Source organism: Methylobacterium tarhaniae (genome assembly GCF_001043955.1).
In the GTDB taxonomy this organism is placed as follows: Bacteria; Pseudomonadota; Alphaproteobacteria; order Rhizobiales; family Beijerinckiaceae; genus Methylobacterium; species Methylobacterium tarhaniae.
This window is the reverse complement of sequence record NZ_LABZ01000189.1, coordinates 1-55,847: the sequence shown is the minus strand read 5'-3', so window position 1 is coordinate 55,847 and position 55,847 is coordinate 1. Positions and strand designations below refer to the sequence as shown.

51 protein-coding genes are annotated in these 55,847 nt (G+C 70.2%); 29 read left to right on the top strand and 22 right to left on the bottom strand.

What is annotated here, in order from left to right; translation table 11 throughout:
* Window positions 1-119: 119 nt before the first annotated feature.
* The 4 genes from VQ03_RS24230 to VQ03_RS33285 all read right to left on the bottom strand — a co-directional run bounded on the left by VQ03_RS24230 (window position 120) and on the right by VQ03_RS33285 (window position 3,979).
* A complete protein-coding gene (locus tag VQ03_RS24230) occupies window positions 120-500 on the bottom strand; it encodes a hypothetical protein (RefSeq protein ID WP_048453465.1) in 381 nt (126 codons plus the stop codon).
* A gap of 132 nt (window positions 501-632) precedes the next feature.
* Complete coding sequence (locus VQ03_RS24225) at window positions 633-2,333, bottom strand: lysine--tRNA ligase (RefSeq protein ID WP_048453464.1); 1,701 nt, start codon at window positions 2,331-2,333, stop codon at window positions 633-635.
* 99 nt (window positions 2,334-2,432) lie between these two features.
* On the bottom strand, window positions 2,433-3,446 hold the full coding sequence (locus VQ03_RS24220) for an LLM class flavin-dependent oxidoreductase (RefSeq protein ID WP_048453463.1): 1,014 nt from the start codon (window positions 3,444-3,446) through the stop codon (window positions 2,433-2,435).
* 146 nt (window positions 3,447-3,592) lie between these two features.
* On the bottom strand, window positions 3,593-3,979 hold the full coding sequence (locus VQ03_RS33285) for a hypothetical protein (protein WP_157064236.1): 387 nt from the start codon (window positions 3,977-3,979) through the stop codon (window positions 3,593-3,595).
* Here VQ03_RS33285 and VQ03_RS24215 point away from each other — a divergent pair.
* Together VQ03_RS24215 and VQ03_RS24210 are read left to right on the top strand one after the other, a co-directional pair.
* On the top strand, window positions 3,969-4,751 hold the full coding sequence (locus VQ03_RS24215; protein WP_048453462.1) for an SDR family NAD(P)-dependent oxidoreductase: 783 nt from the start codon (window positions 3,969-3,971) through the stop codon (window positions 4,749-4,751). The genes VQ03_RS33285 and VQ03_RS24215 overlap by 11 nt on opposite strands.
* A 26-nt stretch (window positions 4,752-4,777) precedes the next feature.
* A complete protein-coding gene (locus tag VQ03_RS24210; protein WP_048453461.1) occupies window positions 4,778-5,566 on the top strand; it encodes an SDR family NAD(P)-dependent oxidoreductase in 789 nt (262 codons plus the stop codon).
* A gap of 11 nt (window positions 5,567-5,577) precedes the next feature.
* On the opposite strand, the gene VQ03_RS24205 is transcribed toward VQ03_RS24210, so the two are convergent.
* A complete protein-coding gene (locus VQ03_RS24205; protein ID WP_048453460.1) occupies window positions 5,578-6,417 on the bottom strand; it encodes a transporter substrate-binding domain-containing protein in 840 nt (279 codons plus the stop codon).
* Between the two features lie 126 nt (window positions 6,418-6,543).
* On the opposite strand from VQ03_RS24205, the gene VQ03_RS24200 reads away from it, so the two are divergent.
* Window positions 6,544-8,385: a glycosyltransferase family 2 protein gene (locus VQ03_RS24200; protein ID WP_048453459.1), complete on the top strand. Its 1,842-nt coding sequence runs from the start codon at window positions 6,544-6,546 to the stop codon at window positions 8,383-8,385.
* Window positions 8,386-8,419: 34 nt separating this feature from the next.
* On the opposite strand, the gene VQ03_RS24195 is transcribed toward VQ03_RS24200, so the two are convergent.
* Complete coding sequence (locus VQ03_RS24195) at window positions 8,420-9,013, bottom strand: SCO family protein (RefSeq protein WP_083468191.1); 594 nt, start codon at window positions 9,011-9,013, stop codon at window positions 8,420-8,422.
* A 299-nt stretch (window positions 9,014-9,312) separates the two neighbouring features.
* Between VQ03_RS24195 and serA the strand changes: the two genes are divergently transcribed.
* Complete coding sequence (gene serA, locus VQ03_RS24190; RefSeq protein WP_048453458.1) at window positions 9,313-10,560, top strand: phosphoglycerate dehydrogenase; 1,248 nt, start codon at window positions 9,313-9,315, stop codon at window positions 10,558-10,560.
* 356 nt (window positions 10,561-10,916) lie between these two features.
* On the opposite strand, the gene VQ03_RS24185 is transcribed toward serA, so the two are convergent.
* The 5 genes from VQ03_RS24185 to VQ03_RS24165 all read right to left on the bottom strand — a co-directional run bounded on the left by VQ03_RS24185 (window position 10,917) and on the right by VQ03_RS24165 (window position 16,789).
* Window positions 10,917-11,759 (bottom strand): ABC transporter permease, encoded by an 843-nt coding sequence (locus VQ03_RS24185; RefSeq protein WP_048453457.1) that lies wholly within the window; start codon window positions 11,757-11,759, stop codon window positions 10,917-10,919.
* Complete coding sequence (locus tag VQ03_RS24180) at window positions 11,756-12,679, bottom strand: ABC transporter permease (RefSeq protein WP_048453456.1); 924 nt, start codon at window positions 12,677-12,679, stop codon at window positions 11,756-11,758. The genes VQ03_RS24185 and VQ03_RS24180 overlap by 4 nt, the downstream gene beginning before the upstream one ends.
* Window positions 12,676-13,743, bottom strand: a complete 1,068-nt coding sequence (locus tag VQ03_RS24175) for an ABC transporter ATP-binding protein (RefSeq protein ID WP_048453455.1) — start codon at window positions 13,741-13,743, stop codon at window positions 12,676-12,678. The genes VQ03_RS24180 and VQ03_RS24175 overlap by 4 nt, the downstream gene beginning before the upstream one ends.
* Window positions 13,744-13,799: 56 nt before the next feature.
* Window positions 13,800-14,975, bottom strand: a complete 1,176-nt coding sequence (locus tag VQ03_RS24170; RefSeq protein WP_048453454.1) for an extracellular solute-binding protein — start codon at window positions 14,973-14,975, stop codon at window positions 13,800-13,802.
* Window positions 14,976-15,643: 668 nt separating this feature from the next.
* On the bottom strand, window positions 15,644-16,789 hold the full coding sequence (locus VQ03_RS24165; protein ID WP_048453453.1) for a patatin-like phospholipase family protein: 1,146 nt from the start codon (window positions 16,787-16,789) through the stop codon (window positions 15,644-15,646).
* Between the two features lie 371 nt (window positions 16,790-17,160).
* Here VQ03_RS24165 and ispG point away from each other — a divergent pair, with 371 nt between their 5' ends.
* From ispG to cynS, 5 genes are all read left to right on the top strand, one after another.
* Entirely contained in the window at window positions 17,161-18,498 is a 1,338-nt protein-coding gene (ispG, locus tag VQ03_RS24160; protein WP_048453452.1) for a flavodoxin-dependent (E)-4-hydroxy-3-methylbut-2-enyl-diphosphate synthase, read from the top strand.
* 192 nt (window positions 18,499-18,690) lie between these two features.
* Window positions 18,691-20,661, top strand: a complete 1,971-nt coding sequence (locus VQ03_RS24155) for a potassium transporter Kup (RefSeq protein WP_048453451.1) — start codon at window positions 18,691-18,693, stop codon at window positions 20,659-20,661.
* A gap of 22 nt (window positions 20,662-20,683) precedes the next feature.
* Entirely contained in the window at window positions 20,684-21,907 is a 1,224-nt protein-coding gene (coaBC, locus tag VQ03_RS24150) for a bifunctional phosphopantothenoylcysteine decarboxylase/phosphopantothenate--cysteine ligase CoaBC (RefSeq protein ID WP_048453450.1), read from the top strand.
* 78 nt (window positions 21,908-21,985) lie between these two features.
* Window positions 21,986-22,192 (top strand): hypothetical protein, encoded by a 207-nt coding sequence (locus tag VQ03_RS24145; protein ID WP_048453449.1) that lies wholly within the window; start codon window positions 21,986-21,988, stop codon window positions 22,190-22,192.
* A 107-nt stretch (window positions 22,193-22,299) separates the two neighbouring features.
* Window positions 22,300-22,788, top strand: coding sequence for a cyanase (cynS, locus tag VQ03_RS24140; RefSeq protein ID WP_048453448.1), 489 nt, complete (start codon window positions 22,300-22,302; stop codon window positions 22,786-22,788).
* Window positions 22,789-23,443: 655 nt separating this feature from the next.
* Here cynS and VQ03_RS24135 read toward each other — a convergent pair.
* Both VQ03_RS24135 and VQ03_RS24130 read right to left on the bottom strand, forming a co-directional pair.
* Entirely contained in the window at window positions 23,444-24,403 is a 960-nt protein-coding gene (locus VQ03_RS24135) for a hypothetical protein (protein ID WP_048453447.1), read from the bottom strand.
* A gap of 239 nt (window positions 24,404-24,642) precedes the next feature.
* The gene (locus VQ03_RS24130; RefSeq protein WP_053078718.1) at window positions 24,643-25,971 is read right to left on the bottom strand and encodes a CDC27 family protein; all 1,329 of its coding nucleotides are present in this window, start codon (window positions 25,969-25,971) and stop codon (window positions 24,643-24,645) included.
* 425 nt (window positions 25,972-26,396) lie between these two features.
* Between VQ03_RS24130 and VQ03_RS24125 the strand changes: the two genes are divergently transcribed.
* The 14 genes from VQ03_RS24125 to lpxB all read left to right on the top strand — a co-directional run bounded on the left by VQ03_RS24125 (window position 26,397) and on the right by lpxB (window position 41,975).
* Window positions 26,397-27,446, top strand: a complete 1,050-nt coding sequence (locus tag VQ03_RS24125; protein ID WP_048453446.1) for a 30S ribosomal protein S2 — start codon at window positions 26,397-26,399, stop codon at window positions 27,444-27,446.
* A 150-nt stretch (window positions 27,447-27,596) separates the two neighbouring features.
* Complete coding sequence (gene tsf, locus VQ03_RS24120; protein WP_048453445.1) at window positions 27,597-28,520, top strand: translation elongation factor Ts; 924 nt, start codon at window positions 27,597-27,599, stop codon at window positions 28,518-28,520.
* Between the two features lie 224 nt (window positions 28,521-28,744).
* Window positions 28,745-29,488 carry a UMP kinase gene (gene pyrH / locus VQ03_RS24115; RefSeq protein WP_048453444.1) on the top strand — a complete coding sequence of 248 codons (744 nt, stop codon included), beginning with the start codon at window positions 28,745-28,747 and terminating at the stop codon, window positions 29,486-29,488.
* A gap of 141 nt (window positions 29,489-29,629) precedes the next feature.
* Window positions 29,630-30,193, top strand: a complete 564-nt coding sequence (gene frr / locus VQ03_RS24110) for a ribosome recycling factor (RefSeq protein WP_048453443.1) — start codon at window positions 29,630-29,632, stop codon at window positions 30,191-30,193.
* A gap of 189 nt (window positions 30,194-30,382) precedes the next feature.
* Complete coding sequence (locus VQ03_RS24105; protein WP_048453468.1) at window positions 30,383-31,090, top strand: isoprenyl transferase; 708 nt, start codon at window positions 30,383-30,385, stop codon at window positions 31,088-31,090.
* Window positions 31,090-31,953 carry a phosphatidate cytidylyltransferase gene (locus VQ03_RS24100; RefSeq protein WP_048453442.1) on the top strand — a complete coding sequence of 288 codons (864 nt, stop codon included), beginning with the start codon at window positions 31,090-31,092 and terminating at the stop codon, window positions 31,951-31,953. The genes VQ03_RS24105 and VQ03_RS24100 overlap by 1 nt, the downstream gene beginning before the upstream one ends.
* Entirely contained in the window at window positions 31,950-33,113 is a 1,164-nt protein-coding gene (dxr, locus tag VQ03_RS24095) for a 1-deoxy-D-xylulose-5-phosphate reductoisomerase (protein ID WP_048453441.1), read from the top strand. Before VQ03_RS24100 ends, dxr begins: the two co-directional genes overlap by 4 nt.
* Before the next feature lie 141 nt (window positions 33,114-33,254).
* Window positions 33,255-34,415 carry an RIP metalloprotease RseP gene (gene rseP, locus VQ03_RS24090; RefSeq protein ID WP_048453440.1) on the top strand — a complete coding sequence of 387 codons (1,161 nt, stop codon included), beginning with the start codon at window positions 33,255-33,257 and terminating at the stop codon, window positions 34,413-34,415.
* A gap of 331 nt (window positions 34,416-34,746) precedes the next feature.
* Entirely contained in the window at window positions 34,747-37,278 is a 2,532-nt protein-coding gene (bamA, locus tag VQ03_RS24085) for an outer membrane protein assembly factor BamA (protein ID WP_048453439.1), read from the top strand.
* Window positions 37,279-37,446: 168 nt separating this feature from the next.
* Window positions 37,447-38,502, top strand: coding sequence for a UDP-3-O-(3-hydroxymyristoyl)glucosamine N-acyltransferase (lpxD, locus tag VQ03_RS24080; RefSeq protein WP_048453467.1), 1,056 nt, complete (start codon window positions 37,447-37,449; stop codon window positions 38,500-38,502).
* Window positions 38,503-38,640: 138 nt separating this feature from the next.
* Window positions 38,641-39,096, top strand: a complete 456-nt coding sequence (fabZ, locus tag VQ03_RS24075) for a 3-hydroxyacyl-ACP dehydratase FabZ (RefSeq protein WP_425350086.1) — start codon at window positions 38,641-38,643, stop codon at window positions 39,094-39,096.
* Window positions 39,093-39,911, top strand: a complete 819-nt coding sequence (gene lpxA, locus VQ03_RS24070; RefSeq protein WP_048453437.1) for an acyl-ACP--UDP-N-acetylglucosamine O-acyltransferase — start codon at window positions 39,093-39,095, stop codon at window positions 39,909-39,911. The genes fabZ and lpxA overlap by 4 nt, the downstream gene beginning before the upstream one ends.
* 13 nt (window positions 39,912-39,924) lie before the next feature.
* Window positions 39,925-40,809: an LpxI family protein gene (locus VQ03_RS24065; RefSeq protein WP_048453436.1), complete on the top strand. Its 885-nt coding sequence runs from the start codon at window positions 39,925-39,927 to the stop codon at window positions 40,807-40,809.
* Window positions 40,806-41,975 carry a lipid-A-disaccharide synthase gene (lpxB, locus tag VQ03_RS24060; RefSeq protein ID WP_048453435.1) on the top strand — a complete coding sequence of 390 codons (1,170 nt, stop codon included), beginning with the start codon at window positions 40,806-40,808 and terminating at the stop codon, window positions 41,973-41,975. Before VQ03_RS24065 ends, lpxB begins: the two co-directional genes overlap by 4 nt.
* Here lpxB and VQ03_RS24055 read toward each other — a convergent pair.
* Window positions 41,962-42,489, bottom strand: coding sequence for a peroxiredoxin (locus VQ03_RS24055; RefSeq protein WP_048453434.1), 528 nt, complete (start codon window positions 42,487-42,489; stop codon window positions 41,962-41,964). The two genes, lpxB and VQ03_RS24055, sit on opposite strands and share 14 nt — an antisense overlap.
* A gap of 468 nt (window positions 42,490-42,957) precedes the next feature.
* Here VQ03_RS24055 and VQ03_RS24050 point away from each other — a divergent pair, with 468 nt between their 5' ends.
* A complete protein-coding gene (locus tag VQ03_RS24050) occupies window positions 42,958-44,580 on the top strand; it encodes a hybrid sensor histidine kinase/response regulator (RefSeq protein WP_048453433.1) in 1,623 nt (540 codons plus the stop codon).
* 24 nt (window positions 44,581-44,604) lie between these two features.
* On the opposite strand, the gene VQ03_RS24045 is transcribed toward VQ03_RS24050, so the two are convergent.
* Window positions 44,605-45,522 carry a hypothetical protein gene (locus tag VQ03_RS24045; RefSeq protein ID WP_048453432.1) on the bottom strand — a complete coding sequence of 306 codons (918 nt, stop codon included), beginning with the start codon at window positions 45,520-45,522 and terminating at the stop codon, window positions 44,605-44,607.
* Window positions 45,523-45,850: 328 nt separating this feature from the next.
* Here VQ03_RS24045 and VQ03_RS33280 point away from each other — a divergent pair, with 328 nt between their 5' ends.
* Window positions 45,851-46,015 (top strand): hypothetical protein, encoded by a 165-nt coding sequence (locus tag VQ03_RS33280; RefSeq protein ID WP_157064235.1) that lies wholly within the window; start codon window positions 45,851-45,853, stop codon window positions 46,013-46,015.
* A 340-nt stretch (window positions 46,016-46,355) separates the two neighbouring features.
* On the opposite strand, the gene VQ03_RS24040 is transcribed toward VQ03_RS33280, so the two are convergent.
* The 3 genes from VQ03_RS24040 to VQ03_RS24030 all read right to left on the bottom strand — a co-directional run bounded on the left by VQ03_RS24040 (window position 46,356) and on the right by VQ03_RS24030 (window position 49,157).
* Window positions 46,356-46,904, bottom strand: a complete 549-nt coding sequence (locus VQ03_RS24040; RefSeq protein WP_048453431.1) for a hypothetical protein — start codon at window positions 46,902-46,904, stop codon at window positions 46,356-46,358.
* Between the two features lie 10 nt (window positions 46,905-46,914).
* Entirely contained in the window at window positions 46,915-48,087 is a 1,173-nt protein-coding gene (locus VQ03_RS24035) for a zinc-dependent alcohol dehydrogenase (protein WP_048453430.1), read from the bottom strand.
* A 152-nt stretch (window positions 48,088-48,239) separates the two neighbouring features.
* Complete coding sequence (locus tag VQ03_RS24030; RefSeq protein ID WP_048453429.1) at window positions 48,240-49,157, bottom strand: 50S ribosomal protein L11 methyltransferase; 918 nt, start codon at window positions 49,155-49,157, stop codon at window positions 48,240-48,242.
* A 283-nt stretch (window positions 49,158-49,440) separates the two neighbouring features.
* Here VQ03_RS24030 and VQ03_RS24025 point away from each other — a divergent pair, with 283 nt between their 5' ends.
* Window positions 49,441-49,647 carry a hypothetical protein gene (locus VQ03_RS24025; protein ID WP_048453428.1) on the top strand — a complete coding sequence of 69 codons (207 nt, stop codon included), beginning with the start codon at window positions 49,441-49,443 and terminating at the stop codon, window positions 49,645-49,647.
* A gap of 80 nt (window positions 49,648-49,727) precedes the next feature.
* Here the strand turns inward: VQ03_RS24025 and VQ03_RS24020 are convergent, their stop codons facing one another.
* Window positions 49,728-50,504 carry an SDR family oxidoreductase gene (locus VQ03_RS24020; protein ID WP_048453427.1) on the bottom strand — a complete coding sequence of 259 codons (777 nt, stop codon included), beginning with the start codon at window positions 50,502-50,504 and terminating at the stop codon, window positions 49,728-49,730.
* Between the two features lie 370 nt (window positions 50,505-50,874).
* Between VQ03_RS24020 and VQ03_RS32190 the strand changes: the two genes are divergently transcribed.
* Window positions 50,875-52,245, top strand: coding sequence for a calcium-binding protein (locus tag VQ03_RS32190; RefSeq protein ID WP_157064237.1), 1,371 nt, complete (start codon window positions 50,875-50,877; stop codon window positions 52,243-52,245).
* 104 nt (window positions 52,246-52,349) lie between these two features.
* Here the strand turns inward: VQ03_RS32190 and argE are convergent, their stop codons facing one another.
* Window positions 52,350-53,525 (bottom strand): acetylornithine deacetylase, encoded by a 1,176-nt coding sequence (gene argE, locus VQ03_RS24010; protein WP_048453426.1) that lies wholly within the window; start codon window positions 53,523-53,525, stop codon window positions 52,350-52,352.
* Window positions 53,526-53,793: 268 nt separating this feature from the next.
* Between argE and VQ03_RS33275 the strand changes: the two genes are divergently transcribed.
* Entirely contained in the window at window positions 53,794-54,096 is a 303-nt protein-coding gene (locus VQ03_RS33275; protein WP_157064234.1) for a hypothetical protein, read from the top strand.
* Window positions 54,097-54,148: 52 nt separating this feature from the next.
* Here the strand turns inward: VQ03_RS33275 and VQ03_RS24005 are convergent, their stop codons facing one another.
* Together VQ03_RS24005 and VQ03_RS24000 are read right to left on the bottom strand one after the other, a co-directional pair.
* Window positions 54,149-54,490, bottom strand: coding sequence for a DUF1491 family protein (locus tag VQ03_RS24005; protein WP_048453425.1), 342 nt, complete (start codon window positions 54,488-54,490; stop codon window positions 54,149-54,151).
* 121 nt (window positions 54,491-54,611) lie between these two features.
* Window positions 54,612-54,812, bottom strand: a complete 201-nt coding sequence (locus tag VQ03_RS24000) for a hypothetical protein (protein WP_048453424.1) — start codon at window positions 54,810-54,812, stop codon at window positions 54,612-54,614.
* A 385-nt stretch (window positions 54,813-55,197) separates the two neighbouring features.
* Between VQ03_RS24000 and VQ03_RS23995 the strand changes: the two genes are divergently transcribed.
* Window positions 55,198-55,847 (top strand): MFS transporter (locus VQ03_RS23995; RefSeq protein WP_048453423.1); only part of this gene is annotated, 650 nt, incomplete at its 3' end.

Genomic DNA, 55,847 nt, shown 5'->3' with positions numbered 1-55,847 from the left:
CGAAAACTTTTCCTTGGCCATATCCATCACCTGCGGCAAGCCCGCCCACGACGTCCAGCCGGGCGGAAGGCGCGGCCCGCTTAGAGGGTTAGCGCCGGTTGATCAAGTCCGGTGTCGTCTCAGGGGGTGCCGGCGACCCGCCGGCGGCCGAGACTGCGGGCATAAGCCTCGGCGGTCTCGCGCTCGTGGTCGGAGAGCAGCTGCTCGACGGCGCCGACGAGGTCCGGCGCCTCAGTGAATCCGGCGGCGACGAGGGCCACCGCCTTCGCCCGCGCGGCCTCGCGCTTGGCCGGCAAGCAGATGTGCTGGGCCCGTACGGCGAAATGCTCCGGCGTCTCGTGACGGATCCGCGCGGCGGCGGATTCCCGCGCCAGGCAGCCCTTCAGCCGTGTGATCGCCGTCGCCTCGCGGGCCGGCCGCGCCACCTCGATGGCACGGGTCTCGGTGACTTGCGTCGGACCCGACAGGGCGATGAGCAGAAGCGGCATCACGGCGCGCATGACGGTGTCCCGGGACGTTTGTTCCTGTTCTGTTCCATACCACCACCGATTCCCTGCTGCCAAGGTAAACGGGCGGGCGGATGGGGACAACGTGGGGACGGCCCCCGCTTCGCGGCGGGGGCACGTGGACGGTCAGGCCGCTTCCGGGGCGCTCCGGCTCGCCAGGAAGGCGGCATGCTCGTCGGCGAGCGCACCCGAGAGGGCGTGGGCGATCAGCGCGCGGGTCTCCTCGACGCCGTAGAGGGCGACGAAGGAGCCGAAGCGCGGGCCCCGCGCCTCGCCGAGAAGGATGCCGTAGAGCGTGGTGAACCAGGTCTGGGCGACGCCGGGCCGCCCGTCCGGGCTCTTCGACTTGCCCGACAGGTCGGGGAAGTGGCGCCGCCCGACCTCGTAGACCGCCGCCTGCAACGCCTCCGGATCGGTCGAGCCGGCATGGGCGGCCAGCGTCTCCGACAGGTCGGCGAGGGCCGCCGTCTCCTCCGCGCTCGGGGCCCGGTAGGTCTTCTGCGGGCGCACGAAATCCCGGAAGTAACGCACGGCGTGGCGGACCAGCCGGTCGAGGCGCGGATGCGTCTCGGGCGAGGCTTCGGGGGCGTAGCGGCGGATGAAGCCCCACAAAACCGCCGGATCCTCGGTATTGGCCACCGCCACGAGGTTGAGCAGCATCGCGAACGGGATCGCCCCGCCCTCCCCCACCCGCTCCGGCTGCGGCGGCGCGCCCGCATGCAGGTGCCAGACCGGGTTGCCGAGCTTCAGCTTGGGCTCCTGGCCCGGGAACTTCTCCAGGAACGACAGGTAGTCGTCGACGTGGCGCGGGATGACGTCGAAGTGCAGGCGCTTGGCCTCCCGCGGCTTGTTGTACATGAACAGCGCGAGGCTCTCGGGCGTGCCGTAGGCCAGCCACTCGTCGATCGTGAGGCCGTTGCCCTTCGACTTCGAGATCTTCTGGCCCTTCTCGTCGAGGAAGAGCTCGTAGTTGAAGCCCTCCGGCGGCTCGGCGCCGAGCGCGCGGGCGATCTGCCCGGAGAGCTTGACGGAATCGATCAGGTCCTTGCCGGCCATCTCGTAATCGACGCCGAGCGCCACCCAGCGCATCGCCCAGTCGGGCTTCCATTGCAGCTTGGCATGGCCGCCGGTGACCGGGGTCTCGTAGGCCTCGCCCGTCTGCGGATCGCGCCACACGATGGTGCCGGAGGACACCTTCACCTCGTCGATCGGCACCTGCATCACGTGCCCGGTGACCGGGTGGAGCGGCAGGAACGGCGAGTAGGAGGCGGAGCGCTCGGCGCGCAGCGAGGGGAGCATCACCGCCATCACGGCGTCGTAGCGCTCCAGGACCCGCAGCAGCGTCGCGTCGAAGCGGCCCGAGCGGTAGCACTCGGTCGCGGACAGGAACTCGTAGTCGAAGCCGAACGAATCGAGGAAGCGGCGCAGTTCGGCGTTGTTGTGGGCGCCGAAGCTGTCATGGGTGCCGAACGGATCAGGCACCGCGGTCAGCGGCTTGTTGAGGTTTTCCGCCAGCAGCGCCTTGTTCGGCACGTTCTCCGGCACCTTGCGCAACCCGTCCATGTCGTCCGAGAAGGCGACGAGGCGGGTGGGCACGCTGTCGTTGGTCAGCGTCCGGAAGGCGTGGCGCACCATCGAGGTGCGGGCGACCTCGCCGAAGGTGCCGATATGCGGCAGGCCCGAGGGGCCGTAGCCGGTCTCGAACAGCACCTCGCCTTTGCCCGTCCGTTCCAGCCGGGCGACGAGCTTGCGCGCCTCCTCGAAGGGCCAGGCGGACGCGGAGGCGGCGGCCTCCGCCAGGGCGGGATCGATGCTGAATGCGGGCATTGCGTGTCGAGGCCGCGCGAGGGCGGCCTTCCGGTGAGCGTGGAAGGAAGCCCGGCACCCTATGGGCCGCGCTCCCGAGGGTCAACGCGGGACGATTCGTTATGCGTGGGCGGGCTCGCGCGCCGGCGCCTCGGCCCGCTGGAGATCCGCCAGGATCTCGTAGGAGCGCAGCCGTGCCCGGTGGTCGTAGATCGCGCCCGCCACCATCAGCTCGTCGGCCTGCGTGCGGGCCGCGATGGCCGCGAGGCCCTGGCGCACCGTCTCGGGCGAGCCAACCACCGAGCAGGCCAGCATGCCGGAGGCCTGCAGCTTCTCGTGGCCCGACCAGTAGGTCTCGATGTCGTCGATCGGCGGCGGCAGCTGGCCACGCGTGCCGCGGAAGATGTTGGTGAAGGATTGCTGCGCCGAGGTGAACAGCCGCCGCGCCTCGCCGTCGGTCTCGGCCGCGATCACGTTGACGCCCACCATGGCGTGGGGCTTGGCCAGTTGTGCCGAGGGCTCGAAGCGGGCGCGGTAGACCTCGAGCGCCTGCATCAGGGCGTCGGGAGCGAAATGCGACGCGAAGGCGTAAGGCAGGCCCAGCATCGCCGCGAGCTGCGCCCCGAACAGGCTGGAGCCGAGGATCCACAGCGGCACGTTGGTGCCCGTGCCCGGCACCGCCTGGATCACCCGGCCGGCATCGAGGGGCCCGAGGAGAGTCTGGAGCTCCAGGACGTCCTGCGGGAAGTGGTCGGAGGCCGACGGATCGCGGCGCAGCGCCCGCAAGGTGCGCTGGTCGGTGCCCGGCGCCCGGCCGAGGCCGAGATCGATGCGGCCCGGATAGAGCTCGGCGAGCGTGCCGAACTGCTCGGCGATCACCATCGGCGAGTGGTTCGGCAGCATGATGCCGCCCGCCCCGACCCGGATCCGGTGCGTGCCCCCGGCGATGTAGCCCACCACCACCGAGGTTGCGGCGCTGGCGATGCCCGTCATGTTGTGGTGCTCGGCGACCCAGTAGCGGGTGAAGCCCCACCGGTCGGCGTGCTGCGCGAGGTCGAGGGTGTTGCGCAACGCGTCGCCGGGCGTGGACCCTTGCGGGATCGGCGCGAGGTCGAGGACGGAGAGTGGCGGCATCGGCGGGTCCCGGATGTGTGAGTGCGTGTCCCCTGCTGTCATTCAAGATTTGGCCGTGGGCGGCGGAGTGCAAGGCGGAGTGGGCGGGGTGGGCCATGCGTCCGACGCGTGTGGCTGGAGCGCCGTCGTCACCGGCGGGCAGGCTGTTACAGATCGAATGAAACGAACCGACCTTCCGGCGCGAGTTGCTGGATCACGTCGTAATCGCCGCGGTCGGCGGTCGGCACGGGGATGCCGGCGCATGCGGCCGTCAGGAAGATCAGCGCGTCGTTCAGCCATTGCTTGCGTTGCTCACGCTGGTAAATCCTGCAGACGGGCGAGCGTGCCGGCGATTGAGTCCGGCATCGATCCAGATGCCCACGTCCGGCACCGGCAGGCGACTCACCGGGATCGCGCCGCGCGAGCCGGCAGAGGGAGCTTGCCCCGCCCGCCTCTTTGGGGAAGGCTTCACCCTGGCGCCGCCCCCATCCGCAATCGTCGCGTCGGCGGATCCCAAAGGAGGATGGCGCCACGGGAGGACCCATGGCGGGCATGTTCGATCTCACCGGCCGGGTGGCCGTGGTCACCGGCGGCAATGGCGGCATCGGGCTCGGGATGGCCGAGGCCCTGGCCGGGGCCGGCTGCGCGGTCTCGATCTGGGGCCGCGACGCGCAGAAGAACCGGCAGGCCCTCGAACGCCTCGAAACCACGGGCAGCCCGGTCGCGGCGGAGATCTGCGACGTCGCCGACCCCCAAGCGGTGCAGCGCGCCTTCGACGCGACGCTGTCCCGCTTCGGCCGGGTCGACGGGATGTTCGCCAATGCCGGCATGGCCGGCGGCGGGCGGCGCTCGTTCCTGGAGCGGGACGCGGAGGAGTGGCGGCAGACCTTCGCGGTCAATCTCGACGGGGTGGTGGCGAGCTTCCAGGTCGCAGCCCGGCACATGGCCGAGCGGGCCGGAGCCGGCGACGCGTTCGGGCGCCTCGTCGCCACGTCGAGCGTCGCCTCGCTCCTGGGAGCGGCGCGCAACGAGCATTACGGCGCCACCAAGGGGGCGCTCAACGCGATGGTGCGGGCGCTGGCGGTGGAACTCGCCCGCTACGGCGTGACGGCGAACGCGATCCTGCCGGGCTGGATCGAGAGCGACATGACCGCCGGCCTGATGGCGAACGAGAAATTCGTGACCTTGAACCTGCCGCGGATCCCCGCCCGCCGCTTCGGCCGGCCGGAGGACTTTGGCGGCATCGCCGTCTACCTGATGAGCGAGGCGTCGGCCTACCACACCGGGCAGGTCCTGGTGATCGATGGCGGCTACACGGTCGCGTGAGACAATCCCGGCGGGAGGAGCGCGCGATGGCACGATTCACGGCCAAGGCCGTCCTCGTCACCGGCGCCGGCAGCGGCATCGGCCGCGCCTCCGCCCTGCTCTTTGCCCGCGAGGGCGCGGCGGTCGCGGTGGTCGATCGCGATGCAGCCGGCGCCGAGGAGACCGCGGCGCTCATCGCCGCTGAGGGCGGCCGGGCCCGGGCGCTCACGGCGGATGCCGGCCGCGAGGCGGACGTGACCGGCTTCCTCGCGGCGGCCGAGCGGGATTTCGGCCGGCTCGACGCGATCCACGCCAATGCGGGGATCGGCGGCGGCACCGTGCCGTTCACCGAGCAGAGCGTGGACCTCTGGGAGGAGGTGCTGCGCGTCAACCTGATCGGCGCCTTCCTGGCGATCAAGCATGGCGGCCCCCTCCTCCTGCGTCACGGCGGTGGGGCGATCGTCTGCACCGCCTCCGTCGCGGGCCTGCGCGCCAACGCGGCGGGCGCGGCCTACAGCGCCAGCAAGGCCGGGGTGATCAGCCTGGTCCAGACCGCCGCCGACGCCTTCGCGGGGACGGGCCTCAGGATCAATGCGGTCTGCCCCGGCCTGATCGAGACCGGCATGACGGCAGGACTGTTCGCCGCGGCGCGGGCGAAGGGCAAGGCGGATCGCATCGGCCAGCTCAATCCCACGCGCCGGGCGGGCCTGCCGGAGGAGATCGCCGCCGCCGCCCTGTTCCTGGCGAGCGAGGAGGCATCCTACGTCAACGGCCAGGCGCTCGCGGTCGACGGTGGGTTGTCGAGCACGCATCCCTTCGTGCCGCGGAAGACCTGACGGCCCTCCGCTCAGAACGGGCTGACCGGGAAGAACCGCAGGTACAGTTCGGCGTATTTCCCCTCGTCCCACAGGCGCTGGAGCGCGTCGTCGAGGGCGCGGGCCAGGACCTCGTCCTCCTTGCGGGTGACGAAGCCGATGCCCTCGCCGAAATAGCGGTTCTCCAGGTAGTCGCCGCCCGAGAAGGCGCAGCACCCCGCCGCATCGGTGCCGCCGATCCACAGCGCCAGGGCCAGCCCGTCGCCGAACAGGTACTCGATCTCGCCACGGCGCAGGGCCGCCTCGGCGGTGGCGAGGTCCGGGTAGGCTTTCGGGGTCACGTGGAAGAAGCGGCGGAGATAGGCCTCGTGCGCCGTGCCCGAGACGACACCGGTCGGATGCTCGCCGATCACCTTGGCGTCCGGCACCGGCAGGCCCTTGTCGCCCCGTACCGCGAAGCGGGCGGGCCAGCGGAAATACGGCCGGGTCGCCCGGTGATCCGCCCGCAAGGCGGCGGTGAGCGGAACGGCCGCCGCCACCACGTCGCCCTGGTTGGCCTGGAGCGCGTCGAGCAGCGTGTCGAAGCGGCGCGCCTGCACGGTGCAGGTCACGCCGAGCTTCTCGCAGGCCGCCCGGGCCAGTTCCACCGCGAAGCCGGTCGGGTTGCCGTCCGGCCCGGCGAAGTGCAGCGGCGGATATTCGTCGTCGGTGAGGAAGCGCACCGGTCGCGTGGTCTGGAGCGGTTCCGGCCGCTCCAGCCGGGCGCGGGGGTTCCAGAAGTTCGGGATCGTCACCGGTTCGGCGGCGAGGGCCGGCACGGCCAGCAGCACCGAAAGGGCGGCCAGCACAGACCGGACATGACGCAGCGGCATTCGCGCCACGTTCGCGAGAAATCCGTGGGCAGCGAAGCGCGACGCTGTCGCGGGGACTGGGAGAGCCATAGGGTCTCGTATCACGAACCTCCGCCGGAGGAAGCCGGCATCGTCGAGGGCCTTTAGATGTTCGTCGAGGTCCGGTCCCCGCAGGGCGCCGCGATCGCCTTGCCCCGCGAGCTCGCCTTCCTGCTCGGCCAGGGCGTCGACCTCGCGATCGTCCGCGACGCCGCCCTCCTGGCACGACGGGAGGGGACGGAGCCGGCCGCGGCCCTGCTGCGGTCCGGCCTGATGAGCGAGGCCGACTACTACGCCGCCCTCGCCCGGGTCCTCGGCCGGCCGTTTCGCGGCACCGGCCTCGTCCTGCATCCCGAAACCCGCTTTCCGGAGGATGTCCGCCTCGGTGCGGCGATCGGTGCGGCAGGAGAGGTCGTCCTGGCACCGCCACCGGGGGCCGTGGCGGCGCTCCTCGCCGCCGGCGCGCCACCCGGGGCCGTCCTCACCACGCCGACGGCGCTCGCCGCGACGGTGCTCGCCACCGCCGGGCCCCGCGCCGCCGCCCGAGCCGCCGAGGCGCTGGAGGTGCGCGCGCCCGATTGGGCCTATCGCCCGGGACTGCATCCGGCGCAAGTTCTCGTCCTGCTGCTCGGCATCGCCGCGGCTTTGCTCCTCCTCGACGCGGCCCCCTGGCTGCAGCTCGCCGCCCTGGCGCTCCTGAACCTCACGGTCCTGGCGGTGATCGTGTTTCGCCTCGCCGCCCCGCTGCTGCGGCCCACACCCCTGCCGGAGGCCCCTCCCGTCCCGGAGGCGGAGCTGCCGGTCTACACCGTGCTGGTGGCGCTCTACCGCGAGGCCGAGGTGGTCCCGCGCCTGGTGAGCGCGCTCGCCCGCCTCGACTACCCGGTCTCGAAGCTCGACCTCAAATTCGTGATCGAGGCCGACGACGCCACCACCGCGGCGGCCCTGGCCGCGGTGCCGTTCCCGGGCCGGTTCGAGGTGGTGACGGCGCCGGCCGGCCTCCCCCGCACCAAGCCGCGAGCCCTCAACGTCGCCCTGCCGCTCGCGCGCGGGGAGCACCTGGTGGTCTACGACGCCGAGGACGTGCCGGATCCGGGCCAGCTCAGGGCCGCCACCGCCTTGTTCCGCGCCGGCTCCGACCGGCTCGCCTGCCTGCAGGGCCGGCTGGTGATCGACAACACCGAGGATTCCTGGCTCGCCCGCTGCTTCACCCTCGAATACGCCGCGCTCTTCGACGTGCTGCTGCCGCTGCTGACGGCGGCGCACCTGCCAGTGCCGCTCGGCGGCACGACCACCCATTTCCGCACGCAGGTCTTGCGCGAGCTGCACGGCTGGGACGCCTGGAACGTCACCGAGGATGCCGATCTCGGCATGCGCCTGAGCCTCGCCGGCTACCGGGTCGGCGACCTGCCGCTCTCGACCCTGGAGGAGGCGCCCGCCTTCTGGCGCCCGTGGCTGCGCCAGCGCGTTCGCTGGATGAAGGGCTTCGTCCAGACCACGATCACCCACAGCCGGCATCCCGTCGCGGCGCTCCGGCGCCTCGGTCCCCTCGGCCTGCTCTGCGCGGTCGCCATGGTGCCGGGGAGCGTCGTCTGCGCCCTCGCCTACCCGTTCGGGATCGCGCTGGCGGCCTGGCACATCACCGCCGACCCGCTGCCGGCGGTGCCCGACGCCCTCGCGAACCTGGTGACGGGGACGGGCGCCGTCGTCTTCGCCGCGGGCCTCGGCGCGATGTGGCTGCCGGCGCTCGCCGGCTGCCGGCGGCGGGGCTGGTGGACCCTCGCCCCGTGGGTGATCGCGCTGCCGGTCTACTACGCTCTCGTCAGCGCGGCGGCCTGGCTCGCCCTGGTGGAGCTGTTGCTGGCGCCCTACCGCTGGAACAAGACCGATCACGGGCTCTCCGCCACCTCGCGCACCGGAGCGATGCGGCGGCGCCGCGCGGGTTCGTGACGTCATTTCCGGACGTCGCCGTCCGGAAATGACGTCAGAGCTGGCGCGCCACCTCGGCGGCGGCGTCCTTGGCCGGGCGCATCAGGTTGAGCGAGCCGACGAAGTTGCCGCGCCCGTCCATGATGTAGACCAGCGCCGTGTGCTCCATCGTGTAATCGCCCTCCTTCAGCGGCACCTTGCGGCTATAGGCCCGGTACGCCTTCACGGTGGCGGCCACCGCCTCGGGCGAGCCGGTGAGCCCGACGATGCGAGGATCGAAGCTCGACAGGTATTCCTTGAGTGCCGCCGGATTGTCGCGCTCGGGATCGACGGTGACGAAGAGCGCCTTCACGTCGCGGCCCTGCGGCCCGAGCGCCACGAGCACGTCGGAGATCTGCTGCAGGGTGGTCGGGCAGATGTCCGGGCAATGGGTGAAGCCGAAGAACACCAGGTGCGGCTTGCCGGCGAAATCCCGGTCGGTGACGGTGCGGCCGTCCTGGTTCACCAGGGTGAACGGCCCGCCGACCGTGCTGGTGCCGGTGGCCGGGCGACCGAGCATCAGGCTGGCGGCGAGCCCCAGAACCGCGAGGCCGAGGACGAAGACGAGGAGCGGGATCGCGGCGCGGCGCATCCGGGGCGTGAGGGGCATCGAGGGTGTCTTCCTGGCTTCCCGTGACGGACGGAGCCGGTGGACCACCGCCCGCCCCTCCCCGCAAGGGGGCACGGGGTCGCCCCGCGGCCCGGAGCCCGGCGCGGCGTCGTCCCGGTATGCGCAGGGCGGATTGCCCGCGCGGTGGGCGCAGCACTGCCCTGCGCGTGGGCAGGCCCGTGTGACCGGACCCCGTGTTGCGTTGCGTCGCGCGCTCTCCTATCGGTCGCGGCGCACGGATCCGCGCCTGCCGCGGTGTCCGATCCCGTTTCCGAGAATACCTGCCAAGAAGACCCGCCATGGCCGACAAGCTCTCACTGCCCAAGGACAAGATTCGCGTCCTGCTGCTCGAAGGCATCAACGACAGCGCGGTGGCGCTGCTGGAGGCGGCCGGCTACGTCACCGTCACGCGGCTCACCAAGGCCCTCGACCCGGCCGACCTGCGCCAGGCCCTCAAGGGCGTGCACATCCTCGGCATCCGCTCGCGCACCCAGCTCGACGAGGCCGCCTTCGAGGCCGCCGACCGGCTGATGGCCGTCGGCTGCTTCTCGGTCGGCACCAACCAGGTCGATCTCGACGCGGCGCGCAGGCGCGGCATCCCGGTCTTCAACGCGCCGTTCTCCAACACCCGCTCGGTGGCCGAGCTGGTCATCGGCGAGATCGTGATGCTGCTCCGCCGCATCGTGCCGCGTTCGGTCTCGGCCCATGTCGGCGGCTGGGACAAGTCGGCCAACGGCTCGTTCGAGGTGCGCGGCAAGACGCTCGGCATCGTCGGCTACGGCAATATCGGCTCGCAGCTCTCGAACCTCGCCGAGGCGATGGGCATGCGGGTGATCTTCCACGATCTCACCGACCGCCTGCGCCACGGCAACACCGAGCCGGTGGACAGCCTCGACGCGCTCCTGGCCCAGAGCGACGTGGTCTCGCTGCACGTGCCCGAGACCGCCTCGACCCACAACATGATCGGAGAGGCGCAGATCCGGGCGATGAAGCCCGGCTCCTACCTCATCAACAATTCCCGCGGCACGGTGGTCGACCTCGACGCCCTGGCCTCGGCCCTGAAGGACGGCCACCTGCGGGGGGCCGCGGTCGACGTGTTCCCGGTGGAGCCGAAGTCGAACCAGGAGCGCTTCGTCTCGCCGCTCCAGGGCCTCGAGAACGTCATCCTCACCCCGCATGTCGGCGGCTCGACCGAGGAGGCGCAGGAGCGCATCGGCGCCGAGGTGGCCCGCAAGCTCGTCGACTATTCCGACATCGGCTCGACGGTGGGCGCGGTGAACTTCCCGCAGGTGCAGCTGCCGGCCCGGCCGACCGGCCTGCGCTTCATCCACGTGCAGCGCAACCTGCCGGGCATGCTCGGGCGCCTCAACGAGACCTTCGCCCGCAAGCAGATCAACATCGCGGCGCAGTTCTACCAGACCGACGGCGAGGTCGGTTACGTGGTGGTCGAGACCGACGCGACCGACGTCGATCCGGAGGCCCTGCTCGAGGAGCTGCGCTCCATCGACGGGACGATCCGGGCGCGGCTCCTGTACGAGCGTCGCTGAGGCGGGATCGGGTCGCTCCTCGTCCGAGCGAGACCGACCCGTCATACCGACGGCCCCGCCGGTTCCGGGCCAGCCCGGGATCGACGGGGCCGTTGAACAACCTCGAATTCTCGATGCCTGGCCCGGAAGTCCGAGACCTTGGGCTTGGCAGAGATTCGAGAACGAAACCAAAGGTCGTCTTCTTTCGGCCGTCGATATCCGTTGCTCACCGGCTGAGCGGTCCCCGGCGGATGAGCCGTGGGGCTTGGTGGCCTCGCCTTCGAGGGAGATTCCGGATCACGCCGGCCGGGTTCAGCCCGAAGCCTCGTTCCGTCACGGCCCGGGAACGGGCGCGCGTGGGGGACCGGCCTTGGGCCTCACGACGCCCCCTGCTGCTTCGCCCGCGCCACGATCTGCGTCGGGTTGACGAAGCGCAGCGCGATCACCAGCCAGACCAGCGTCACCGCCATGTAGATGACCGCCATCGCGTCGATCGACTGCCCGGCGCGCACCCCGGCGGCGAAGACCGCGTAATAGAGCGCCACCACCAGGGTCTGGCTCGTCGGCCCGGCGACCAGGAAGGTCAGCTCGAACATCGCGATCGTGCGCACCAGCACCAGCAGCAGGGCGGCGAGGATGCCGGGGACCAAGAGCGGCAGCAGCACCCGCAGGAAGAGCTGGCGGGTGCCGGCGCCGAAGACCCGGGCCGCCGCCTCGATGCGCGGATCGATCTGCTCGATGAACGGGATCATCACCAGCACCACGAAGGGTATGCTCGGCACGAGGTTGGCCAGCACCACGCCCCAGAGCGTGCCGGCGAGGCCCGCCTGGTAGAGCACCGTGGCGAGCGGGATGCCGTAGGTGATCGGCGGCACCAGCAGGGGCAGCAGGAAGACCAGCATCACCAGCCGCTTGCCCGGAAAGTCGCGCCGCGCCAGCGCGTAGGCCGCCGCGACCCCGAGAAGCCCGGAGAGAAGGACCACCAGGAAGACCACCTGCAGGGTGACGACCAGCACCTCGCCGAGCTGGAACTCGTCCCAGGCCGAGGCGTACCAGCGGGTGGTGAAGCCCAGCGGCAGCCAGGTGCCGAGCCAGCGCGTGGCGAAGGAGTTGAGCACCACCGCGGCGATCATCGCCATGAGGTTGAGGCAGAACAGCAGCGTGACGGCCCAGACCGCCATCCGCCACAGGCGGGAGCCGGGACCGGTGTCGCGGATCATCCCTTGGTGCCCCCGACCGGGCCGGTATAGAGGAGCGTGCGGCCCCAGAGCAGCAGGCCGACGATGGCGAGCTGCACGGCGCCCATGATCATCGCGATCGCCGAGGCCAGCGAGTAATCGTAGTCCTCGAACGCCGCCTGGTAGGCCGCGATCGAGATCACCCGCGTCGCGCCCGCCGGCGCCCCGAGCAGCACCGCGGACGGGAACACCGAGAAGGCCTGGACGAAGGACAGGCAGAAGGTCACGGCGAGGCCGGGCAGGATCAGCGGCAGGACGACCTTCGTGAAACGCTGCCAGGCATTGGCCCCGTGGGTGGCCGCCGCCTGCTCCAGGGCGGGATCGATGCCGGTGACCGAGGAGAGCGTCAGCAGGAACGCGAACGGGAAGCCGGTGATGAGGAGCGAGGCGAACACGCCCCAGTAATTGTTGGTGAGCTTGAGCGGACCCGCGATCACGCCGAGCCAGACCAGCGAGCGGTTGAACCAGCCCTGCGGCCCGAGGAAGTTCAAGAGGCCTTCCGCCACCAGCACGGTGCCCAGCGTGATCGGCAGGACCAGGATCGTGGTGAGGAGGCGCTGGCGGCGCATCAGCCGCACGCGGAGTGCGATCGGCACCGCGAGCGCCAGGTTGAGCACCGTGACCGGCAGCGCGAGGCGCAAGGTGGCGCCGATCGTGTCGTACAGGAACGGGTCGGAGAAGAAGCGGGCATAGTTCGCCCACCAGGCGCCGGCCTTCGGCTGCAGCGACAGCACCAGCCCGTAGGCGAAGGGATAGACGAACAGGCCGAGGATCGCGAGAAGCGCCGGCACCACCAGGAGCGTGGTGCCGTCCAATCCCCGGGCGGCGAGGCGGACCGAGAGCGGCGGCGCCTCCTCCCGGCCCGAGGCCGGCGCGGCCGTAGGGAGCGAGGTGGAGGTCACGCCGCCTCCCCGGGGAAGACCAGGACCCGGGGCGAGGCGGCGGCGAGGCGGACCGGCTCGTCCTGCGCCACCAATCGGTCGGAGCGGAAGAACAGCTCGGTGCCGTCCTGCGCCACGGCGGTGCCGAAGAAGGCCCGGCCGCGATACTCGACGCTGGCGACCCGGGCCGGCAGGCCTTCGGAGGCGGGAATCAGGTCCTCCGGGCGGATCGCCGCGACCGCGGGGGCGCCGGGGCTCAAGGCGTCCCGCAGGGTGCCGGCGAGGCGGGTGCCGCAGATCTCGATTTCGGCTCGCTCGCCGCTCACCGCGAGTGCACGGCCGCGCAGGCGATTGCGGAATCCCATAAAGTCGGCGACGTCCGGATGGGCCGGGCGCTCGTAGAGGTCTTCCGGCGTGCCGACCTGACGGATGCGCCCGTCGCGCATCACCACGATCCGGTCTGCCATCGACAGGGCCTCGTCCTGGTCGTGGGTGACGTAGATCGTGGTCGAGCCGATGGCGTCGTGGATGCGGCGGATCTCGGCCCGCATCTCCAGGCGCAGCTTGGCGTCGAGGTTCGACAGCGGCTCGTCCATCAGCACCACCGGCGGCTCGATCACGATCGCCCGGGCGATGGCGACCCGCTGTTGCTGGCCGCCGGACATCTGGCCCGGAAGCTTCGCCGCCTGCGATTGCAGCCGCACCAGGGCCAGCGCGTCGTCGACCCGGCGGGCGGCCTCCGCTCCCTTGACGCCCCGCATGGCGAGGCCGAAGCCGACATTCTTCGCCACGTTCATGTGCGGGAAGAGGGCGTAGCTCTGGAAGACCATGCCGAAGCCGCGCTCCTCGGGCTTGAGCCGGTCGATCCGGCGCTCGCCGAGATGGATCGACCCGCCGGTGAGCGGCAGGAGACCGGCGATGCAGTTGAGCGCCGTCGACTTGCCGCATCCCGACGGCCCCAGGAGGGCGACGAACTCGCCGCCCTTGATCGTCAGGTCGAGCCCGTCGAGGGCGGTCATCGCGCCGAACCGGCGGCTCAGGCCGCTCAAGCGCAGGTCCTGCGGCGCCCGGTCAGACAGCGTCATCGGTCATCTCCCCCTGCCGCGGAGCCTCTTTCCGGGCTCTTCCCACGTTGTCCCGTCTATCGCTTCTTGCCCGAGCCGACCTGCTCGTCCCATCGCCGGAAGGCCACGACCAGCTTGTCGGCGTCGAGCGGCATCTCGATCGGGGTCTCGGCGATCATGCGGTCGTATTCCGGCCGGCCGAATTCCTTGAGCGCCGCCCGGCTCTCCGGCGGGGCCATGTCGAGGGTGACGCCCTTCACGGCGGGGCCGGGATAGAAGTAGCCCTCGTCGTAGGTGTAGGCCTGCTGCGGCGGCTGGAGCAGGAAGGCCATCAGGTCGAGGACGACCGCGAGCTTCTCCTCCGGCACGCCCCTCGGCACCGCCATGTAATGGGCATCGGCCACCCAGCGGAAGTTCTTCAGGGACCCGACCCTCGCCTCGGCCGGCACCACGCCGAGCACCCGCGGGTTGATGTCCCAGCCGGTGGTCGAGACCACGATGTCGCGACTGCCCTCGCCGAGCTCCTTCATCGTCTGCGACGTGCCGCCCGGGTAGTAATCGACCGTCTCGCCGATCGCCTTCAGGTATTCCCAGGTCTTGTCCCAACCCTTGTCCGGATCGGCCGGGTTCGTGTCGCCCAGGATGTAGGGCAGGCCCATGATCCAGGTGCGACCGGGACCCGAATTGGCCGGGCGGGCATACATGAACTTGCCCTTGTTCTGGCGCGCCCAGGCCAGAAGCTCGTCGGCGGTCGTCGGCACCGTCTTCACCCGCTCGGGCATGTACTCGATCAGCGGGCCCGACGGGTACCAGGCGACGCAGAGCCCCTGGTCCTGCGCCAGGCGGTTCAGCCGGAGCGCCGCGGGCTGGTAGATGTCGGCGGGCTTCGGCAGCTGGCCGGCATGGGGCTTCAGGTCGATCCAGAGCTTCTGCTCGATGCCGGCGGCGATGCCGTCGGTGCCGGTGAGCACGAGGTCGATGTCGACCCGGCCGGCCACCTGTTGCGCCTTGAGCTTCGAGGGCAGTTCCGGCGCCGGCGCCTTGGTGAAGGCGAAGCGCGAGACGATGCCGGGTTTTGCCCGGCGATAGGCCTCAATCGCCTTCTGGGTCAGAGCGAGGTTGCCCGCCACGTCGACCACGGTGACGACGACGGGCGATTTCGGCAGGGGAAGCTGCGCCCAGGCCCGCCCCGAGAAGGCGAGACCGGCTCCGGCTGCGAATCCCGCGACCGCCGTGCGGCGTGTGATCGTCATGTTTCCCCCGTTCATGGCGTGGGCTCTGGCGGCCCTTGATCGGCGGCGGATCACTCCGCGCGTTTCAGCCATTGCTGCACTAATATTTTAGGGCGTCAAGCCAAGTGGCGCCTCGAGCCGTCGGGACCCGCGCCGGTGGTCACGGACGACCCTTCAACGGATGCCGGCGCTTCGGTCCAGCCTGCTCCCGCATCGCCGGGAGCCCGGATCGGATGCGCCATTATCAGCGATCTCGCGATCGTGCCCGGCGCCGTGCGCCAGACCGACCGCGGATGGGGCGTCGTGAGGCTGAGCGAAGACGATCCGCATCGATCGTGCAATTGCCGATGACAGGGCGCGCGAACTCGACCTCATCGGCAGCGCCGCCACCGCAGACCGCCACGACCGTGCCACGCGAACCGGCCGGCACCGGCACGCCGTCATCGGTCTCGACGGCGCGCAGCGTCGCGACCACGCCCGATTCTGGGAAGAGCGGGTGGCTGGCGCAGGGATCGCGGGACTGATGGATGGCGACGAACGACCTGCGGGCAGGATGGCTGAACGAGGCCGTGTCAGGCCGGCGCGTCCCCGGCAGCTTTCGCTCCGATCCCGCCCAGCCGGAGGTAAAGGTCCGTCCGGGCGGCTCGACAGGCCCTGACAGGCCTGCCGAATCGCTGCGCCGTCCCGCCTCAGGTATACATCGCCTTGAGATCCAGCGTGCTCTCGCGCCCGACCGCGTCGTAGCACTCGGCGAGCCACGCCTTGGCCGCGTCCCGCCCGGCATCGCGCAGGTGGAGAAAGAACGGCCACTGCGCCCGCAGCCGCGAGGAGGCCGAGACATCCTCGAGCGCGCCGCCGCTGCCGTCGATGCGGTGGAGGAGCACCTGCTTGTAGGCGTTCGAGCGCCCGAGCACGCCGTCCTCGATCAGGTCGTCGATGAAGTCGATCGCGCGCAGCTCGCGCAACAGGTTGCCGTTGAAGGTGATCTCGTTGAGGCGGTCGCGGATCTCGGCCGGGCTGCGGGGGGTCGTCCGGCGCTCGACCGGGTTGATCTGGACGAGCAGGATGTCGCGGGAGCGGGCGCCGTGATAGAGTGGATAGAGCGGCGGGTTGCCGAGATAGCCGCCGTCCCAGTGCGGTACGCCGTCGATCTCCACCGCCTGGAACACCGTCGGCAGGCAGGCCGAGGCCATCAGGTGGTCGACCGTGAGGTCCGGCCGCTCGAACACCGCCATCTTGCCGGTCCAGACGTTGGTGGCCGAGATGAACAGGTCGGCCGGGCCGTCCCGGCGTAGAGCCTCGAAATCGACCGTGTCGGCGAGAGCCCGCTTGAGCGGATTGATGTTGAGCGGGTTGGACGTGTACGGGCTGGCGACGGCGTTCCAGAACGCCCCGACCGGGGTCGCCTTCCAGAAGCTCATCACCCCGTCGACGAAGGTCTGCTGCGCCTGCGGCAGGTCGGCATCGAGGCTGACCTCGCGCCAGAACGCCTCCAGGCGCTCGCGGGCGCCGTCGGGGCCGCCGCGCAGCCAGCCGTCGACCATCACGACGGCGTTCATCGCGCCGGCGCTCGCCCCGGTGATCGCCTCGAAGGCGAGGCGGCCATCCTCGATCAGGGCGTCGAGCACGCCCCAGGTGAAGGCGCCGTGGGCGCCGCCGCCCTGGAGGGCGAGGGCGATCGCCTTCTCGGCCCGGGGGCCGACGAGGCCGCGGCCGAGCGGGCCGGAGACAGCCTGAACGGGGCCGGAGGCCGGATGACCGAAGGCCTCTTGAGCCGCCTCGGGGACATTCGCCCCGCGGGACTCCGCTTGCTGGGGTAAGGTCGTGTCCGTCATGCCGGGAATGTGGTGTGGTGCATTGCAAAATCAAATGGTGCGCCGCAACGTCGCGCAGGGTGGCGCGGCGTCACGCGCTTGACGCGTGCCGCCGTCACCATCAGCTAAGACGGTGCTCCGAGGCCGGACATGCCCGGCGGGAGTTCCCGACTCGTCTCGCATCGAAGGTCGGCGCTCCCGGGAAGGGGTTTGGCAAGGATGTCGCGGCCTTCCGTGCAGCATTCCAGGATCGGTCGGCCCACACCGTTGATCGCGCCCGCCTTTCCGCGGAACGAAGCGATTTCCACCGCGCCCGGAAATGCTCTAGACGGTTGTCACGCCGCGACTGAAGCGACCCCGAGACTCTAGCGAACGACCCCCGAAGGTATCCGATGGAAGCCATGGAAGCCCTCGCCGCGACCGCCCCGGCGGACGCCGCCCGAGAGACCGCTGCGCGAGAGACCGCTGCCCCGGAGATTGCCGGCCCGAGCCCCCGGCACCGCACCGTCGGCGTCCGGATCGGTGAGGGCGAGGGCGCGGTGGTGATGGGCGGCGGCGCCCCGATCGTCGTGCAGTCGATGACCAACACCGACACGGCCGACATCGACGCGACGGTGGCGCAGGTCGCGGCGCTGGCGCGGGCCGGCTCCGAGGTCGTGCGCATCACCGTCGACCGCGACGAGGCGGCGGTCGCCGTGCCGAAGATCCGCGAGCGGCTGGACCGCATCGGCGTCAACGTGCCGCTCGTCGGCGACTTCCACTATATCGGCCACAAGCTCCTGACCGACCATCCGGCCTGCGCCGAGGCGCTCGCCAAGTACCGGATCAACCCGGGCAATGTCGGCTTCAAGGAGAAGAAGGACCTGCAGTTCGGCACCATCGTCGAGCAGGCGGCCCGCTACGGCAAGGCCGTGCGCATCGGCGCCAACTGGGGCTCCCTCGACGAGGCGCTCCTCACCCACATGATGGACGAGAACGCCCGCTCGGCGAAGCCCCGCGACGCCCGCGCGGTGATGCGCGAGGCGATGGTGCAGTCCGCCCTCCTCTCCGCCGACCGGGCGGTGGAGATCGGCCTGCCGAAGGACCGCATCGTGCTCTCGGCCAAGGTCTCGGCGGTGCAGGACTTGATCGCGGTCTACCGCGAGGTGGCGCGCCGCTCCGACTACGCCATCCATCTCGGCCTGACCGAGGCCGGCATGGGATCGAAGGGCATCGTGGCGGCCTCCGCGGCGATCGGCGTGCTGCTCCAGGAGGGCATCGGCGACACGATCCGCTACTCCCTGACCCCGGAGCCGGGCGGCGACCGCACCGTCGAGGTGAAGGTGGCGCAGGAGCTGCTCCAGACGATGGGCTTCCGTACCTTCGTGCCGCTGGTCGCCGCCTGCCCGGGCTGCGGCCGCACCACCTCGACGGTGTTCCAGGAGCTCGCCCGCGACATCCAGAACTGGATCACCACCTCGATGCCCGAGTGGCGCAAGACCTATCCGGGGGTCGAGGGGCTGAACGTCGCCGTGATGGGCTGCATCGTCAACGGCCCGGGCGAGTCGAAGCACGCCGATATCGGCATCTCGCTCCCCGGCACCGGCGAGACCCCGACCGCTCCGGTCTTCATCGACGGCAAGAAGGCGATGACCCTGCGCGGCCCGACGCTGGCCAAGGACTTCGAGGGCATCGTGATCGACTACATCGAGCGCCGCTTCGGGCAAGGGCGCCGCAGCGCCGCCGAGTAAGAGATCCGGCCAGGGCGGGTGAACGCTGGGGCAGGCGCAGGCCGCCTTGCGCCCCCCCGGGCTCGTGCTACAATCTCGCCACAATCAGGCCTGGCGGACGCGCCGGGCCAATACGGATTCGAGCCCGCCACCCGGCCCATCAGCGCGCTTGGCGGCAATCCCGGCCGCCCGCGGGCGCATCCCCGAACAGACATGACACAGTCGACCGCACCCACGGGCGGACCCGTCGCGCCGCCCGAATCCCTCACCCCGCCGAGCGGCGGGCCGCCCACCAAGGCGGGCAGCGTCGACGAGGCCGAGGGCCACGGCCACGCCAAGGCGAGCTTCTGGACGCTGTTCCTCGGCTCCGTCGGCGTCGTCTACGGCGATATCGGCACGAGCCCGCTCTACGCCTTCCGAGAGGCGCTCGGCCCCGGCCGGGCCGACGGCGTGCTCACCGGCGAGGAGGTGCTCGGCACCGTCTCGCTGCTGCTCTGGGCGCTCGTCCTCATCGTCACCATCAAGTACGTCCTGCTGCTGCTGCAGATGGACAACAAGGGCGAGGGCGGCATCCTCTCGCTGATGGCGCTCGCCCGCAAGGCGCTGGGCGGCTCGCACATCGTGTTCATGCTGGGCCTGTTCGGCGCCGCCCTGTTCTACGGCGACGCGATCATCACCCCGGCGATCTCGGTCCTGTCGGCGGTGGAGGGCCTGAAGCTCGTCACCCCCGCCCTCGAGCACTACGTCCTGCCGATCACCGTCGCGATCATCCTGCCGCTGTTCCTGGTCCAGAGCCGGGGCACCGCCCGGATGGCGACGTTCTTCGGCCCGATCATGCTGGTGTGGTTCTCGGTGCTGATGCTGGCAGCGCTGCCGCACATCGCCCGCACCCCGCAGGTGCTGTGGGCGCTCAATCCCTGGCACGCGGTGCATTACCTGCTGGGCCACGGCACGGGTGCGCTGGTGGCCCTCGGCGCGGTCTTCCTGGCGGTGACCGGGGCCGAGGCCCTGTTCGCCGATCTCGGCCATTTCGGCCGCCGGCCGATCCAGACCGCCTGGATCGTCCTCGTCGGGCCGGCGCTGGCCGTCAACTATCTCGGCCAGGCCGCCCTGGTGCTGGCCAATCCCGACACGACCGATCCGTTCTACCAGCTCGTCCCCGAATGGGGCCTGCTGCCGATGGTGCTGCTCGCCACCGCGGCGACCGTCATCGCCAGCCAGGCGGTGATCACCGGCGCCTTCTCGCTCTCGCGTCAGGCGGTGCAGCTCGGCCTGCTGCCGCGGCTCGAGATCCGGCACACCTCGGAGGCGCATTCGGGCCAGATCTACCTGCCGCAGATCAACACGCTGCTGATGGTCGGCGTGGTGATCCTGGTGGTGCTGTTCCGCTCCTCCTCGGCGCTCGCCTCGGCCTACGGCATCGCCGTCACCGGCACGATGCTGATCACCGCCGGCCTCGCCTTCCTGGTGCTGTGGCGGGTCTGGAAGTGGTCGCCGCTCGCCGCCGGCGCCGTGATGGTGCCGTTCATCGCCGTCGAATTGCTGTTCCTGGCCTCGAACCTGCTCAAGGTGTTCGAGGGCGGCTACATGCCCCTGCTGCTCGCCGGCGGCCTGGTGCTGCTGATGTGGACCTGGGTGCGCGGCGTCACCATCCTGTTCAACAAGACCCGCAAGACCGACGTGCCGCTGACCGAACTCGTCGCGATGCTGGAGAAGAGCCCGCCGCACCACGTCCGCGGCACGGCGGTCTTCCTCACCAGCGACCCGGAGACCGCGCCTGCGGCCCTGCTGCACAACCTGAAGCACAATAAGGTGCTGCACGAGAAGAACGTCGTGCTCACCGTCAAGACCATCGACCTGCCGCGCCTCAACGACGCCGACCGGGTCCGGATCGAGCCGATGGGCCCGCATTTCTGGAAGGTCGTGATGAAGTTCGGCTACATGGAATCGCCGAACATCCCGAAGGGCCTGGCGCTCCTGCGCAAGCAGGGCTTCAAGTTCGACATCATGGCGACGTCGTTCTTCCTGTCGCGGCGCTCGATCCGCCCGGCGGCGCAGTCCGGCATGCCGCTGTGGCAGGACCGGGTGTTCATCACGCTCGCCCGCAACGCCAACGACGCGACGGACTTCTTCCAGATCCCGACGGGGCGCGTGGTCGAGGTCGGCACGCAGGTCACTGTCTAGAATGGTCACGGTGTAGCGGCGGATGGGCACGCTCGACGGCAAACGGGTGCTCCTCGTCATCGGGGGCGGCATCGCGGCCTACAAGTCGCTGGACCTGATCCGGCGCCTGCGCGAACGCGGCGCATCCGTGCGCTGCGTGCTGACGAAAGGCGCGCAGGAATTCGTCACGCCGCTCGCTGCCGCATCCCTGTCCGGCCAGCGCGCCCATACCGACCTGTTCGACCGGGCCGACGAGGCCGATATCGGCCACATCAGGCTCGCCCGCGACGCCGACGCCGTGGTGGTGGCGCCGGCCACCGCCAACACGCTCGCCCGCATGGCCGGTGGCCACGCGCCGGACCTCGCCTCGACGGTGCTGCTCGCCACGACCCTGCCGATCCTGATCGCGCCGGCGATGAACGTGCGGATGTGGCTGCACCCGGCGACCCAGCGCAACCTCGCCCTGCTGAAGGGAGACGGCATCGCGGTGGTGGGGCCCAATGTGGGCCGGATGGCCGAGGCCGAGACGGGCCCGGGCCGGATGGCCGAGCCCGACGAGATCGCCGACGCCGTCGAGGCCTTGCTGGCGGGGCGGCCGGACGGCGGGACGCTCCTGGCGGGCCGCCACCTTCTCGTCACCTCCGGGCCGACCCACGAGCCGATCGACCCGGTGCGCTACCTCGCCAACCGCTCCTCCGGCAAGCAGGGCCACGCCATCGCGGCCGCGGCGGCCGCGGCCGGCGCCCGGGTGACCCTGGTCTCGGGCCCGGTGACCCTGCCCGACCCCCTCGGCGTCACGGTCGTGCGGATCGAGACCGCCCGCGAGATGCTGGCGGCCGTGGAGGCGGCGCTGCCGGCCGACATCGCGGTCTTCGCCGCCGCCGTCGCCGACTGGCGCCCGGCCAATCTCGGGGACGAGAAGATCAAGAAGGGGCCCGACGGCCCCCCTCCCCTCGGGCTCGTCGAGAATCCCGACATCCTGGCGACCATCGCGCGCCGGCGCGAGGGGCGCCCGCCCCTGGTGGTGGGCTTCGCCGCCGAGACCACCGAGGTGATCGCCCATGCCCGGGCCAAGATCGCCCGCAAGGGCTGCGACCTCATCGTCGCCAACGACGTCTCGACGGCCACCGGCGTGATGGGGGGCGACCGCAACAGCGTCCACCTGATCGGCCGCGACGGCAGCCTCGAGACCTGGCCGGTGCTGCCCAAGGACGAAGTGGCACGCCGCCTCGTCGTGCGCCTGGCCGCACTCACGACCACCCCCTGAGGCAAGATATCTCCGCTCCCCGCGGTTGGCGTTCGAGCATCCGGCATTATCTGTCATCCTCCCCAGGGGGAGGCCGCCTTGCCCACCATCCTCGTCGTCACCCTGATCTGCGCCTCCTCCCTGGCGGTGCAGGATTGCACCCGGGCCACCGCCCAGGACGTGATCACCCACCCGGCCCACTCGCCGCAGGAATGCATGCTGATCGGCCCCGCCATCGCGGCGGGCTCCGGCCGCGGCACCGACGCCGGGACCTATGTGAAAACCCTGTGCGAGAGGCGGCGCTAGGCCGCACGGCCCCGGCTCTCCTGCGCCCTTCCCTGGCACGCCCGTTGCCAACCGTGACTCGCCTCGGTCGCGACCGACGGCAGCGTCCTCGGCAAGGGAGAGAGCCTATGAAGCGCGAAGACCTGACGGAGAAGCTCCTCGACATCAAGCGCGAGAAGGGCTGGACCTGGAAGCACATCCAGGACGAGATCGGCGGGATCTCGCCGATCCTGATCACCGCCGCCTGCCTGGGCCAGATGAAGCTGCCCAAGGCTCAGGCGGCCAAGGCCGCCCTCCTGTTCGGCCTGTCGGCGGCGGAGGAGCGGATGCTGAACGAGGCGCCCTATCGCGGCTCGATCCCTCAGATGCCGCCGAGCGATCCGCTGATCTACCGCTTCTACGAACTGGTCATGGTCTACGGCACCACCTGGAAGGAGCTGATCCAGGAGGAGTTCGGCGACGGCATCATGTCGGCCATCGACTTCAACATGACGATGGAGCGCGAGCCGAACAACAAGGGCGATCGGGTGAAGCTGCAGATGTCGGGGAAGTTCCTGCCGTACAAATATTACGGCAATGAGGAGGGCGTGCCGGAATATGGTTTCAGGGAGCCGTAGCAGACGGCTTTCGGCCTCGGAAGCTCCAAGGGCGTGGAGCCTCGCTCGTCACCACTCAGGGCTTCAGACAAGGAGAGGACGACCTCGGTGGTCCCGATCATCGTCCGGGGAGCCGGCCGACCGCCGGTTCCTGGGCATAGCAACACCGAGACGCCGTCGGAAAGCTCCCACCCCGCACCAGACCGGCGCGTTCACGCCTCGGCGTGTCGGTGCATGAGCGTTCGACGCGCCAGCGCCGGTGATCCGAGCCCAGCCGGCGCCTTCGGTCGAGTGTGAAGGCGCCATGGCGTCGGAAGAAGGTCCACCCCGGACTATCCCGGCGGCTCGCCCCTTTCAACGATCCGCTCAGCTCGTTCATCCGCAACATCTTGATCCATGACATCGATCGACGGCTCCCCTTTGGGGAGAGAGGCCGCCCGGATCTTCTCCAGAGCAAGATCGATGACCAGTTGCCGGCCACAGCTTGTTCCCATCGGGCGACGCACGCCTCGCGCCCGCGGAGGACGTACCTTCCGGTCACGATCGTGCGCCATTCCGGCCACCGCGTCACCGCGCTTCGTTCGCCCAACACAGCCCGCGAGCCCAGCGGGCCGTGCTCCTGTTCCTTCGAGCTTTCCGAAGGTCCTGCGACGACCGTTGTCGCCGCTTCGTCGGATCAGTGCTTGAAGACGAGCCCTTGCTCGGACCAGGGCAGTCGCGTCACGCGCGTGCCGCGGTCTTGAAAGAAGTCGTCGAACCGCCAGGGCGGCGCAGCCAGATGTCCGTAATTGTCGAGCAACAACGGTGAACCAGGCACCAGATTGTCCCAGACGTACCGCAAGCCGGGCTCCTGCCAGCCGAGGTCCACATGCGCGAAGCAGAGCGGCGCCTGCACCTTGGCAAGGCACGCCGGATCGTCCACGAGCCCGGTGATCAGCTCGACGTGGTCGTAGACCTCGTTCATGCGCAAGTGGATTTCATCGTAGCACATCGTCGCGGTCGGATCCATGACGTGCGTCTCGAACAGGTCCATCATATAGAATTTTCGCTGTTGGCCCAGATACTTCATCGTCTTCGCGATGAACCACGAGCTTCCGCCTTGCCAGCTGCCCATCTCGATGACGCTCGCGGTCGGATGGATGGCGAGCCCAGTCCTCAGAAGCTCGATCAGGAAGCGGATCTTGTCGCCTCCCATCATCGAGACCGGAGCGTCGGCCTCGTTCTTCAGCACGCTGTGGTAGAGCATCTCCTGCTCGAACGGATTGATTTCGGACGTGCTCTTGTAAGACAGCTGCGGCGGATAATAGCAGGACGTCCAGTCGTAGAACCTGACGACCTTGCCCAGGTAGTCGTACAAATGCTTGTACTCGCAGCCGAGCACCTTGCTCGCCTCCACCCGGTGCGGCAGGTCGACGACCGGCACCCCTCTGAAATGCATCCCGCGACCGGCATAGAGCGGATTTGGGTCGTATACCGCAGCGACGCGATCACCGCGGAGGTTGATGATGTGCTTCGCATATTCACCGAATCCGACGAGAACCACTTTCCCGTCCGTGCCGTCGATCGTACGGATCAGGTCTCCGAGCCCATTATGGTCGACAAAGACGGTCGGGGTGGCACCAACAGGATAGCTCATTCCTCTCTCCTTTTACCTTGCAAGTCTCGCGGCAAGTCTCGCGCGACGGCCGGCCGCGCAGGCGGCAGACAGATTATCGATCGACGCATATGGCATGGCCGCTCACGCCAGTTCGGGCGCCACGCCCTCCTCTCGGCTGCGGTCGATTGCAGTCCGACGCATGCGCTCGAGGTCGGCCCGCCGCGAAGCGCGACGGACCTCCCTCTGCCTCTTGCATGGCCGTTTGCCCGCCGCACCGATCAGCCAATGCTCAGCGGTTCCAATCCGGGCCGCGTCCGAGATCCCATCCATCCATCCGCGACCGATCCGACATCGAGGGCGACGCCACCCGACTTCTTGATCCGATCGCAGTAGAACTTCCCGAGCAGGCCCGCCGCGACGATGTAGAGCCGCCCGTTCAGAGGCCGGGACAGCGCGTCCATGATCTGCGGGTACCGCTCGGGCCAGTGGCTTCCCGCCACGGCCTCCTCGCTGAGGAGATGGCTGTGCCCCTTCTCGCCGGGCACGTGGTGGTAGTCGACCTGCTCGTAGCCCAGCACGGATTTCAGCCGCTCCGGCAGGCCCGGGTGGCAGGAGATCAGCCCGATCTCCTTCTGCGACTGCATGATCGAGTAGAGCAGCTTCGTGTTGTGCAACTCGACATGGATCAGCTGGGTGCAGGAGGCGGCGCCGGGGCGCCGCTCGATCCGGAGCAGGTTGGTCAGCGACGAGATGCCGGTGACGCTCAGGATCGTGTACTCGTGCCGGATCCAGTTCGGATAGGGCATGCCGACGACGTCGGCATCGCGGATCACGTCCGTGATGCGGAAGGCCTCGCCGAGGAAGGGATGCTTCGTCGCGTCGACCGTGTCGGCGAACCAGACCCGGGCGCGGTCGTGCCGGTTCTGCTCGTAGAGGTGGGCGAAATCGGCTTCGTCCGTGTTACCGAGGAAGACGAACGCGCCCTCTCCGTCACCCGCGCGGACGAGGCTGAAGCCCGACCGGCTGTCGAGCGCCGCGGTGATCCGCCCTGCCAGCATCCCGACCGACATGTGGGACGGGGAGCGCTCCGCGCTCTCGGCCATGGCGACGGCCCGCGCTCTGGGGAAGGCCGAGACGTAGCGCCCGAAATCATGGATGATCCGGATTTGCCGCTCCCACTGCGCCCGGTCGGGCCGGCCGTCGAGCAGGATGCTGTCGAGGCAGGCCGTCGCCTCACGATGGGCGCCGAGCGCGTGGAGCACGCGCGCCGCCATGAGGTTGGAGCGATCCTCGTGCGGGTGGTGAGCCAGGATTTGCCGCAACATCTGCACGCAGTCGATATGATTGCCCTCGTGCAGGAAGAGGACGGCCTTCTCGTACCGGGATGCGATGTCGCTCGGCGACGCCGTGGCCATGCGGTCGAAGAGCGCCAGCGCGTCCTCCCGCAGACCGGCGTCCCGGGCCAGGATCCCGATCTGCACGACCCGGGCGGCGTCGATCTCGCCGACGGACGCGAAGCGGGTGTGCAGGACCCGGCGCGTCACCTCCGCGAGCGCGGCCTTGTCGTGACGGGCTTCCTCTGCTTCGCGCAAGAACTGAAACGTCATGAAAGATGCCTGTCTCGCTCCGAAGGTGCTCGACGACGTGCCAGGGCATGCCCGGCTCGAACGCCCATGCGAGCAGCCATGCGGCGACGGATAGCCCAGACGCGCTCGCGCGAACAATGGCGAATCGCGGGACGCCGGCGGTGACGGGAGGATTGCCGCGCGTTCCTTACTACCGGGCGTTGCACGCGCGAGGCCCGCCCGCGACGACCGGGCCGCGGCCGGCACGACCTGCCGCGCCCGGCGCGCGCCTTGCCATCCCACCCCTGATCGGATAAAGGCCCGCCCATCCCACACGCGGAGTCGGCCTCATGCCTGAATGAGGCGTTTCCGGTGGCCGGCCCTCTCTCGGTAATGTCGCTTCGGCATTGACCTTGATGCGCCGGTCGCTTCCTCCGCGGCGGATGAACCGGAGAGAACGAGAGATCATGGCCCTTCCCGATTTCACCATGCGCCAGCTGCTCGAGGCCGGCTCGCATTTCGGTCACCAGGCGCACCGCTGGAACCCGAAGATGCAGTCGTACATCTTCGGCACGCGCAACAACATCCACATCATCGACCTCGCCCAGACCGTGCCGGCGCTGCACCAGGCGCTGCAGGCGGTGAGCGACACCGTCGCGAAGGGCGGCCGGGTGCTGTTCGTCGGCACCAAGCGCCAGGCGGCCGACACCATCGCGGACGCGGCCAAGCGCTCGGCCCAGTACTACGTGAATTCCCGCTGGCTCGGCGGCACGCTGACCAACTGGAAGACCATCTCGGGCTCGATCCAGCGCCTGCGCAAGGTCGACGAGATCCTCGCCGGCGGCGGCCAGGGCCTCACCAAGAAGGAGCGCCTGATGCTGTCCCGTGAGAAGGACAAGCTCGAGAAGGCGCTCGGCGGCATCAAGGACATGGGCGGCGTGCCCGACCTGCTGTTCGTGATCGACACCAACAAGGAGCAGCTGGCGATCAAGGAGGCGAACCGCCTCAAGATCCCGGTGGCGGCCATCGTCGACACCAACTGCAACCCGGACGGCATCACCTACGTGGTCCCGGCCAACGACGATGCCGGCCGCGCCATCGCGCTGTACTGCGACCTCGTCGCCCGCGCGGCGATCGACGGCATCTCCCGCGGCCAGGGTGCCCTCGGCATCGACCTCGGCGAGTCCGACGAGCCGATGGCCGAGGAGCTGCCGGCGCTCGCCAACGAGCCCGAGGTGGTGCCGGTCGACGTCACCGAGCCGTATGTCGGCGAGCCCTTCGAGCTGCTGGCCGCCCCCCGCGGCGCGCCGGACGACCTGACCAAGCTCACGGGCGTCGGCCCGCAGCTGGTGCAGAAGCTCAACGATGCCGGCATCTACCACTACTGGCAGATCGCCGCGATGTCCGCCGACGACATCGCCAAGGTCGACGGCGAGCTGAAGCTCAACGGCCGCATCGACCGCGACGGCTGGGTGAACCAGGCCCGCGGCTTCGTCGAGGCCGCCGCGGCCGCGTAAAGCCCGGCACGGAACGCACGCGGGGCGCGTTAGCCCCGCGGACCGGACGACCTTTCAAAGCCCGGCGCCGCCACGGCGCCGGGTTCCCTTTATCCGCCGACCGGCGCCGCTCCCGAGTGGCGCCGGGGCGCCAATCGAGAGGATCCCACGATGGCCAACATCACGGCAGCGATGGTCAAGGAGCTGCGCGAGAAGACCGGCGCGGGCATGATGGACTGCAAGTCGGCCCTCAACGAGACCGCCGGCGACCTCGAGGCGGCCGTGGACTGGCTGCGCAAGAAGGGCCTCGCCAAGGCCGCCAAGAAGGCCGGCCGCGTCGCCGCCGAGGGTCTGGTCGCGGTCGAGTCCGCCGGCCATCACGCCGCGGTGCTCGAGGTGAATTCCGAGACCGACTTCGTCGCCCGCAACGACGGCTTCCAGGCCTTCGTGCGCGAGGCGGCCAAGCTGGCGCTCACCGCCGGCGACAGCATCGAGACCCTCGAGGCCGCCAAGCTTCCGGGCGCCGAGACCACCATCAAGGACAAGCTGCAGGAGCTGATCGCCACCATCGGCGAGAACATGACCCTGCGCCGCGTCGCCAAGCTGTCGGTCGAGAAGGGCGTCATCGCGAGCTACGTGCACGGTCAGGTCTCCGAGGGTCTCGGCAAGATCGGCGTGCTCGTCGCGCTCGAGTCGGCCGGCGACGTGACGGTCCTCAGCCAGCTCGGCCGCCAGATCGCCATGCACGTCGCGGCGACCAACCCGGTGGCGCTGGACGCCTCGGGCGTCGATGCCGCCACGGTCGAGCGCGAGAGCAACATCCTGCGCGAGAAGAACGCCGGCAAGCCCGACCACGTGATGGCCAAGATCGTCGAGAGCGGCCTGAAGAGCTACTACAAGGAGGTCACCCTCCTCGAGCAGCCCTTCGTGCACGACTCGTCGAAGACGGTCTCGCAGGTGCTCAAGGAGGCCGAGGGCAAGGCCGGCGGCCCGGTCAAGCTCACCGGCTTCGTCCGCTACGCGCTGGGCGAGGGCATCGAGAAGGAAGAGACCCCGGACTTCGCCGCCGAGGTCGCGGCCGCGGCCAAGGGCTGACCAAGGGCTGACCGGCTCTCCTTCGCGCATCGCGCGAAGGCAGGGAGAAGGGGGTCCGCCCGGCGGGCCCCCTTTTTCATGCCCGGATTCCCGGGCGTCCGGCCGTGCCGATTCAGGCCTGGCGGTGCCTCGACGGGCCGGGATCGACAGGCTAGAACCCGGCCGACCCGCACTGCCACCTGACGCCGACAGCCGTCGCCTCGCGGGCGGCCAGAGGAGCGCCCATGCCCGAACATCCCCTGCCGGAGCAAGGATCGACCCCCTTCCGCCGCGTGCTGGTGAAGCTCTCCGGCGAGGCCCTGGCCGCCCCGGACGGCTACTGGCTGCACCCGCCGACCCTGGCGGCGCTCGCCGACGACATCGCCCGGGCGGTGGACGAGGGCTTCCAGATCGCGCTGGTGGTCGGGGGCGGCAACGTGATCCGGGGCGCCCGGGTCTCGGCGGCGGGCTGGATCGACCGCGCCACCGGCGATTCCCTCGGCATGATGGCGACGGTGATGAACTCGCTGGCGCTGGAGACCGCGCTCAACGCCGCGGGCGTGACCGCCCGCACCATGTCGGCGGTGTCGATGCCGACGATCTGCGAGACCTATGCCCGCCAGCCGGCCCTGCATCACCTCGACAAGGGTCAGGTCGTGGTGCTGGCCGGCGGCACCGGCAACCCGTACTTCACCACCGACACCGCCGCGGTGCTGCGCGCCGCCGAGCTGAAATGCGACGCCGTGCTGAAGGCGACGCAGGTCGACGGCGTCTATTCCGCCGATCCGAAGACGAACCCCGACGCCGTGCGCTACGAGCGCCTGAGCCACGACGAGGCGATCGCCCGCGACCTCAAGGTGATGGACACCGCCGCCTTCGCCCTCGCCCGCGACGGCGGGCTGCCGCTGATCGTCGGCTCCGTCCACGCCCCGAGCTCGGTGACCGCGATCCTGACCGGCGCGGCGCCCTCGACCCTGGTGGCGCCCTAAACCGTGCCGTCCCCGCAACACCGCCGCCCCCGGCGATTTGCGGCAGGTCGGGTTTTGGTTCATTGAAGCCGGATCAGGGCGGACCCGGCACGGGCGCGCCCTAATTCCCATTCTCCTCCAGACGCCTCGGGACGCGCAGGAATGGCCACTCCCTCCTTCGACCTCAACGACATCAAGCGGCGCATGCAGGGCGCGATCAACTCGCTCAAGCATGATCTCGGCTCGCTGCGCACCGGCCGGGCCACGCCCTCGCTCCTCGACCCGATCCAGGTCGACGCCTACGGCGCCGCGATGTCGATGGCGCAGGTCGCGACCATCAGCGTGCCGGAGCCGCGCCTGCTCAGCGTCTCGGTCTGGGACCGCGGCATGGTGGCGGCGGTCGAGAAGGCGATCCGCGAATCCGATCTCGGCCTCAACCCGATGACCGAGGGCCAGACCATCCGGCTGCGCATCCCCGAGATGAACGAGCAGCGCCGCAAGGAGATGGTCAAGGTCGCGCACAAATACGCCGAGGAGGCCCGCGTCGCGGTCCGCCACGTCCGCCGCGACGGTCTCGACCTGCTGAAGAAGCTCGAGAAGGACGGCGCCATCAGCCAGGACGACGAGAAGCGCCAGGCCGATCAGGTGCAGAAGGCGACCGACCAGCACATCGCCGAGGTCGACCAGACCCTGGCGGCCAAGGAAAAGGAGATCATGCAGGTCTGAGGATCAGGCCGGCATGACGGGAACGAGCGCGTGGGGAGCGCGGAGCCGAATGACGGCTCCGCCGGGGTCGGGGCCAGCATGGCAGGCGACAGCGAGACGGTGACCCTGCTGGAGGCAGGCCAGGGCGAGGGCCAGGACCACCTGGCGGCCCGCCCCGGCCAGGCGAGCGGCGCCAATCCGGGCGGGGCGATGCCCAACCACGTCGCCATCATCATGGACGGCAACGGCCGCTGGGCCGCCCGCCGCGGGCTGCCCCGGGTCGAGGGCCATCGCCGCGGGGTCGAGGCGGTGCGCCGCGCCGTCCGTTCGGCGATCGATCTCGGGATCCCCTATCTCACCATCTACAGCTTCTCCTCCGAGAACTGGCGCCGGCCCGCCGCCGAGGTGGCGGACCTGATGGGCCTGCTCAAGCTGTTCGTGCGCCGCGACCTCGCCGACCTGCACGCCAACGGCGTGCGGGTGCGGATCATCGGCGAGCGCGACGGCCTGCCGGGCGACATCGCCGGCCTCCTGCGCGAGGCGGAGGAGCGCACCGCCCGCAACGCGAAGCTGACCCTGGTGGTGGCGTTCAACTATGGCGGGCGCCAGGAGATCCTGCGCGCGGTCCAGAAGCTCGCCCGCGCGGTGGCCGAGGGACGCCTGGCACCGGAGGCGATCGACGTCGCGGCGATGACGGGGGCGCTCGACACCGATGGCATCCCCGATCCCGACCTCGTCATCCGCACCTCCGGCGAGCAGCGGGTGTCGAACTTCCTGACCTGGCAGACCGCCTATTCCGAGTTCGTGTTCGTGCCGGATTTCTGGCCGGACTTCGACCACGCCACCTTCCTCGCCGCGATCGGCGAGTTCCAGAACCGCGACCGCCGCTTCGGCGGCCTCAGCGCCCGGGCAGGATGATGGCGGGCGACGGCACGAAGGCGCCCGGCACGAGCCGCCCGGCCTGGCCAGCGACGGAGCTCGGCGCCCGCACGGTCTCGGGGATCGTGCTCGGCCTCCTGGTGCTCGGCGCGACGCTCAACGGCGGCTGGATCTTCGCGGTGATCTGGTTCCTGGCCGGCTTGGCGGTGGTGGGCGAGTGGCTCGCCATCACCCGCACCGCGCCCCACCGGCCGCTCCTGGCCATCGCCGGCCTCGTGCTCTTCGGCGTGGTCGCGGGGGCACGGCTCGCCGCTCCCCTCCCCTGGCTCATCGGAGCCGTCGTCGTCGGCCTCGCCCTGCTGGCGCTCCTCGCCCGGCCGGCCGCGGGCCGGATCTGGGCGCCGGCGAGCCTCGCCTGCGCCCTCGTCGTCGCCCTGGTGCCGGTGCTGCTGCGCGACGATCCCCGCATCGGCCTGGCCGGCCCGCTCTGGCTGTTCGGTGTGGTCTGGACCACCGACATCGCGGCCTACTTCACCGGCCGTTCCCTCGGCGGGCCGAAGCTGTGGCCGGCGGTGAGCCCGAAGAAGACCTGGTCGGGCTTCTGCGGCGGCCTGGTCGGCGCGACGGTCGTCGGCGGGGCGGTGGCTTTCGGCGCGCGCCATCTCGGCGCCACCGAGGCCCTGTCGCTGCCGCTCGCCTGCGCCCTCTCCGCCCTCGCCTCGGTGATGAGCCAGGGGGGCGACCTCGCCGAATCGGCCCTCAAGCGCGCCTACGGCGCCAAGGATTCCGGCCGCCTGATCCCGGGCCATGGCGGCGTGATGGACCGCCTCGACGGCTTCTTCGCCGTGGCCCTCCTCGCCGGCCTCCTGCTCGTCGGCCTCACTCTCACGGGACAGTCATGACCCTCACCGTCTCCGTCCTGGGCGCGACCGGCTCGATCGGACGCTCCACCGCCGACCTGCTCGACCAGCACCGGGACCGCTTCCGGGTCGGCGCCGTGGCGGGCGGCCGCGACGCCGAGGCCCTCGCCCGCGTCGCCCGCGAGCTGAACGCCGAGTTCGCGGCGATCGCCGATCCCGACGGGCTGTCGGCCCTGCGCGACGTGCTCGGCGGGTCCGGCATCGCCTGCGGCGCCGGCCCTTCGGCGGTGATCGAGGCCGCGACGCGCGAGGCGGATCTCGTGGTGGCGGCGGTGAGCGGGGCGGCGGGCCTGAGCCCGACCTGCGCGGCGATCCGCCAGGGCCGCACCGTGGCGCTCGCCAACAAGGAGAGCCTGGTCTGCGCCGGCGACGCGTTCATGCGCGACGCCAAGACGTACGGCGCCCGCATCCTGCCGATGGATTCCGAGCACAACGCGCTCGAGCAATCGATCGGCGGCGGCAAGATCGACGACATCACCCGGATGACCATCACCGCCTCCGGCGGGCCGTTCCGGACCGCGACCCGGGAGCGGATCGCGGCTGCGAGCGCCGCCGACGCGGCCGCCCACCCGACCTGGTCGATGGGCATGAAGATCAACATCGATTCCGCCACCCTGATGAACAAGGGGCTGGAGTTGATCGAGGCGCACCACCTGTTCGGCATCGAGGCCGAGCGCCTCGACGCCGTGGTGCACCCGCAATCGATCGTCCACGCCCTCGTCACCTGGCGCGACGGCGCCGTGACGGCCGGCCTCTACGTTCCCGACATGCGGGTTCCGATCGCCCATTGCCTGGGCCTGGGCGAGCGCCTGTCGATCGCCCGCGGGAAGCCCCTCGACCTCGCGGCGACCGGCAGCCTCACCTTCGAGCGCCCGGACGAGGAGCGCTTCCCCTGCCTGCGCATCGCCAAGGCCGCGCTCGCCGCCGGGGCGGCCCAGCCGACGGTGATGAACGCCGCCAACGAGATCGCGGTCGCGGCCTTCATCGCCGGCCGGATCGGCTTCTACGACATCGCCGCCCTGGTCGAGCGGGCCTGCGAGCATTTCGCGGCGCGCTTCCCCACCGCCCCCGCCGACGTCGAGGAGGCGCTCGCCATCGACGCCGAGGTGCGGCGCTGGAGCGAGGCGGCGCTGGCCGCGTGACCGGCGCCTTAAGCTTCCGTTAAGTTAACCCTCGGCCGTTTCGCGCTCTGTTCGCAGCCCTCCGGACTCTGTATGTAAGGGGGATTGGCAAGGTGGCCGTACCGGGCCAGGGAGGGCCGGCCGCGCCGCATCGAGGTGACCATGGATCTGCTCAACGTCGTGGGCGGTGCGACGACGAACCTGCTCGGCTACATCGTGCCGTTCCTGTTCGTTCTCACCGTCGTGGTGTTCATCCACGAGCTCGGCCACTTCCTGGTCGGGCGCTGGTGCGGCGTCGGGGTGACCAGCTTCTCGATCGGCTTCGGCCCCGAGCTCGTCGGCTTCAACGACCGCCGCGGCACCCGCTGGAAGATCTCGGCGATCCCGCTGGGCGGCTACGTCAAGTTCGTCGGCGACATGAACGGCGCCAGCGTGCCGGACCCGAACGCGATCGCGACGATGAATCCCGCCGACCGGGCGGTGAGCTTCCACGCCCAGAACGTCTGGAAGCGGGTCGCCATCGTGGCGGCGGGGCCGATCGCCAACTTCCTCCTCGCCATCGCGGTCTTCGCCGGTGCGGTCTACGCCACCGGGCGCTACGAGGTCGCACCCCGGGTCTCGGCGGTGCAGCCGGGCAGCGCGGCCGAGCGTGCCGGCTTCCAGGCCGGCGACGTGGTACTGACGATCAACGGCACCGCCATCCACAACTTCGCCGACATGCAGCGCACCGTCTCGGGCGCCGCCGGCGACCGGCTCGACTTCACGGTGGAGCGCGGCGGCGTCACCACGCCGCTCACCGCGACCCCGGATGTCTACGAGGACAAGACCCCCTTCGGCACCCAGCGCATCGGCCGGCTCGGCATCCAGGGCCCGCGCGACGCGGCCGACGTCAAGCTGGTGCATTACGGCGCGCTCGATTCGCTGAAGATCGGCGTCACCGAGACCTATTTCGTGGTCGACCGCACCTTCAGCTACATCGGCAAGCTGATCACCGGGCGTGAATCCGCCGACCAGCTCTCGGGCCCGATGGGCATCGCCCGGGTCTCGGGACAGGCCGCCAAGGTCGGCGGCCTCGGTGCCCTGGTCGGCCTGATCGCGGTCCTGTCGGTCTCGATCGGGCTCATCAACCTCTTCCCGGTGCCGATGCTCGATGGCGGGCACCTGATGTTCTACGCCGTCGAGATCGTGCGCGGCCGCCCCTTGAGCGAGCGGGCGCAGGAGATCGGCTTCCGCATCGGGCTCGCCCTGGTGCTGATGCTGATGCTGTTCGCGACCTGGAACGACATCCTGCATATCGGCGCCGCGTTCAACCGCGGCACCTGAGGCGCCCCGCACCCTCCCCGGGAGGCGCCCGCGCGCGACGCGGGCGTCCCCCGGAATCCAGCGAATTTTCCTAAAATGCGTTCCATTCCGGGGCATGCGCCCCGGCGCGCCGTTCACGGCGCGCTGACTCTGCCTTGTGAAAAGCTTGGCCGCATCCCGTGACAGGAAGGCCACGTCTGGGCAAAATCCCCGAAGGCTGGGAGCGTGGCGTTTGCTTCGCCAGGGATTCCCGATAGAAGCGGGGCTTAGGACCAGGGGCCTTCGCCTTCGCGAGAGGGCGATCGTCTGCGGGTGCAAACCCGTGCCGACAAAAAATGAGACGGGCCATTTGATGATGTCGATGACGGGTAAGCGCCGGCGTGCGTCGGCGAAGGGCGCCATTGTCATGGCCGCCACCATCGCCGCCAGCGGCAGCGCCTTCGCGCAGCAGATCGTCGTTCAGGGCAACTCCCGGATCGATGCGGAGACGGTCCGTTCCTACGTGGTCGGCGTGTCGCCCGAGGAGGGCCGCCGCAACCTGATCGCCAGCGGGATGTTCTCCGACGTGCGCGTGGCGCATAACGGCGGGCGCATCATCGTGTCGGTGCGCGAGAACAACACGATCAATCGGGTCTTCTTCGAAGGCAACAAGAAGGTCGAGAAGGGGACGCTCGAGAGCGTCGTCGAATCGAAGTCGCGCGGGCCTTACAGCCAGGCGGCCATCAACACCGACCTCGATCGCATCCGCGAAGTCTATCGCCGCGCCGGTCGCGGCCTGGCCAAGGTCTCGGTTCGCACCGTCGACCTGCCCAACGGCCGCGTCGACGTGGTCTACACCATCGACGAAGGCGACAAGACCGGCGTCAAGGAGATCCGCTTCGTCGGCAATCAGGCCTACTCGGACGGCCGGCTGAAGGACCTGATGACGCTGTCGGAGATGAATCTCCTCAGCTTCATCAAGACCTCCGACGTCTACGATCCGGACCGGCTCGCCAACGACCTCGACCTGATCCGGCGCTACTACCTGAAGAACGGCTACGCCGACTTCCGGGTCGCCTCCGCGGATGCGCGCTTCGACGACGCCGCCGGCGGCTGGGTCATCACCATCACGGTGGAGGAAGGCCAGCAATACCGCGTCGGCGCGGTCTCGGTCGATTCGCGCATCCCCGGCGTCGACGGCACCGTGCTGCGCGACGAGCTGCGCACCAGCGTCGGCGACGTCTACAACGCCGAGGATGTCGAGAAGACCCTGACCGGCGTCACCACCACGGTGGCGCGCAACGGCCATCCCTTCGCCCAGGTCCGCCCGACCGGCGAGCGCGACCGCGCCACCGGCACCGTGGCCCTCGGCTACATCGTCGAGGACGGCCCGAAGGTCTACATCGAGCGCATCAACGTGCGCGGCAACACCCGCACCCGCGACTACGTGGTGCGGCGCGAGCTCGACCTCACCGAGGGCGACGCCTATAACCGCGTGCTGATCGACCGGGCCGAGCGGCGCCTGAACGGCCTCGGCTTCTTCAAGAAGGTGCGGTTCTCCAACGAGCCCGGCTCGGCTCCCGACCGGGTTGTCGTGAACATCGATGTCGAGGATCAACCGACCGGCTCGTTCTCGGTCGCCGGCGGCTACTCGACGGCCGACGGGATCATCGGCGAGGTCTCGGTCTCGGAGTCGAACTTCCTCGGCCGCGGCCAATATGTCCGCCTCGCCGGCACCGCCGGCCAGTACACCCGCGGCGTCGACTTCTCGTTCACAGAGCCGTACTTCCTCGGCTATCGCCTGGCGGCCGGCTTCGACGTCTTCAACAAGTACAGCGACCAGACCCGCTACTCGCGCTACGTGACCGACGTGGTCGGCGGCCAGCTCCGCCTCGGCCTGCCGATCACCGAGGAGTTCGGCATCACGCTGCGCTACTCGATCTACAACACCGACTTGAAGATCCCGAACACGGTCAAGCGGCCGTACAACGACTGCTCGTTCGGGATCCCGGGCTACACGGCGCTCAACCCGGCCGGGACGTTCTACCAGGGCCGTAACGTCGGCGGCCTCCCGGCCTACCCGAACTGCGCCTACGACGGCGAGGCCTCGATCGCCCTCAAGGAGTCGGTCGGCTCGACGCTGACCTCCCTCGCCGGCGTCACCCTGGCCTATTCGACCCTCGACAACCTGCAGATTCCGCGCAACGGCTTCTACGGCGAGTTGAAGCCCGAATATGCCGGCATCGGCGGCGACTCGAAGTTCTTCCGCGTCACCGGCGAGGCTCGCTACTACAAGGAGCTCTGGGAAGACGTCATCGGCTTCGTGAAGGTCCAGGGCGGCCACGTCCTGCCGACCGAGGGCAACTCGCTCCGCGTCACCGACCAGTTCTTCCTCGGCCCGTCGCTGGTGCGCGGCTTCGCGCCGAACGGCATCGGCCCGCGCGACGTCGGCTCGGGCGACGCCCGCTCGAACGCGATCGGCGGCACGACCTATGTCGGCGCCTCGGTCGAGGTGCAGTTCCCGATCTGGGGCCTGCCGCGCGACCTCGGCCTGAAGGGCGCGGTCTTCGCCGATGCCGGTACGCTGTTCGGCTACAAGGGCCGCCGCGCCTTCGACGTGAACGGCGACGGGTTCATCAACGGGTTCAGCCCGACCGGCGGTTGCAACTTCAGCGCCATCGGCCCGACCGCGATCCCCGTCGAGCCGGAATGCGTGAACGTCCGCGACAAGCCCACGATCCGTTCGTCGGTCGGCGCGTCGATCCTGTGGAACTCGCCGCTCGGCCCGATCCGCTTCGACTACGCCTACGCCCTGACCAAGGACGAGGGCCTGAACACCGGTTTCGGCCGGGTCGGCAAGGACCAGACGCAGGCCTTCCGCTTCTCGGGCGGCTCGCGCTTCTAAGCGATCATCCCGCGGGCGCCGGTGGCGCCCGCCTCGAATCGACGGCCGCGGGGCGCTCCCGCGGCCGTTTTCGTTTGTGCCCCCCGGCTCAACCCGCTAGTTCGAACCCCCTCCCCTCGACGGGAGGACGGGCGGGCCGTTCCCGCCGGGGCCCAGCGGATGCAGGCGATGTCGGAACCGGTCTTCTTCCCCCTCGCGGGCCCCGTCCCGCTGCGCGAGGTCGCTTCGCTGTCCGGCGCCGCCCTGCCGCCGGAGGCGGACGGCGAGGCGGTGATCCGCGCTGCGGCGCCACTCGAGAGCGCCGGGCCGGACGACCTCGCCTACATGGACAACGCCAAATACGCCGAGGCCCTGGCGACGACCCGGGCCCGTGCCTGCCTGGTCACCCCGCGCTTCGCCGCCCGGGTGCCCGAAGGCACCGTCGCGCTCGTGACGCCGCAGGCCTATCGGGGCTTCGCGACGGTGCTGGCCCGGCTCTTCCCGAGCGCGGCGCGCCCTGCCTCGCTGTTCGGGGCGACCGGCGTGTCGCCCGGCTCCTTCGTCCACCCGACCGCCCGGCTCGAGCCCGGCGTGGTGGTCGATCCCGGCGTGGTGATCGGGCCTCAGGCCGAGATCGGCGCCGAGACGGTGCTGGCGGCGGGCTGCGTCGTGGGCCCGAGCGTGCGGATCGGGCGGGCCTGCGCCATCGGCCCCAACGCCTCGGTGCTGCACGCCTTCTTGGGGAATCGGGTGATCGTGCATGGCGGCGCCCGCATCGGCCAGGACGGGTTCGGCTTCGCCATGGGGCCGGGCGGCCACCTCAAGGTGCCGCAGGTCGGCCGCGTCATCATCCAGGACGACGTCGAGATCGGCGCCAACACCACGATCGACCGGGGTGCCAGCCGCGACACGGTGGTGGGCGAGGGCACCAAGATCGACAACCTGGTGCAGATCGCCCACAACGTCGTCATCGGCCGCCACTGCGTGATCGTCGCCCAGGTCGGCATCTCGGGCTCGACGACGCTCGAGGATTACGTCGTGCTCGGCGGCCAGGTCGGGGTGGTGGGCCACCTGCGCATCGGCATGGGCGCCCAGATCGCCGGGTCGAGCAACATCAACAAGGACGTGCCGGCGGGGGCCCGCTGGGGCGGCACGCCGGCCAAGCCCGTGCGCGAGTGGTTCCGCGAGATGACGACGCTCAAGAACCTCGCGGCACGCTCCCGCGACGAGGGCGGCGAGGGCTGAAGCCGGGGGCGGGGCATCCGCCCCGTTCCCGCCGCAAAAGGCTTGCATCCGCCGCACTTCTCGCCAAAGACGGCGCACCATCGCCCGACCGGATCGCTCCGGTCCGGCCGCACCGAGGGAGCCGACACCATGACCGAGATGCCTGCCGAGCTGGGCACGGCCGACATCATGCGGGTGATGGAGCTCCTGCCCCACCGCTACCCGTTCCTGATGGTCGACAAGATCGTGCAGATCGACCGGGACGAGAGCTGCATCGGCATCAAGAACGTCACGATCAACGAGCCGCACTTCACCGGCCACTTTCCCTCTGCCCCGGTCTTCCCGGGCGTCCTCCTGATCGAGGGCATGGCCCAGACCGCCGGCGCGATCTGCTGCGCCCACAAGCTCAAGGGCGACGCCAAGCCGAGCAAGGTCTTCTTCATGACCATCGACAAGGCGAAGTTCCGCAAGCCGGTCCTGCCGGGCGACGTGGTCGAGTACCACATGCGCAAGACCAGCAACCGCCGCTTCATGTGGTGGTTCAAGGGCGAGGCCAAGGTGAACGGCGTGCTGGTGGCCGAGGCCGAGATCGGCGCGATGCTGGTGACCGAATGAGCGACCTGTCCGAGACCCGCATCCACCCGAGCGCGGTGGTCGAGGACGGCGCGGTGATCGGCGCCGGCGTCGAGATCGGGCCGTTCTGCCATGTCGGGCCGCAGGCGGTCCTCGGCGACGGCGTGCGGCTCCTGAGCCACGTCGCGGTGGCGGGCCGTACCACCATCGGGCCGCGCACCCGGATCTATCCCTTCGCGTCGATCGGCCACCCGCCGCAGGACCTGAAGTTCCGCGGCGAGGACTCGACGCTGACGATCGGCGCCGATTGCCAGATCCGCGAGGGCGTGACCATGAACCCCGGCACCGCCGGCGGCGGCCTCGCGACGGTGGTGGGCGATTCCTGCGCCTTCCTCGCCAACAGCCATGTCGGCCACGATTGCCGGGTCGGCAACCACGTCGTGTTCTCCAACAACGTGATGCTGGCCGGCCATTGCCAGGTCGGCGACTACGCGATCCTCGGCGGCGGCGCGGCGGTGATCCAGTTCGCCCGGGTCGGCGCGCATGCCTTCGTGGGCGGTCTCTCGGGCCTCGAGAACGACCTGATCCCCTACGGCATGGCAGTGGGGAACCGGGCCCACCTGTCCGGGCTCAACATCATCGGGCTGCAGCGCCGCGGCTTCTCCCGCGAGGAGATCCACGCCCTGCGCCGCGCCTACCGCCTGCTCTTCGCCCTCGAAGGCACCCTGATGGAGCGGGTCGAGGACGTCGCCGCGGAATTCGACCAGCACCCGATCGTGCAGGAGATCCTGGCCTTCATCCGCGAAGGCGGCAAGCGCTCGGTCTGCACGCCGCGCGAGGCGCCAGGCGCTGCGTGACGAGCGCCGCCTGATGGCCGCCGCGGCGGCGACATCCGCGCCGGCCTCCGGACCGGTCGCGATCGTGGCCGGGGCCGGCCGGCTGCCGCTCCTCATCGCCGCCGCCCTCGACCGGGCCGGGCGCTCCTGCCGCGTGCTGGCGATCCGGGGCTTCGCCGATCCCGCGACCCGGCGGCGGGCCGACGCCACGATCGACCTCCTCGACGTGCGTGGCGCCCTCGACACCCTGACCGCCTGGGCGCCTGCCGGCGTGACGCTGGCCGGTGCCGTAGCCCGGCCGAGCCCGGCCGCCCTGCTCAACACCCTCGCCGCCTACCGCAACCGCGAGGCCCTGCGCTCGCTCGCCTCCGGCGGCGACGATCACCTCCTGCGCGGCGTCCTGGCGCTCTTGGAGGAGCACGGCCTGCAGGTGCTCGGCGTGCGCGACCTCGCCCCGAACCTGATGGCCCCGGCCGGCCGCCTCGGCGCCCTGGGACCGGACGACGGGGCGGAGGCCTCGGTCGCGGCCGGCCGGGCGCTGCTCGCCAGCCTGTCGCCGCACGATGTCGGCCAGGCTGCCGTGGTGGCGACCCGACGGGTGCTGGCGGTCGAGGGGCCGGAGGGCACCGACCGGATGCTCGCCCGCGCCCGGGCCCTCGCCCGCCGTCCGTTCGGCCTCGGGCGACCGCCGGCCGGGATGGTGCTGGTCAAGCGCGCGAAGGACGGCCAGGACCTGCGCGTCGACCTGCCGGCGATCGGCCCGCGCACGGTGAAGCGCGCGGCGGAGGCCGGCTGCATCGGCATCGCGGTCGGAGCTGGCGACACCCTGGTGCTCGACCGGCCCGAGACGGTGGACCTCGCCGACCGCCTCGGCCTCTTCCTCCTCGGCCTGCCGCCCGATCCGGAGCCCGCCCGTTGAGCGACCGCCCCCTCACGATCTGGCTGGTGGCCGGCGAGGAATCCGGCGACCAGCTCGGCGCCAAGCTGATCCGGTCGCTGCGCGCCCTCTCGGACCGCCCGCTCGCGCTCGGCGGCGTCGGCGGCGACGCCATGGCGGCGGAGGGGATGGAGTCGCTGTTCCCCCTCGAGGACGTGGCGGTGATCGGCTATCTCGCGGTGGCGGCCCGCATCCGCCTGCTGATGCGGCGCATCCGCCAGACCGTGCGGGCCTGCGTGGCGGCCCGTCCCGACGTGCTCGTCATCATCGACAGCCCGGGCTTCACCCACGCGGTGGCGAGCCGGGTGCGACGGCAGCTCCCGGACCTGCCCGTGGTCGATTACGTCAGCCCGAGCGTCTGGGCCTGGCGCCCGTGGCGGGCGAAGACCATGCGCGGCTACATCGACCACGTGCTCGCCCTGCTGCCCTTCGAGCCCGACGCGCATCGGCGTCTCGGCGGACCGGCCTGCACCTATGTCGGCCACCCGCTGATCGAGCGCCTGGGCGAGTTGCGGCCCGGCCCCGCCGAGAGGGAGGCCCGCCAATCCCCCTCCCCGGTCCTCGCCGTGCTGCCGGGCTCGCGCCGGACCGAGATCGAGCGGCTGATGCCGATCTTCGGTGCCGCCCTCGCCAAGGTTCAGGCGCAGGGCCACGCCTTCACGGTCGAGCTGCCGGCCGTCGCCCGCCACCGCGCCCTGATCGAGCGCCTCGCCGGCACTTGGCCCGTGCGCCCCCGCCTGATCGACGGCGAGGCCGACAAGCTCGCGACCTTCCGGCGGGCCCGGGCGGCGCTCGCGGCGTCGGGCACGGTGACGCTCGAACTCGCGCTGTCCGGCGTGCCGATGGTCGTGGCCTACCAGGTGCCGAAGATCGAGGAGGTGATCGTGCGCCGCCTGATCCAGGTGCCGACGATCGTGCTGCCGAACCTGATCCTGGGCGAGAATGCGATCCCCGAGCTGATCCAGGCCGATTGCACGCCGGAGCGGCTGGCGGCGGCGCTCGCCCCCCTCCTGCCCGCGGGCCCGGCCCGGGCGGCGCAGGAGGCCGCGCTCGCCCGCCTCGACGCCACGATGCGGCTGCCCGACGGCGACGACCCGAGCCGCAGCGCCGCCCGGATCGTGCTGGCGGCGGCCCCTACCGGCCCTTGAGATAGTCGAGCATCGTCCCGGCATCCGAGACCGCGAGGCCGACCCCGGGCGGGTCGTCGCGGAATCCGGGCTCGATGAACATCTTCCGGATCGTGCCGTCCTCGACATGCATGGAGTAGCGCCAGCTGCGCATCCCCATGCCCTGGCGGCCGCGCTTGACCAGCATCCCCATCTGCCGCGTGAAGTCGGCATTGCCGTCGGGCAGCATGAACACCTTCTCGATGCCCTTGGAGCGCGCCCACTGGAACATCACGAAGGCGTCGTTGACCGACAGGCAGATGACCTGGTCGATGCCCAGCGCCACGAAGTCCTCGGCATGCTGCTCGTAGCCCGGCAGGTGGTCGTCCGAGCAGGCCGGCGTGAAGGCGCCCGGCAAGGCGAACAGCACGATGTTGCGGCCGCCGAACACCTCGGCGGAGGTCAGGTCCTTCCACTCGAAGGGGTTGGGGCCGCCGAGGGCCTCGTTCCTGACGCGGGTGTGGAAGGTCACGTCCGGGACGGTGGCGGGCGGCATCGGAACCTCGCGGGCAGGGGGAGTCACGAAACGGATCGCAGACGAGCGAAATGGGCACCAAGGACCCGATCCCGAAACTAGCGCCGCGCCCGGCATTCCGTCACGGCGAAAATCGCGCCTCGCCGGTCACGCCTTGCCGGTCACGCCTTGCCGGTCGCGCCTCGTGCGCAGCAAGCCCCGGCGTTGACGCCGTCGCCCCATCGCCGGATCGCTCCGCCTCCCGGTGCATAGGCGAGACGGGTATTCGAAACCTCGAACGGGCGGCATCCTGAAGCGAAATCGATGCTCTCTCCAGTTGCCGCGCGACGACGTTCGTTCCACTTCGTTGCCGCGACAAAGTCGCGCTGCTGAAAATCGTGCACTATCCTTTCGTGTCGGTTGATATCCGGCCCCGCTGCCTATCTGCTCTCGGGTGACTGAGGCCGGACCGTGTGCCGCGTGGCTCAGCCAGCGGCATGGGGGCGTCGGATGGCGGACATATCGGAGAAGCCGGATCTCGGCGGCCTCGGGCCGGCCGTGACGGTCCGCGGCCCGCGCGCCGTTCACGACACCCACTCGGACATCTTCTTCGCCGCCGTCGAGACGACGCGGATGCCGATGATCGTCACCGATCCGCACCAGCCGGACAACCCGATCGTCTTCGCCAACCAGGCGTTCCTGCGCATGACCGGCTACACGCCGGAGGAGCTGGTCGGCACCAATTGCCGCTTCCTGCAAGGGGCGGAGACCGACCGCGAGACGGTGGCGGAGGTGCGCCGCGCCATCGCCGAGCGGAAGGAGCTCGCCACCGAGATCCTGAACTACCGCAAGGACGGCTCGACCTTCTGGAATGCGCTGTTCATCTCGCCGGTCTACGACAAGAAGGGCGATCTGGTCTATTTCTTCGGCTCCCAGCTCGACGTGTCGCGCCGGCGCGACGCCGAGCAGGCCCTGCACCAGGCCCAGAAGATGGAGGCGCTCGGCCAGCTCACCGGCGGCATCGCCCACGACTTCAACAACCTGCTCCAGGTCATCGGCGGCTACACCGACGTGGTGCTGGCACTGGCCGAGCACCCGACGATCGACGCGACCCGTCTGGTCGGCGCCGGCGAGGCGATCCGCGCCGCGACCGACCGGGCCGCCCGGCTGACCCACCAGCTCCTCGCCTTCGCCCGCAAGCAGCGCCTCGACGGGCGGGCGCTGAACCTCAACACCCTGGTGCGCGGCATGAACGAGATCACCGGGCGCACGCTCGGCGACCACGTCGTGATGCGCACCGACCTGTCGCCCGACCTCTGGAACTGCCGCATCGATCCGACCCAGGCCGAGGTCGCCCTGCTCAACGTGCTGCTCAACGCCCGCGACGCGATGCCGGGCGGCGGCACGGCGACGATCCGGACCGAGAACCTGACCATCGACGACGGGATGGCCCTGCTGCTGATGGTGCGGCCGGGCCCCTACGTGGTGGTGCAGGTGCAGGATACCGGCCTCGGCATGCCGGCGGAAATCCTGGCGCGGGTGCTGGAACCGTTCTTCACCACCAAGGAGGAGGGCCGCGGCACGGGTCTGGGCCTCGCCATGGTGTACGGCTTCGCCAAGCAATCCGGCGGCACGGTGCGGATCACCTCCGAGGTCGGCCAGGGCACGACTGTGCGCCTGCTCTTCCCGGCCACCGACCAGGCCGTCACCGCCGAGCGCCGCCCGGCCCCGCGGGCCGCCGACCGGATCGGCACCGAGACGGTGCTGGTGGTCGACGACCGCCCTGACGTCGCCGAGACCGCCCGGGTGATCCTGGAGGATTTCGGCTACACGGTGCTGGTCGCGCACGGCGCCCAGGAGGCGCTGGACCGGCTCGACGACAGCGACAAGGTCGATCTCCTCTTCTCCGACCTGATCATGCCCGGGGGCATGAACGGGGTGATCCTCGCCCGCGCCGCCCGCGAGCGCCAGCCGCGCATCAAGGTGCTGCTCACCACCGGCTATGCCGAGGCCTCGATCGAGCGGACCGATGCCGGCGGCAGCGAGTTCGAGATCCTCAACAAGCCCTATCGCCGGATGGAGCTGGCGCGGCGGGTGCGGCTGACGCTCGATGGGCCGACGGGGGTGGGGTAGCGATCGGCCGGCCGCCGCAACCGCTCAGAAGTTGTAGCCGACGCGCAGCCGCATCTGGTGCCGGTCGAAGCCCGACAGGTCGAGGGGCCCCGGCTCGCCGGAGGCCCGTCCGGCGACCTGGAAGCTCCAGGTGAACGAGGCCCAGGCCTGCGGCGAGAGGGTCGTGTAGAGGGTGGGCCCGAGATAGGCCGCCTGCCCGGCGAGCCGGTCGAGCGCCAGGCCCTCGTAGGTCCGGGCATAGCGCGCCTCAGCCCCGACGAAGAGGCCGGGCCGGACCTGGTAGGCCAGCGCACCCGCGACCTCGATGCCCGATCCGAGCACGCGCTCGTCCCGGGCAGGCAGCCGCGTGGTCGAGAAGGCGAAGCCGAGATTGACCGCCGCGACCAACGTGCCGGGGATTAGCTCGCGGTCGGCCAGGAGGGCGACATCCGTCCCGAAGCTGCGCGCGCCCACACCTGAGCCACCGTCGACGGTGCCGTAGGCCGGCACGATGCTCAGCGTCAGGCCGAACGGGGACTCGCGGCGATCGAGCAGGCGCAGGCGGGTTTCGAGGAAGCCGCCATTGAAGCCGCCGGTGGTCCGGACCGGGTCGCCGGGGCTGCCGATGTCGTAGGCGTTGAAAGTCACGCCCGGCGCGAGGCGGAAGTCGCCCGTCAGCGGCATCTTCAGGGCGAGGCCGCTATCGACGGCGAGGAAGCGGCCGAGGCGCTTGCCGAGCCGTCCGGTCGTCTCCCATTCCAGCTCCGCCTCGCCCGGCACGCCGAGGTCGCTGCCTTCCGTGAAGCCGAACAGGTGCTCGCTGTCGATGTCGCCGGGGGTCAGGTTCTCGGCGGCGGTGGGGAGGGATTGGGCCCGAGCGGGCGGAACCCCCTGCCCGGTCGCCAAGCAAGCCAGGACGAAGCCGACGATGCGGCAGGAGAGCAGGGAACGGGCATGACGCATCGCAATGGCTCATCATTATAGCTATTGCTATAACTGATAGGCGTAGCCATTCCGATCGTCAACGGCCTGGGTCGCGTCGGATCGAGAGGCGCCGCGCGATTCCAGGCGCCCAGCTCGCGAGGGCGCGGGGTCGCCCCTGTGCGCGATCGAGTCGCCGGCCATGGCGCCCGGCCGATATTCATCCAGTCCCCAGCGCCATGAAATCGTGGCTGACGGAATGTCGCGCCTCGTGATGCCCAGTCGCGCGATTCGTTCAGGAACCGGCACTCCCGTCATATGTTATCGAGACACTCACCGCGGCACACCGCACATCATGGGAGATACGGATATGGCCGACAAGAAGCAGCAGTCTCAGTCGCACAATACTGACGACCATACCCGCCACAACAACAAGAATCCGGATACGCCGAACCAGGGCACCGTGCAGCATTCGGATGACGGGCGCCTGAAGGAGAACCGCGAGAAGGGCATCCACCGCGGCGACAAGGAATAAGCACCGGGACCGACCGGAGCAGGAGGGCCGCCGCGAGGCGGCCCTTTTCGTTGGCGCCGACGACACCGAGAGGCTGTTTGAGTTGGCTGACCTCGTTCACATCCTCCGTGTCATACCGGGGGCTCGTCGAAGACGAGAAGCCGGGATCCATCACCACTGACGTGACGAAGAGAGCGGAAACCGTTCCGCCTCATCCTGCCTCGTCAGCGGCTATGGATCCCGGATTCCGCTGCGCGGCCCCGGGATGAATCAGAGAGTTGGCAGCGTGCGTGCCGGATCGATCCTCACGACCGCTCGAACAGCCTCCGGAACCCTCGATGTTGCCCCGGCCTCTCGCCTCTCACGCCGCCGGACGCCCGTCGCGCCAGGGGCGCAAGGCCTCCGGGATGCGGAAATCCCGCGGCACCGCGAAGTCGTGGGCGGCGCCGTGGGCCGCGGCGAGACCGCGGGGGAAACCGCTGCGGTTGTGGTACTCGTAAGTCCCCCGCGGCGCCGGGCGCTTGTCGGCCGTGAGGCCCTGGACGCAGACGATGTCGGCGAGCGTCACGCCCGCCACCGCCGCGGTGGCGAGCGCCAGGGTGCCGGTGCGGGGGTTGTCGCCCTCGAAGCCGGTCGCCAGGGTGGCGAGGTCGAGGGCATCGCCTGCGACCCGGCCCCAGATCCACGGGGTGGGATCGTGGCTCATCAGGATCGCGGCGCCGGTCGCGACCTCGCGGGCGCCGTAGGCCTGGACCAGGGCCTCGCGGCCCTGGAGGCCGAGCGCCCGGCAGAGGGCGCGGGGCGCCAGGATCTCGGCGAGGCCGAGGCCGATCGAGAACCAGCCGAGGCCGCGGGCGAGCGCGTCGTGGGCGGAGCGGGCGCGGGGGCTGACCGTGCGATGCATGCTCATGGCTGGGTCCTCACGGCCGGATCATGACCTTGATGCAGCCGTCCTGCTTGTCCCGGAAGGTCCGGTACATCTCAGGCCCCTGCTCCAAGCCCACATTGTGGGTGATGACGAAGGACGGGTCGATCTGCCCCTCCTCGATCCGCCGCAGGAGGTCGTCGCTCCAACGGTTGACGTGGGTCTGGCCCATCCGGAAGGTCAGGCCCTTGTTCATCGCCGCGCCGAACGGCACCTTGTCGATCAGGCCGCCATAGACGCCGGGGATCGACAGCACGCCGGCCGGGCGGCAGGCCATGATCATCTGGCGCAGCACGTGCGGCCGGTCGCTCTCCAGCATCACCGCCTGCTTGGCGCGGTCGTAGATCGCGTCGAGCGAGGAGGTGGCGTGGGCCTCCATCCCGACCGAGTCGATGCACTTCTCCGGCCCCTTGCCATCGGTCATGTCGTTGAGCTTGGCGACGACGTTCGACTCTTGCGTGAGGTCGATCGTCTCGGCGCCGCCGGCCCGGGCCATGGTCAGGCGCTCCGGCACCCGGTCGATGGCGATGACGCGCCTGGCCCCGAGCAGGATCGCCGAGCGGATCGCCATCTGGCCGACCGGGCCGCAGCCCCAGATCGCCACCGTATCCTCCGGCTGGATGTCGCACTGCACCGCCGCCTGCCAGCCGGTCGGGAAGATGTCCGACAGGAAGAGCAGCTTCTCGTCCGAGATGCCCTTCGGCACCTTGATGTGGGTGGCGTCGGCATACGGCACCCGCAGGTACTCGGCCTGGCCGCCCGGATAGCCGCCGGTGAGGTGGGTGTAGCCGAACAGGCCCGCGGTGGTGTGGCCGAAGGCGGCCTCGGCGAGCTTGGCATTGCGGTTCGAGCGCTCGCAGACCGAGAAGTTGCCGCGCCTGCATTGCTCGCACTGGCCGCAGATGATGGTGAACGGCACCACGATCCGGTCGCCGACCTTGAGCGCCTTGTTGTCCCGGCCGACCTCGACCACCTCGCCCATGGCCTCGTGGCCCATGATGTCGCCCGACTTCATGCCCGGCATGAAGTGGTCGTAGAGGTGCAGGTCGGAGCCGCAGATGGCGCAGGAGGTCACCTTGATGATCGCGTCGCGCCCGTCCTCGATCGTCGGATCGGGGACCGTGTCGCAGCGGATATCCGCAGTGCCGTGCCAGACGAGGGCCTTCATCGCTGTTCGGTCTCCGGGCTCGTCGTGCCGCGGAGGGGCCGGGATTGGCGTTCCGCGCGCACGGACCGTCCTCCGGCAAGGATGCTCATACTCCCTACCGGTAAGCGGTAATGCTCGGACAACCGATCAGTGTCGGGGCTGTTCCTTGAGACCTAGCGCGGGCGGGAAGCCGCGCCGCCGCGGCGCAGTTCCAGGGTCGCCCAGCCCTCGATCAGCCGGCGGCGGCGCAGGCGGAAGCCTTGCGCCGCATAGGCCGAGAGCACGCCCGGCACGTCGCGGGGGATCAGGCCCGACAGCACCAGCGTGCCGTCCGTCGCCACCGCGCGGGCGAGGCTGGGGGCGAGCCCCCGCAGCGGCCGGGCCAGGATGTTGGCGAAGACGAGATCGTAGCCGCGGGCGACCCGGGCGAGAGGGTGGCGCAGGCCCGGCGCCTCGTAGAAGGCCATCAGGTTGGCAAGCCCGTTGAAGGCCGCGTTGGTGCGGGCGGTCGCCACCGCCTCCGGGTCGAGGTCGCCGGCGATGACCTTCGTGTGCAGGAGGCGTGCGGCGGCGAGCCCCAGGATGCCGGTGCCGGTGCCGACATCGAGGACCCGCTGCGGCCGGCGCCGCTTGACCTCGTCGACGAGGGCCATGAGGCAGCCGAGCGTGGTGCCATGGTGGCCGGTGCCGAAGGCGAGCGCCGCCTCGATCTCGATCGGCAGGTCGTTCGGCTGCACCTTGGCCCGGTCGTGCGAGCCGTGGACCAGGATGCGTCCGGCCCGCACGGGCTTCAGCCCTTCGAGCGAGGCGCGAACCCAGTCCTGCTGGTCGATCGCCGCGAAGGTGGCCTCGTCGGCGGCGTCGCCGAGGATCGGGCGAATCAGCTCGCGCACCGCCTCCTCGTCGGGCTCCTCCGAGAAATAGGCCTCGAGGTGCCAGGTCTTGCCGTCCTCGGCCTCGAAGGCCGCGACCGCGGTCTCGGTCGGGTCGAAGACCTCGCCGATCAGGTCGGTCATGGCGCGGGCGGCGCGCTCGTTCGTGTCGAGACGCAGCACGTGGGTCGGGCGGTGGGGCGGCAGGCCTTCGAGCATGACGCGCCCATAGCATCCGCGCCGCCCGCCGTCACCGCCCCGTCACGCCCGCGCGGCATCTCTCTCGCCGCGCGCGTCCCGCCGCCCCCGCCCGATGTGACATCGGTGCCGCGGCGGGATGCCGTCGGGGAAACGTCGCCCGTCTCCGTGGAACCGCCGCGCCCGGTCGGCGTTCATTGCGGCGCCGGTCGTCAGAAGCCGGCCGTTGAAGGATCGTACGATGCGTACCCGAGTTCGCGAGCAGGTTTGGCCGGATGCGTCCGCCGGGCCGGCTCAGACTCCCGTGCGGGAACCTCCCGCCCTGCGGGACATCACCACTTCGCGGGATACCGCGCCGTGGCGCCGCGCGGCGCCGCTCACCGCCGAGGATACGGCCCTGCCGGGCCGCATGCTCATGCTGCTCAGCCGGCTCCACCGGAGCGAGCGGCAGCTGCAGATGAAGGAGGCCGGTTCCGAGACGGCCACCGCCATCGGTCCCGGCAGCGCCTGAGCGATTCCGCTCCTCCCAGTCTGCCTCGGATGATCGCGCGGCGATCACCCGGGGCAGTCGATCCAGGCGCCGGCCGAGGCTCAGGCGCCGAGGCGCGACCCCAAGCGGGCATCCGGCACGTAGCCGCGGTTCCAGGTCGGGCTGATCACCACCTCGTTGAGGCAGACGTGGCGGGGGCGCGTCGCCACGAACAGGATCAGCGCCGCCATGTCGTCGGGCTGGAGCATGCGGGCGCGGTCCTCGGCGCTCACCGGCACCGGGCGCTTGTCGAGGATCGGCGTCGCGACCTCGGCCGGGCACAGGACCGTCGAGCGGATGCCGTTGACGCATTCCTCCATGTTGATGCTGTGGCTCATCGCCACCACCGCGTGCTTGGCCGCGGTGTAGGCGGGGCCGCTCACCGGGCTGACGTAGCGCCCGGCCCAGGAGGCGGTGTGGATCAGGACACCGTCCCCTTGGGCGCGCATCAGCGGCAGCACCGCCAGCGAGGCGTAGAAGGCGCTCGACAGGTTGGCCGCGATCACGCTTTGCGCCCCCTCCGGCGACAGGGCGTCCCAGCGCCGCTCGCGCACGTTGCTGCCGGCATTGCTCACCAGCACGTCGAGCCGGCCGAACCGCGCCGAAATGCCCTCGACGATGGCCGCGATGCGGGCCGCATCGGTGACGTCGCCGGGCTCGACCACGGCCTCGCCACCGGAGGCGGCGATGCGCTCGGCGAGCGCCCGCAGCGGCTCCTCCCGGCGCCCGGTGAGCACCACCCGGGCCCCCGCCCTCGCAAGGCCCAAGGCCGCCGCCTCGCCGATGCCGCTGCCCGCCCCCGTCACCCAGGCGATCTTGCCCGCGAGATCCTGTGCCATCCGACGTCTCCTCCCGTTCGACGGCAGCCCTCTCGCCCGGGACCGGGTCGGGCCGTCCGCCGTGCCTGTCTGCCAAGCGAAGACAGCTCTGCGCAAGGGCGGGGATCCGGGCGCGCCGGCCGGCTTGCGGAGACCGCGAGGCGACCGGAGACGGCATGCACCAGGGCGTGGCCAAGCCGACGACGGGTGCCGGCCGCCCCGGAAGAAGGCGCGTGAAGCGAAGTTCGCGCAGCCATCCGCGCCACCCGTAGCAGCACTCATGAGATCTTAAATTTTGCTCGATATCCTAGAGTAGCGACAGTTTTACGGATCATTTGATCGCATACGAACTGATCATCGAAAATCACAAATACAAACAGGGTTGACCATCATGACTTATGCTCATTGGAAGCCAATTCAGGATTTTCTTAAAATCGATAAAGGCTCGCCATACCGTGCCAATTACGAGCGTTCTGCCTCTATTATCAATCGATTTACGAATCCCGGTTTCCTGGCATACCTGTCTCATTCGAGCTTCCAAATCGAGCCAGGAATGCGAGATAGTGTGATTCGAGGCATGGAGTATTTTAACAAATTTATTATAAATGGCGGCCCTCCGGATGAATCAGTCTATGGCAGTTCGAAAATTAAAATCGATGATAAAATAATTAATTATTTTGATAATTACATTACTCAGTCGCTTCGTCCCTACATGCCTGAAATAACCAATGCGTTCCAATGGGATCGCTCTGGGAGATACCTATCCTCTTCCATTAAGGAGGAGTGGACGAGAACCGCATATGATGTTTGGAGTCATTCCAATAGGAATGTTTTCTACTCCGCAGAAGGCGGCAATGAGGCCTACAGATCGATCGATTTCGGTGGGCAATACGCGTCTCCCGCATTTTTAGACGCGCGGACGATGCAGGCAGGATCGACCGAAGGCCAGGTCGGCGCCGCAGCGACCTCCGACCTCGCCGCGCGTACCATGAGTGACACCGAGGGCGACGATCATCTCCTGGCGAGTGCGGACGAGACCTGGGAGTCAGGCGGTCACGGTGCCGACGTCATCGACGGCACGGCCGATTCCGACTGGGACTATGGCGGCAACGGTAACGACACCCTGTTCGGCGGCGCGGGTGACGATGTCGTCGACGGCGAAGGGGACGACGATTTCGTCGGCGCCGGTGCCGGCAACGACACGGCCTGGGGCAGCTTCGGCAACGACGAGATCCACGGCGAAGGCGGCGACGACCTGCTGTTCGGCGAGGACGGCGGCGACGGCGTCTACGGCGAGGACGGCCACGACGAGATCTTCGGCGGCAGCGGCGACGACGTCCTGACCGGCGACCGCGGAAGTGACTTCGTGCGCGGCGAGACGGACGACGACCGGCTGTTCGGCGGCGAGGATGGCGACGACCTGTCGGGCGGGGCCGGCAACGACACGCTGGAGGGGGGCGCGGGCCCCGACCTGCTGTTCGGCAATGCCGGCGACGACGTGCTGGCCGGCGGCGCGGGGACGGACATCTTCGGCTTCGGCGCCGGCGACGGCCTCGACGAGATCACCGACTTCGTCACCGGCGGCAGCGAGGCCGACGTGATCGCCTTCAACGGCGGCGCCTTCACGAGCTTCGAGGCCGTGCAGGCGGCGAGCCGGCAGGAGGGCGCCGACATCGTCATCAGCTACGGCACGGGCGACGCGCTGACGCTCCGCGACACCCAGCTCGCCGCCCTCTCGGCCGCCAGCTTCACCTTCGCGTAATCCTCGACCGGGCCCCGCGGCGGCACCGCGGCGGGGCCTCGCCATGGCGTTCCCCCGCTTCGTCCCGGCCGGGATCGCGGCGACCGGCGCAGCGGAGCCGGCCTTCAAGCGCAGCTCTCGGCGATCAGCCGGCGCAGGAAACCGGCGCAGTCGGCGAGCTCCGCCGTCTCGACATACTCGTCGGCCTTGTGGGCGCGGGCGATGTCGCCGGGACCGATCACCACCGAGGGGATGTCGCCGAGGCTCTGGAACAGGCCGGCCTCGGTGCCGTACGACACCTTGGCGTGGGCGTTGCGCCCGGCGAGGCGCTTGGCCAAGGTGACGAGGGGTGCATCGGGAGCGATGTCGAGGCCGGGATAATCGATCACCGGCTCGACCGTGAGGCCGCAGGCGGGGTCGCGCGCCTGCATCTCCGGCACCAGCACGTCGCGGGCGTAGGCGAGCACCGACTCGGCGAGGGCGCGGGGATCGTCCGCCGCGATCGCCCGGAACTCGAACCCGACGGTGCAGCGGTCCGGCACGATGTTGAGCGCCGTCCCGCCCTGGACCAGGGCAGTGAGGCCGGTCGTGTGCGGCACGTCGTAGAGGTCGTCACGGGCCCCGTCGCGGGCGAGCCCTTCCGCCGTGAGCCGCACCCGGTCGATGAAGCGGGCCGCGTACTCGACGGCGTTGACCCCCGTCGGCGCCAGCGCCGAGTGGCAGGCCAGGCCCCGGAAGGTGGCCTTCGCGCCGTACTTGCCCTTGTGGCCGATCACCACTGCCATGCCGGTCGGCTCGCCGACGAAGCAGCCCAGCGGCGTCACGCCCCGCTGGCGCAGGTGGGCGATGAGCGGCCGGACGCCGAGGCAGCCGATCTCCTCGTCGTAGGAGATGGCGAGGTGCAGCGGCCGGGCGAGCGGGGCCGCCGCCATCTCGGGCAGCAGCGCCAGGCAGACGGCGAGGAAGCCCTTCATGTCCGACGTGCCGCGGCCGTAGAGGCGCCCGTCGATCTCGGTCAGACGGAACGGGGGATGCGTCCAGTCCTGGCCTTCCACCGGCACCACGTCGCTGTGGCCGGAGAGCACGTAGCCCGGCCGGTCGGCCGGGCCGACGGTGATCCAGAGGGCCGCCTTCTGGCCCGTCGCGTCCACGACCCGCTCGACCGCGGCGCCGTGACCCCGGCAGTAATCCTCGACCCAATCGACGAGGGGCAGGTTCGTGGCGGAGCTGACCGTCTCGAAGCCCACCAGGGTGGCGAGGAGTTCCGTGATGGCGGCGGACTGGCGATCTGAAGAAGTCATGGACAGCGTGCGGGCCTGACGAGGGGCTTGGGCATCCCACCGGGTGCGGCACCTGCAGGGCCGGCGCCAATGCAGGGACGACCGGGACGCCCGGATTCCTCCTTATGCCGCGTTCCGGCCGCGGCGGACAGCCGGGCCGGGTGCGGGCCGAGGACCGGGACGCGGCCGGCCCGGGCCGGCGATGGAGATGGCGTGGATGCGACGTCGGAGCCTGTTCGACTGAGTTTACACATCCCTCCACTCCACGACCTCAGGATGGGGTCGTGGAGTGGACCGAAGAAGTGCCGGCTATAAAGATGCCATCGCAGATAATCCGACGAGTGCATTGCGCAAAGAGATAGCGAGCATGTCGGGACTAGTCCTTTATCGCAAAATTCATCATAAGATATTCGTAGAATTTGCTTTAGAAAAAATGGTCGAATTGTCGCCAGCGATGTTCAATTCGCCCTCAGCAGCCTTCCATTCCACGATTGTAACAAATTTCTCCTACAACCCAGAACACATTTGCCGCAAAATAGACAAAATCTGCCCTGGATTTGGATCGAGCGCGCCCTTCTCCTTTACGGCATGAGACCGAAACGTCCAGGGAGGTCTGCGGCAGCGCCTGAGGGAACGGGCGCGGTCTACCCGACGAGGTCGAGGAAGTGCCGCCCCTCGCGGTCGTCGATCTCGACGATCCAGAGATCGGAATCGAACCGGATCTCCCGGGCGAGGCGGTCCTCGACGTCGGGCGGCAGGGCCTCGCGCATCAGGGTCTCGAAGCGGCGGTCGCCCTCCCCGGCCTCCTCGAACAGGGCCTGGGGCGCCGGGCCGTAGAGGTCGGCGCGTCCATCGAGACGGTCGACCTTGACGAAGATCGCTCCCGCCTCCGGCGCGCCGCGCCGGCGCTGCACCGCGCTCACCCCCTCGACCGCGCAGCGGCGCAGATGAGCCGAGACCCAGAAGTCGGAGCGCAGGCGTGCCATCGGGCGGGGCGTCCTTCGACGATGTCCGGGGACAGGGACGTCGCCCTCATAGGACAGCACCCGATCGCGGAGCAATCGGGTGCTGCATCGAAGCGTGGAGGGCCGGGCGTCGGCGCGGGGATCAGGACACCCGCGCGGCGCCGTCGAGTTCGGCCACGTCGGCCCGCTCGCGCCAATCCTCGACGCCATGATGACGGGCGAAGCGCAGGGCGGCGGCGCGCACCGCCCGCTCCGGATCCCGGGCGCGGGCGATCTCCACGGTCCCGACGGTGAACGGGACCCCGAGGATCTGCTTCGCGAACAGCACGCGGTACTGCGACATCGTCCATCTCCCTCGGCGATGGATCGCGTCGATGACGGGGCGGGCCACCGTTCCTGGCTCCCGAGGCGACCTCGCCGCGACCTGCCGGCCGGGGCCGCCAGCGACGCGCGTCGCCGACGAGGGAACCGATCGACTGCGATCGGAGAAAAAGGTATCGGCGCGTTGCGCGCCGGAGCAAGCCGACATTTCGGACCGGCTCGCTTCCTCATGTGGCGATGATTGCCGCCCACGGAAGGTGCCTCACGGCGGTGTGATCGCCCTCCGCGCGGGGATGCGGCATGCCCGCAGGGCGGCCCTCCCGTGCGGGCAGGGCGCGTGATGCAGCGCGAAAACCCGCTATGCCGGGCCGCGCCACAGACGCCACGCGCTCACGCAGGACGCGCCGATGCCGCCCCTCTCCGCCGCAACCCGCCTGAGCCTCAGCCTGATCGCCGGCGGGGCGGTCGCCAACATCTACTACAACCAGCCGCTGCTCGGCCTGCTGGTCCAGGCCTTCGGCCACGACGCCTCGGTGCTGGTGCCGACGGCGACGCTGGCGGGCTACGGGATCGGCATCCTCGGCCTGGTGCCGCTCGGCGACGCGTTGGCGCGACGCAGCCTGATCGTCGGCCAGCTGCTGTTGCTCGCCGCGGTGCTGGTGCTGGCGGCGGCGAGCGCCAGCCTGTGGGTCCTGGTGGTGGCGAGTTTCCTGATCGGCGTGCTCTCGACGGCGGCGCAGCAGGCGGTGCCGTTCGCCGCCGAGCTGGCGCCGGACGCGGTGCGCGGCCGGATGGTCGGCCAGGTGATGACCGGCCTGCTCCTCGGCATCCTGCTCGCCCGCACGCTCAGCGGCTTCGTCGGCGCGTGGCTCGGCTGGCGGGAGGTGTTCTTCGGCGCGGCGGGACTCTCGGTGGCGCTCGCGGGTCTCGCCCGGCTCACGCTGCCGGGGACGCCGCCCGCCGCCCGCCTCGGCTACGGCGCGCTCATGGGTTCGCTCGTCGCGCTGGTGCGCAGCCAGCCGGTCCTGCGACGGGCCGCCCTGGCGCAGGCGCTGCT

Coding starts and splice junctions, on each gene's coding strand:
- VQ03_RS24230 (WP_048453465.1), bottom strand. CDS start 500: ATGCGCGCCGTGATGCCGCTTCTGCTCATCGCCCTGTCGGGTCCGACG.
- VQ03_RS24225 (WP_048453464.1), bottom strand. CDS start 2,333: ATGCCCGCATTCAGCATCGATCCCGCCCTGGCGGAGGCCGCCGCCTCC.
- VQ03_RS24220 (WP_048453463.1), bottom strand. CDS start 3,446: ATGCCGCCACTCTCCGTCCTCGACCTCGCGCCGATCCCGCAAGGGTCC.
- VQ03_RS24215 (WP_048453462.1), top strand. CDS start 3,969: ATGGCGGGCATGTTCGATCTCACCGGCCGGGTGGCCGTGGTCACCGGC.
- VQ03_RS33285 (WP_157064236.1), bottom strand. CDS start 3,979: ATGCCCGCCATGGGTCCTCCCGTGGCGCCATCCTCCTTTGGGATCCGC.
- VQ03_RS24210 (WP_048453461.1), top strand. CDS start 4,778: ATGGCACGATTCACGGCCAAGGCCGTCCTCGTCACCGGCGCCGGCAGC.
- VQ03_RS24205 (WP_048453460.1), bottom strand. CDS start 6,417: ATGCCGCTGCGTCATGTCCGGTCTGTGCTGGCCGCCCTTTCGGTGCTG.
- VQ03_RS24200 (WP_048453459.1), top strand. CDS start 6,544: ATGTTCGTCGAGGTCCGGTCCCCGCAGGGCGCCGCGATCGCCTTGCCC.
- VQ03_RS24195 (WP_083468191.1), bottom strand. CDS start 9,013: ATGCCCCTCACGCCCCGGATGCGCCGCGCCGCGATCCCGCTCCTCGTC.
- serA (WP_048453458.1), top strand. CDS start 9,313: ATGGCCGACAAGCTCTCACTGCCCAAGGACAAGATTCGCGTCCTGCTG.
- VQ03_RS24185 (WP_048453457.1), bottom strand. CDS start 11,759: ATGATCCGCGACACCGGTCCCGGCTCCCGCCTGTGGCGGATGGCGGTC.
- VQ03_RS24175 (WP_048453455.1), bottom strand. CDS start 13,743: ATGACGCTGTCTGACCGGGCGCCGCAGGACCTGCGCTTGAGCGGCCTG.
- VQ03_RS24170 (WP_048453454.1), bottom strand. CDS start 14,975: ATGACGATCACACGCCGCACGGCGGTCGCGGGATTCGCAGCCGGAGCC.
- VQ03_RS24165 (WP_048453453.1), bottom strand. CDS start 16,789: ATGACGGACACGACCTTACCCCAGCAAGCGGAGTCCCGCGGGGCGAAT.
- ispG (WP_048453452.1), top strand. CDS start 17,161: ATGGAAGCCATGGAAGCCCTCGCCGCGACCGCCCCGGCGGACGCCGCC.
- VQ03_RS24155 (WP_048453451.1), top strand. CDS start 18,691: ATGACACAGTCGACCGCACCCACGGGCGGACCCGTCGCGCCGCCCGAA.
- coaBC (WP_048453450.1), top strand. CDS start 20,684: ATGGGCACGCTCGACGGCAAACGGGTGCTCCTCGTCATCGGGGGCGGC.
- cynS (WP_048453448.1), top strand. CDS start 22,300: ATGAAGCGCGAAGACCTGACGGAGAAGCTCCTCGACATCAAGCGCGAG.
- VQ03_RS24135 (WP_048453447.1), bottom strand. CDS start 24,403: ATGAGCTATCCTGTTGGTGCCACCCCGACCGTCTTTGTCGACCATAAT.
- VQ03_RS24130 (WP_053078718.1), bottom strand. CDS start 25,971: ATGACGTTTCAGTTCTTGCGCGAAGCAGAGGAAGCCCGTCACGACAAG.
- VQ03_RS24125 (WP_048453446.1), top strand. CDS start 26,397: ATGGCCCTTCCCGATTTCACCATGCGCCAGCTGCTCGAGGCCGGCTCG.
- tsf (WP_048453445.1), top strand. CDS start 27,597: ATGGCCAACATCACGGCAGCGATGGTCAAGGAGCTGCGCGAGAAGACC.
- pyrH (WP_048453444.1), top strand. CDS start 28,745: ATGCCCGAACATCCCCTGCCGGAGCAAGGATCGACCCCCTTCCGCCGC.
- frr (WP_048453443.1), top strand. CDS start 29,630: ATGGCCACTCCCTCCTTCGACCTCAACGACATCAAGCGGCGCATGCAG.
- VQ03_RS24105 (WP_048453468.1), top strand. CDS start 30,383: ATGCCCAACCACGTCGCCATCATCATGGACGGCAACGGCCGCTGGGCC.
- VQ03_RS24100 (WP_048453442.1), top strand. CDS start 31,090: ATGGCGGGCGACGGCACGAAGGCGCCCGGCACGAGCCGCCCGGCCTGG.
- dxr (WP_048453441.1), top strand. CDS start 31,950: ATGACCCTCACCGTCTCCGTCCTGGGCGCGACCGGCTCGATCGGACGC.
- rseP (WP_048453440.1), top strand. CDS start 33,255: ATGGATCTGCTCAACGTCGTGGGCGGTGCGACGACGAACCTGCTCGGC.
- bamA (WP_048453439.1), top strand. CDS start 34,747: ATGATGTCGATGACGGGTAAGCGCCGGCGTGCGTCGGCGAAGGGCGCC.
- lpxD (WP_048453467.1), top strand. CDS start 37,447: ATGTCGGAACCGGTCTTCTTCCCCCTCGCGGGCCCCGTCCCGCTGCGC.
- fabZ (WP_425350086.1), top strand. CDS start 38,641: ATGCCTGCCGAGCTGGGCACGGCCGACATCATGCGGGTGATGGAGCTC.
- lpxA (WP_048453437.1), top strand. CDS start 39,093: ATGAGCGACCTGTCCGAGACCCGCATCCACCCGAGCGCGGTGGTCGAG.
- VQ03_RS24065 (WP_048453436.1), top strand. CDS start 39,925: ATGGCCGCCGCGGCGGCGACATCCGCGCCGGCCTCCGGACCGGTCGCG.
- VQ03_RS24055 (WP_048453434.1), bottom strand. CDS start 42,489: ATGCCGCCCGCCACCGTCCCGGACGTGACCTTCCACACCCGCGTCAGG.
- VQ03_RS24050 (WP_048453433.1), top strand. CDS start 42,958: ATGGCGGACATATCGGAGAAGCCGGATCTCGGCGGCCTCGGGCCGGCC.
- VQ03_RS24045 (WP_048453432.1), bottom strand. CDS start 45,522: ATGCGTCATGCCCGTTCCCTGCTCTCCTGCCGCATCGTCGGCTTCGTC.
- VQ03_RS33280 (WP_157064235.1), top strand. CDS start 45,851: ATGGCCGACAAGAAGCAGCAGTCTCAGTCGCACAATACTGACGACCAT.
- VQ03_RS24040 (WP_048453431.1), bottom strand. CDS start 46,904: ATGAGCATGCATCGCACGGTCAGCCCCCGCGCCCGCTCCGCCCACGAC.
- VQ03_RS24035 (WP_048453430.1), bottom strand. CDS start 48,087: ATGAAGGCCCTCGTCTGGCACGGCACTGCGGATATCCGCTGCGACACG.
- VQ03_RS24030 (WP_048453429.1), bottom strand. CDS start 49,157: ATGCTCGAAGGCCTGCCGCCCCACCGCCCGACCCACGTGCTGCGTCTC.
- VQ03_RS24020 (WP_048453427.1), bottom strand. CDS start 50,504: ATGGCACAGGATCTCGCGGGCAAGATCGCCTGGGTGACGGGGGCGGGC.
- VQ03_RS32190 (WP_157064237.1), top strand. CDS start 50,875: ATGACTTATGCTCATTGGAAGCCAATTCAGGATTTTCTTAAAATCGAT.
- argE (WP_048453426.1), bottom strand. CDS start 53,525: ATGACTTCTTCAGATCGCCAGTCCGCCGCCATCACGGAACTCCTCGCC.
- VQ03_RS24005 (WP_048453425.1), bottom strand. CDS start 54,490: ATGGCACGCCTGCGCTCCGACTTCTGGGTCTCGGCTCATCTGCGCCGC.
- VQ03_RS24000 (WP_048453424.1), bottom strand. CDS start 54,812: ATGTCGCAGTACCGCGTGCTGTTCGCGAAGCAGATCCTCGGGGTCCCG.